This window comes from Paraburkholderia sp. JPY419 (assembly GCF_050435705.1).
GTDB classification, from domain to species: domain Bacteria; phylum Pseudomonadota; class Gammaproteobacteria; order Burkholderiales; family Burkholderiaceae; genus Paraburkholderia; species Paraburkholderia youngii.
Genome location: NZ_JBNDKV010000002.1, coordinates 2,750,505 through 2,807,191, shown reverse-complemented (window position 1 = coordinate 2,807,191; position 56,687 = coordinate 2,750,505). Strand labels below are relative to the sequence as shown.

Genomic DNA, 56,687 nt, shown 5'->3' with positions numbered 1-56,687 from the left:
CTGAGCCGCACGAAAGATGCCAGACTGGCGTGAACCGCCAGTCCAGGCCGCGCCGACGCCCAGCCGGAAGCCGCTCAGTAATCCGCGCGCTCGCGGTCGATACGCATGCCGCCGTCGTGGCGGTGATGCCCTTCTTCGCTCGGCCGCTCACGCGTGATGCGCATCACGTCCGGATTCGTGCGCACGCGCCGCATCACATTGGCCAGATGCACACGATCGCTGACCTGAATCACGAAGCGCAGAATCGTGGATTCCTGCGACAGATCTTCGTCCATCGCGATATGGACGATGTTCGCGTCCGCCGACGTGATGTCGGCCGCTACGCGGGCGAATACGCCCTTGGTATTCTTGACCAGCACCTTCACCGCGACATCGAACAGACGCCCCGGCTGCGGCGCCCACGCAACGTCGATCCAGCGCCCCGGATCGCGCCGGTGGATACGCTGCGCGACGCGGCAGTCGGTGGTGTGGATCGCCATGCCGAGGCCGATGCCGATATAGCCCATGATGTCGTCGCCCGGAATCGGACGGCAACACGCGGACAGTTGCACCGACATGCCCTCGGTACCAGTGATGACGACCGGCGGCGCATGCGGCGTCGAGCCGGACTCGGAGCGCGAGCCGTCGTCGTCGGCGTCGCGCCCGCTCATCAGCACTTCGATGCGCTTGGCCATCACCGCGGCGACCCGTCGGCCAAGACCGATGTCCGCGAAAATTTCCTGACGGTTCTTGTTGCCCGTCCATTGCACGAGCTTTTCCCACGCTTCCGGCGTCACGTCCGATAGCGCGAGGCCGTACGCCTTCAACGCCTGATCGACGAGACGCTCGCCGAGCTGCACCGACTCGTTCAGGCGCATCGTCTTCAGATAATGACGGATCGCCGAGCGCGCCTTGCCGCTGCGCACGAAGCCGAGCCATGCGGGGTTCGGTTTCGAATACGGCGCCGTGATGACCTCGACGATGTCGCCGCTCTTCAGTTCGGTTCGCAACGGCAGCAGCTCGTTGTTGATCTTCACCGCGACGCACTGGTTGCCGAGATCGCTGTGGATCGAATACGCGAAGTCGAGCGCGGTGGCGCCGCGCGGCAGCGCCATGATCTTCGACTTCGGCGTGAACACGTAGACCGCGTCCGGGAACAGGTCGATCTTCACGTGCTCGAGGAATTCGCTCGAATCGCCCGCTTCGCTCTGAATGTCGAGCAGCGATTTCAGCCACTGGTGCGCGCGCTTCTGCACGTCGTTCAGATCCGCGCTGCCGTTCTTGTACAGCCAATGGGCGGCAACGCCCGCCTCGGCGATCTCGTGCATCTTGCGCGTGCGCACCTGGAACTCGATCGGCGCGCCGAACGGGCCGACGAGCGTAGTATGCAGCGACTGATAGCCGTTCACCTTGGGGATCGCGATGTAATCCTTGAACTTGCCCGGAACAGGCTTGAACAGCGCATGCAGCGCGCCGATGCAGGTATAGCACTCGAGCGCGCTGTCGACGACCACGCGAAAACCATACACGTCGAGCACCTGCGAGAACGACAGCTGCTTGTCGCGCATCTTCTTGTAAATGCTGAAGATGGTTTTCTCGCGACCGGTGACTTCGGCGTCGAGCTTTGCGTCGGCAATCGCACGCTGCACCGATTCGAGAATCTTGCCGACCACCTCGCGACGATTACCGCGCGCCGCCTTCACGGCTTTTTCGAGCGTCGCGTAACGATGCGGGTTGAAATTCGCGAAGCTCAGGTCCTGCAGCTCGCGATAGGTATTGTTCAGGCCCAGCCGGTGAGCGATCGGCGCGTAGATGTCGAGCGTTTCGCGCGCCACGCGGCGACGTTTCTCCGGCGGCACCGCGCCGAGCGTGCGCATGTTGTGCAGCCGGTCGGCGAGCTTCACGAGGATCACGCGCACGTCGCGCGCCATCGCGAGCAGCATCTTGCGGAAGTTCTCCGCCTGCGCTTCCTCGCGATTGCGAAACTCCATCTTGTCCAGCTTGGACAACCCGTCGACCAGTTCCGCGACCTTCGCGCCGAAGCGCTCGGCGAGCTCCGCTTTGGTCACGCCCTGGTCTTCCATCACGTCGTGCAACAGCGCGGCCATGATCGCCTGGGCGTCGAGATTCCAGCCCGCGCAGATTTCCGCGACGGCGACCGGATGGGTGATGTAGGGTTCACCGCTCTGGCGATACTGGCCGAGGTGGGCTTCGTCGCTGAAGTGGAACGCCGCCTTGATGTCCTTGATTTCTTCCGGCGGCAGATAGCCGGACAGCGCGGACGTCAGATTGGCGATGGAGACGACGTCATGCCGGCGCGGCTGCTCCGGCGTGGCGGTCGGCCCGAACAGATGACGAAACGATTGCTCGAGGACCGCGTCGATGTACTTGCGTGCAGACGACGGCGCGTCGGTGTCGTGTTCCGCTTCCGTGGCGGTGGGCGGGGTAGCACTCATGGTCGCCTCTAGCGGTTGGACACAGTTCTGCACGTTGAGCAATCCGGTGTGGCGAATACCGGACAAGTCGAAAACGAAAATCCGTGCGCCTTAGACCGGCACCTTCTTCAGCATTTCGACGCCGACCTGACCCGATGCGATTTCACGCAGCGCGAGGACGGTGGGCTTGTCGCGGCTTTCGATCTTCGGCGTGTGGCCTTGAGCGAGCTGACGCGCGCGATAGGTCGCGGCAAGCGCGAGTTCGAAACGGTTCGGGATCTGTTTGAGGCAGTCTTCGACGGTAATGCGGGCCATGTTGGGTTCCTTCTCAGTATGTTGCTTATTCTACCTTATGTGCCTGACGGCACGCCGCGCTCACGCGTGCGGCAGGTGGATGCCGAGCTGCATGAAAAGCTGCTTGTGACGCGCGTACTGCGACGCAAAGCGCGAGCGCGTCGCGCCGACGAGGCACTGCAACTCAGCCAGCGCACGATCGAAGTTTTCGTTGATCACGACGTACTCCGCTTCGGCCGCGTGCGCGATCTCGCCGCCCGCTGCGAGCAGGCGTCGCGTGATCACGTTCGGCTCGTCCTGGCCACGCTTTTTCAGACGCTCTTCGAGCGCTTCGAGCGACGGCGGCAGAATGAAAATCTCCACCGCGTTGTGGAATTGCTTCTTCACCTGCTGCGCGCCTTGCCAGTCGATTTCGAGCAGCACGTCATGGCCGTTTTTCATCTGCTCCTCGATCCACACGCGCGACGTGCCGTAGTAGTTGCCGTGCACTTCCGCGCTTTCGAGAAACTCGCCCGCATCATGACGCCGCATGAAGTCTTCGACGGTCGTGAAGTGATAGTGCTCGCCGTCCTGCTCCTTCGGACGCGGCGGGCGCGTCGTGTACGAGATCGACAGACGGATCGCGTCGTCGCCCGCGAGCAGCGCGTTCACGAGCGTCGACTTGCCCGCGCCCGACGGCGCGACGACCATGAACAGATTGCCGGGATAGGCGCCGGCGTACGGATGGCGCGGCGCGCCGGCTTCGCGTGGATGATGGTCGGTCATGATGTGTAGTGCTCCAGCCTTATTCGAGATTCTGTACCTGCTCGCGCATCTGTTCGATCAGTAGTTTCAGCGTCATCGACGAATCCGCGAGTTCCTTCGCCGCCGCCTTCGAACCGAGCGTGTTCGCTTCGCGGTTCAGCTCCTGCATCATGAAGTCGAGCCGCTTGCCGACCTTGCCGCCCTTCTCGATCACGTGACGCGTTTCGTTCAGGTGCGCGGTGAGGCGCGACAGTTCTTCGGCAATGTCGATGCGAATGCCGTACATCGTCACTTCCTGGCGAATCCGCTCGTTGATCTCTTCGCGCGACACGATCGTCACGGCCGCATCCGGCGCGGCGATGCCTAGCGCTTCCTGCAGACGCTCGACGATTTTCTGCTGATGCCGCGCGATCAGCTCGGGCACGAGCGGCGTGATCTTCGTGACGATCGTTTCCATTTCGGTGACGTTGCCGAGCAGCATCGTCGCGAGTTGCGCGCCTTCGCGCGCGCGCACGTCGATCAGGTCCGCGATCGCCTGCTTGCCGCACGCGAGCACCGTATCGCGCAACGTCTCGGGCGCGATGCCGCTTTCGGCGAGCACGCCCGGCCAGCGCAGAATTTCGCCGGTACGCAGACGGCCGGCTTCCGGAAACGTGTCGAGCACCGTGCGTTCCAGCTGCGCGAGTTCCGCGAGCGCGTCGCGGTTGATCGCGCCCGCGTTCGCCGACTGCTCGCTGCGCTGCAGATTCACGCGAATGTCGACCTTGCCGCGCGACAGCTTGTTCATCAGCATTTCGCGCAGCGTCGGTTCGACGACGCGCACGTCTTCCGGCATGCGGAAGTTCAGGTCGAGAAAGCGCGAGTTCACCGTGCGCAATTCGACCGACACGCTGACGCCGCCAGTGCCCGAAGCCGCCACGAGTTCGCGCGTGGCGCTCGCATAGCCAGTCATGCTGTAGATCATCGTATATCTCGCGATTGCGGCCATGCGTTCGACGATGGCCTGAGAAGCGGATCGCCCGGCGTGTACGAGACGCGGGGCGGGGAACCGGCATTATCCCATTTTTGGCGGTGCCATCCGCTCGTGAGCGAGCACGGATGCGGCCCGGCACGCGGCTGCTTTCACGGTACGGATTGCCGCTCGTCGTTACGATGACTCTCGCGTGCTCAAGCGGCGCTCATCGCCCGCAAGCTCGTGTGCCATGCGTATGGGCAACCGCCCGATTCGATCGGCGGTAAAATTAGGGTTTTTCCTCCGCCCCTCTTCCGGCCTTTCCGCACACAACGCGACCCATTCCGACATGAGCAACGACACCCCACGCCCCAGCGGCCGCCAGCCCAACCAGTTGCGCGACGTGCGCATCACGCGTCACTACACGAAGCATGCGGAGGGCTCGGTGCTGGTCGAGTTCGGCGACACCAAGGTGATCTGCACCGCGAGCGTCAGCGAGAGCGTGCCGCCGTTCCTGCGCGATCGCGGCCAGGGCTGGCTCACCGCCGAATACGGCATGCTGCCGCGCGCCACGCATACGCGCAGCGATCGCGAAGCCGCGCGCGGCAAACAGACCGGCCGCACGCAGGAAATTCAGCGGCTGATCGGCCGCGCGCTGCGCTCGGTGTTCGATCTCGAGAAGCTCGGCGCGCGCACGATCAATCTCGACTGCGACGTGATCCAGGCCGACGGCGGCACGCGCACCGCGAGCATCACCGGCGCGTTCGTCGCCGCGCATGATGCGGTCGCCAGATTACTCGCCACGGGCCGCATCGAAAGCTCGCCGATCACGGATTACGTCGCCGCGATTTCGGTCGGCGTGTACGACGGCGTGCCGGTGCTCGACCTCGACTACGACGAAGACTCGCAGTGCGACACCGACATGAACGTCGTGATGACGGGCGCGGGCGGCTTCGTCGAAATTCAGGGCACCGCGGAAGGCGTGGCGTTCTCGCGCGAAGAAATGAATGCGCTGCTCGATCTCGCGAGCGACGGCATCAGCACGCTGATCGCGAAGCAGAAAGAAGCGCTGGGAGTGCAGCAGTGAATGAGGTTCGTCAGGACGGCGGCGGGAACGATGCTCTCGGCATAACGTCGGGCATGCCGTTGAAAAAAGTCGTGCTCGCGTCGAACAACGCGGGCAAGCTGCGCGAATTCGCGGCGCTGCTCGGCGCGGCCGGCATCGAGTTGATCCCGCAAGGCGCGCTCAATGTACCGGAAGCGGAAGAGCCGCACCCCACCTTCGTCGAAAACGCGCTCGCCAAGGCTCGTCACGCGGCGAAGCTGACCGGCCTGCCCGCGCTCGCCGACGACTCAGGCCTTTGCGTGCGTGCACTGCGCGGCGCGCCGGGCGTCTACTCGGCCCGCTTCGCGCAACTCGCCGGTGGCGAGAAAAGCGACGCGGCGAACAACGCGCGACTCGTCGAAGAACTGCGCAGCGCGAGCGATCGGCGCGGCTATTACTACTGCGTGCTCGCCCTCGTGCGTCACGCGGACGATCCCGAACCGCTGATCGCCGAAGGCCGCTGGCATGGCGAAATCCTCGACGCGCCGCGCGGCGAACATGGCTTCGGTTACGACCCGTACTTCTATCTGCCCTCGCTTAACGCGAGCGCCGCCGAGCTCGAGCCGGCGGTCAAGAACGCCAGCAGTCATCGCGCGATCGCGCTGCGGCAACTGCTCGCCCGTTTGTCGGAGGAAGCGTGATTCCGATCCGATCGACACCGGCGGACATCGGCAACGGTGTCGTCAAGGCATTCACGTCCCCGGGCGGCATCCGTTTGACGTCGCTGCCGCCGCTTGCGCTGTACGTGCATTTTCCGTGGTGCGTGCGCAAGTGCCCATATTGCGATTTCAATTCGCACGAGTGGAAGGGCGAGACGTTCCCGGAGAACGACTACCTCGACGCGCTGCGCGCCGATCTGGAAATGGCCTTGCCACTGATCTGGGGCCGCCAGGTGCATACGGTGTTCATCGGCGGGGGCACGCCGAGTTTGCTGTCGGCGGCGGGGCTCGATCGCATGCTGTCGGACATCCGCGCGCTGCTGCCGCTCGACGCCGACGCGGAAATCACGCTCGAAGCGAACCCCGGCACCTTCGAAGCCGACAAGTTCGCGCAGTTTCGCGCGAGCGGCGTAAACCGGCTGTCGGTGGGCATCCAGAGTTTCAACGAAACGCATCTGAAGGCGCTCGGCCGCATTCACGACGCGGCGCAGTCCCGCCACGCGGTCGAAGTCGCCGCGACCACGTTCGACAACTTCAACCTCGACCTGATGTTCGCGCTGCCCAGGCAAACGCTCGCCGAATGCCAGGCCGACGTGGAAACGGCGTTGTCGTTTGCACCGCCGCATCTGTCGCTGTATCACCTGACGCTCGAACCGAACACGCTGTTCGCCAAGTTCCCGCCCGCGCTGCCCGACGACGACGCGTCCGCGGACATGCAGGACTGGATTCATCAACGCTCCGCCGAAGCCGGCTATGAGCGCTACGAGGTGTCCGCGTATGCGCGGCCGCATCGGCAGAGCAAACACAATCTGAACTACTGGCGTTTCGGCGACTATCTCGGCATCGGCGCGGGCGCACATACGAAGCTGTCGTTTCCGAATCGCATCGTGCGTCAGGCGCGCTACAAACATCCGACCACGTTCATCGAGCAGGCCAAGGCCGGGGCAAGCGTGCAGGAAGAGCACGAGGTCGGGCCACGCGATCTGCCGTTCGAGTTCATGCTGAACGCGCTGCGCCTGGTGGAAGGGTTTCCGGTGCATCGGTTCATCGAGCGCACGGGTCTGTCGATCACGACGATCGAACCCGCGTTGCAGGAAGCGGAACGGCGCAAGCTGATCACCCGCGACCACGAACGGATCGCGCCGACGCCGCTTGGGCAGGCGTTCCTGAACGATCTGCAAGCGCTGTTCCTGAAAGATCCGCAGTGATGCCGGGTCGTCTGGACTCGGCAGCGAGGTCTTTCCAGGTTACAATTCGCGGTTTGGAGGTGTGGCCGAGTGGTTTAAGGCACCGGTCTTGAAAACCGGCGAAGGAGCAATCCTTCCGTGAGTTCGAATCTCACCGCCTCCGCCACCTCTCTCCAGGGCGTTGATTTTCCGTATAATCCTGCGCTTTCAACAAGTTAGAGCAGGCAGGTGTGCCGGTGATGTGTGCCGAAACCATACGGAATCTCGTCATGACGGTCCGAGTCATTCCCCATCCCGGCAAGCGCAGCCGGAACTGGTACGTGTGTATCCAGGTCCCGACCGCCCTTCGCGCGTTGGTCGGCCAAGCAGAGGTCAACCGCTCGACCTTTACGACCGACCTCAAACAAGCCAAAGCCAAAGCGGCCGCCATCGAAGCTCAAGTGCGCGCAGAGTGGCTGGCGCTGGCGGAGGCAAAAACGACAGCGCCCACCAGCAGCGACACGCAACCGCTCGCCGGACCGCCCCTCTCTGAGGGCTCGCGCCTTGCCGAATTGCAGCGCCCGGACGTCTACGACTCCCCTGGCAAACCTGTCGCGCTCTCGCCCGCTCTCATCACCCGAATCTGCGCGCAACGCGCGGCGCACTGGGAACTTACCCATCGCTTTGACCGGGGTGTCAAGACAGGAGACGCAACCAGGGACCGGCTCGCCGCCAAGGAGCTGACGCGCGAGGCAAAGTCGTTCAGCCGGCGGACCACCCGCATGGCACAAACGGTTATCGCCCGTGGTCAGGCGGCGCGTGCGTGGGCCAGTTTTGAGCTGGGCGCACTCGAATATGCCGAAGACGTCGGCTATCTCGTCGCGCCCGACGACCCGCTGGTGCCCGACCTCGTTCTCGCATTCACCGAAGCGGAACTGAAGACTCAACACACCATCTCGAAGATACTCAGCGGACAGGCTGCGCAGTTTGAGGTCCCTGACGCGTCCGGGGCACTGGTGTCTGCCATGATTCCCGCCTACGAGGCGCACAGAAAAGGCTCCGTGGACGACAGGTCCATCTCGAAAAGCCTGTCGGTCTGGAACCGCCTCATCGCGTTCGTCGGCGACGTACCGCTGGACGACGTGAGCGCAAGCGATATCTATCGCTTTCTCGAAGACCGCCTTCACACCGAACACAAACCCTGGTCACAAGGATATGTCGATGGCTTTGTGCAGCGAACGCTGCGCGAGATGTTCGCGCTCGCGCGCACACAGGGTCACATGCACGCGGACAATCCCATGAATCACCTCGAGACCACGCCGAAAATTTCGAGGGAGCAGGAGAAAGCGCGGAAGAAGCCCCGGAAGCCTTTCTCAATCGCGCAGGTCAACGCGGTCTTTGCATCGGACTGGTACGACCCGAATGCCACACACTGGACCGGCGGCATGGCAACCGACCTCGGCATGCGCTACTGGGGACCGAACATTGCCCTGTGCCACGGGTTTCGCGTCCGGGAAATGACGCAGCTCGTGAACTCGGATTTTGCGTTCCGCCATGGCATCCTGCTCGTGACCATCCAGATGGTGCTCGAGGACGATGATGAACCTTCACCGGAATCGACGCTGCAGCTTCCCAAGCGGAAACTGAAGAACGAGTCAGCCATCCGGACCCTCCCCGTCCACCCCCAGCTCCTCGCGCTGGGATTTGACGAGTTCGTGAGGGAAAAGCAGGCGCAGCATCCGCCTGGCACCCCCCTGTTTCCGTCGGCGATACCGGAAGAAACCGGCAAGGCCCCCCTCTGGGGTCGCGCGTACGAACAAGCTTTCCTGAGACACGTGCGGGACCGGCTGCGATTCGGTCGCGGCTATGGCAACCACAGCTCCCGGCATCTGTTTGAGGACCGCCTCCGCGATGCGCAGGTCATCAACGGTACGTGGCCTGCGGGGCTGGGTGAATTCATCAGCGGCCGGAGCCTGCCGCGCGATGCCGACCGCGAGATTTTCCGCCAGCAGAGCAGCGCCATCGACTATGGCAACGGCTTCATTGCGGCACACATCCAGCGCTTTGTCGCACAGGTGGACTTCGAGGGCGTCGTTTTCCCGCCGCCCTACGCGGAATGGCTTGCGCGCGGAAAGGCGAATTCGTGACCGGCAGGGCGACTGCCATTGCTCGTTTCGGTAGCCCGTAATCCAGAGGAAATTCGCCGGCCGGTTTCCATGGCAACCCTAGGAGGCTGGTTTTTGCCTAGCCCTGTCGACCCAGCCCTGAAGACCTAGTTGGCGTCATCAGGCATGCTTGAATAGCGCTGCAATCTCATGCCACATCGGGGAGAATCGCTCCCATCGGGTAGCACCATTCCCCCTGCGAATCTCGGGACCTGAGGCCCCGATGGCCCTGACTGGCATGGTCAGCGCGTCCCTTACGAGCGACGAGTATCCCCGGAGCAGGTCGTCGCTGCAGTTCAGGGGAACCGGGTAGCGGCCAGCCCACGAAATGGCCTGCTCGTAAAACCTGAGCAACGCGTGTTCCTCATCGCTGCCGGTGAGTCCCAGCAGGTCACTCAGGCGGGTCAGGCGGTGGGTCTTTGGAATGGCATGACCCCGTTGTATCAACACGGCCTTCATGATGACCTCGAGCGCCAGGCCGCAAAGCATGTGGTACACGGGGTAACACGCGACGTCCATGCGAAAACCACCCCGAAAACCCAGATTCTCCGCAATGTCTTGCTCGGCATCGTACTTCATCGCATACCACAGGGCCCCTGCGGACGCGTGCAGGTCAGCGCCCCGGTTGTACCAGTGATTCGGATGATTTCGCTCATCAGTCAGCGTCGGCCGCGCAATCGACCGCTTCCCGATATCCCCATCCTGTTCGCCCGAACCGTTCATTGGCACTCTCCCAATGCAATCCCTAGTGTGTATCGCGTCCGTCTGTGTCTCGCACCGGAGACTCAAGCAACCTCGCGGCCGCTATCGCGTGCCGACCGACGCTGGCATCTTCGGTCCATGCCCTTACCAGTTCGAGGTCGGTAGTTCGTCCAACACGCCCCAAAACCTGCAATGCGAAGGTGCGATGTTCCGTCGCAAGGTCTCGCCATTGGGCGAGCTTGGGGACTTCCGTTTCAGGTTGATAGCCACCCGCCAACGCCGCTCGCGCCAAGCGTCGCAAGCCTTCACCGCAGGCGGGCAGGAACGACAATCCCGCGTCCCTGTCGTCGAGCAGGTCACACGATTCCACCCGCATGACCACGTCAAAGGCGCGAGCTGCGCCACAGCTTTCCAGTTGCGCCCACAGAACGGCTTGTCGCGCGCCATCCGCTCCCGCCGGACGGCTTGCGAGGAAATGCAGGAGCCGGGCGGCGCAGTGCCAGGCTGATGTAACCGGTTCCTCGCCACCCTCCGCTTCAAGCTCGGCCCCCATGCGAGCCAGTGCACGCAGCGACCGCACATATGTTTCCACCGCCGACTGCATCCACGGGCTGCTGAAATCCGGTGTCCGTGAGAATTTCCGGAGACATGGGATGGCCGCAGCAACTGGATTCCGGGCGAGCTCAGCAATAACCATCGACATGCTCAAGTCCGCATAGGTTGCGTCAGCGGCTCTGAGCAGCAACGCCTGCCGTTCTGCGTCAGTGAGGCGCTCGTAGAACGCCTCGCAGTAGAACGCATCGCAAGGATGGTCAAACGTGCACGTGTACAGATGCATGGCACGCTCAGACGCCAGCGGTGTGGGCTCCATAGCGAGCGCATCAAGAAATTCTTCATGGGCGGATTCGACCGAGAGACCTGTCACCGGCCCACCTACCCCCTGCAAGGCATCGAAGACCAGCGAGTTAGTGAACGGGTCGTTATCGCTGAGCCAGGACTCCAGTACCGTCCTGACATCCTCTTCCTGTTCAGCGTTCAGATGGGGACCAGACCTTCTTACCAGTTCGACCACCTCCAGACGCATACGCTGGATGCCGAGGTTCCACAATTCCTGTACCACCTTCGCGAAGTCCTCAGGAACAAGCTCTGGCACGACCTCGAGCCGATTCAACGTGCCCAACAGGATGAGCAACTGGCCTGGATACAGCCCCTGGGGTTTTGACAATTTCTCCCATAACGCTGCGGTCAAAGCGTCCGAATCGCGAACGGTCCGGAACAGATTGAACCCCTGCTGGATTTCGTGCATCGCCCTCACGCTAGCGGGCGTGCCGTACACCGCGTTGTAGGCGCGCCGACGAAACGCAATCTTGATATCGGGATGCTCGCCCCGCAATCTCTCAGCTGCATCCCAGATATAGCGGTCAACCGCGCCGAAAGCACGCAGGACATCCGGGAGTAGTCCGTGGCCCAGCACATATGGCACCACAGCCATATAGTTCTCATAGGGTCGCGCCGCCAGCTCGCTGGGCAATGACGCACTCACGCTATGTCGACCCTGCGGGTCCGTATCCACTCCTAGCACGAGCCGCCGGTAGTCGCTGACGGCCACGTCAAGCATATCGCGCACTCGGTCAAGGACGAATGACCGCGCCTTGGAACCGCACCTGCCTTCGATACACGCAATCAGGAGTTCCGCTGATGCGGAGCGCAACAACACGCTCAATTCGGAGAACGTCTCGCAGGCTCCGACCGCGAACTCGGTCAGCGCCGCATTGATGGGTCGCGCCAACGTGCACGCGGTCGCATCAACGTCCGGGCACCGGTTCAGTATGGAAACCGTGCAGAAAAAATCGGCAATCAGGTCGTGACGAAAGAAGACCCTGCCCGACCGGAGAACCATCAGGCCAGTCCGTCGCGCCACATCCCACACTTGCGCGGACGTAACACCCGAACCAAGTATCAAGGTCAGTTCCCGGAGCGCCTCGTGTTCGGACAGGCTCGAAAGAAACCTCTCACGCATATATGTCGCGAGACTGGCACCGATGAAGAGGCAGAAGAGAATGCACGCAAGCATCTATTCATAGTGCCGCGCGTTCTCACGGGGCAGTCGTCGCTAGAGGGTTTGCGCCCGACGTTTGAGACGGACGTGTCCGAGGTTCCAGCAGGCTGCGAATCGGTTCGCATAATCGGCGAGCGGTTCCTCAATCAGCATTTCCGGCCGAAGCCCTGTGCGTCTTGCGCACAAGGTACTCGAGGATGGGCGCAAGTCGGCGCTTGCCTGCATATCATCGCTGGGCCGCCTCCAGCTTATCGATAGCGCTGCGAGAAGTTGCACTGAACAATCATCGTTTCCGCATATGTCTCTGGCTGGTCCTGCGCCGCCGAGAAAAATCTTCGGTTCAAGCACTTAGCGCACTCGCCCGCAGCTTCCTCAAAGCTTTGCAAACAATTCTGACTCCGCGCGCCACGAATGACAAAGGCAACGACCTAAAGTCTCGTAGACGATGACCGTAATCCATATAGTCGCTGTGGCGTCGTGTTTCTAAGCATTGGAGGCAATTTGCGAAGGTCGTCGACTTGACGGCAACGCACCACAAGGGCATCACAACTTCGATAGGAGAGGGCTAGATATGAAATTGATTGTCGGTTTCCTGGCAGTGGCGGCGCTTGCCGGCTGTTCGACGTACGCAGTGCCTCGGTATTCGATTTCCGCCGACAATGTCGTCGCACTGAAAGCAACGGCCGTCAACGGGGTGAGCGTCGGGGCATTCACGCAGGCACCGATTCCGAATGAGCGCCCTGACGAAATAATGTGCCGCGCAGTTGGTCCCATCAAAACACCAGACGGCGAAACTTTCGCGGATTTCGTGAAGTCCGGCCTTGTATCGGAGCTGAAAATTGCTGAGGTTTATGCGCCTGCAGCGCCGGTACAGCTTACTGGCCGCTTGGAAAACATCGGATTCTCGTCGGTCATCCTATCTACCTATAAGAATATCTATGGACCCAAGAATGCGGGGTACGCGCCACCGCTACCTCGTCTCATTTTTTTTAAAATATCAGGACCCTGCTTTCTTCAAGGGTATCGGCTTCGTCGAGTCGACGCAGGGTACACGAACATCGGCCCAGGTAGAATTTCCCAAAGGACGCACGCCGGTCACTCAGGCTGCTATAACGGCATCTTGAACTGAAACTTTAGAATCTTCCTGCGAACAACATTGACGGTTTCCGCGTCGCTTTCTCTATCGCGTCTTAACCCATGGTGGCGTGAGCGCGTTAGATATCTCGGCGAAAAGGCTACCTGACGTTGGCAACAATGGGAACGACGAACGCCGCCGGCTGGTCACCCGTCACAAGAATTCTCTGACACCACCGGAAACGCGAACAGAGCCTGTGTTTTCACGCTCGAAGTGGACCAGAACTACGTCGTAGCGCCTCAAAGGATTGAGCATGTCCCGACAGTATGTCTTTCAGGTCGTCGCACACACGCTCCGAGTCGAGCGCCTGCCTGCTCGTCGCGGCGTGCGCATCGATTGCGTCGATGATGGTGTGCATCATCGCGTCCTTGAAGTCGGAGAATTGCCGAACCGCCCCTCGTGCCGCCGGACCAACGGTTCGCTTTCGAGCAGCTTACTCTTGAGTACGCCGTTCACGCACAGGAGCTGGTAGTCGTTCGTCATCTCTTCCTCGAGGAGACCGTTGGCCGAACGCATCAGATAATTTGAGCAGCTTGGTTTCGACGGAGAGTTCCGGCTCGCACATGTTTCTCGGCGGCAAGGACAAGGCGCACATTCTCGCAGAGTTCTTCGACGACCACGTGCGTATGTGAGTCAGCGTCGCAACTGGTTGCGACCGGGCACGTGCCGTATGGCATCAAAAATGAATCCCGCCCGGTCCCACATTGAACAGGCGGTCATTGATATGAATCTGGAACTCGAAAACTCCCTGGTGGCAAAGTATCCCCCGTCTACCGGTTGCCGCAGCCCTGCCTCCTGGATGTGAAGATTAATGCGGGTGCTGCAGAACTCGCGCCGATTATCTTTACTCGACGGTAACGAAAAAGGCTCATCAGCCCACCAGGCGAGCGCATTTTCGATGCAGGAGGGAGACAGTCCCTAGCGTCATAGGCACGCTCAAGGTTGCAGTCGTAGTTCGTCGTCACAACCTCGGATAGCAACCCCTCTCGCACAAGAAATGCCAGGTAGTAGTGCGCTGGGGTGGGCTCCAGTTCCACGAATTCTTCAATCTCAAGAGTCTGGACCAGCTTCCGATAAGTCGACTCCTGGTTGGGCCCCCCGTGCTCCCACAGGAATGCTTCGCAGATTTTTGTCAGCGCCCGGCTCAGTCGGGCCTCACGCAGGTCGCATGTCATGCAGGTACCGTTGCAGGTGGCTGCGAGCGCGAGGTGGTATTCAGCGAAAGCTGCCTGACAGCTGACGCAGATTCGTGCGCTGCGCACATCCGGCGGCGCACCCAAGGTGCGGGTGATGCGGGCCATGAGCGTGGGTGCGAGGACCTTGTCAATCATCACCTTGACGTGGTGACCGTCCCAAGGCGCTCCACGTCTGCGAGCGCCCATCGAAATCCCCGCGCCGATGAGCGGGACGCAGCGACGGCTGACTATCCGCTCAACCAGATATTCGAATGCTGTTCTCATTTTTGCTGTTATATTTCGGCGGCATGCAGGCACCTTATTTGTCGTAAACGCGCTCACGAAGCGAGCGTTCCCGGCATGTCGACAAGTAAACTTGCGCCCGGCCGGAGCGCAGCCGGATAGCATATCCCACATTGGCCGCGCCATTCAACGGCGCTTGCGGCTACGTGCTATTCAGTGCAGTCATTGTGCAATCGGATGCGAACTTGTCCCTGCAGCGATTCGCTTTGTTCGGCCGTCCAAAATAGGCCAGCTGCATTCCCGCAATGGGAGTACAGAGCGCAGGCAGGCATTCTGCTCCTCAGAAATGCCTCCCATGGCGAAGCGTGTGCCACGCTATGCCTTTATGTGGCACGGGGAAAGTAGTTCCAGATGTTTCAGCATCTACGTATAAGCTGAAACAACGTTTGACTCCGGAACAAGTCCGACAGCTGTCGGTTCTGCGCCCGAATATGTGCGGTTGCGCACATTGAGATTCGAAGGAGTGTGCCGTATTTTCCGATATGGACCTATTCTTCGAGAGGAGATTCATGACCACCTGCACTCCGTAGCAGACATCGTCAAAGAAAGAAGTAAAAAAGGTTGACCACCAGGGGCGGCACAGCCATGCGCCTACTTATCGCACTGCATACTCTCTGTTTGGGCATCGTTCTTATGTGCTCAAAAGCGTCATTCGCCCAGAATGCTGCTATTCCGGCGTCATCAACGGTCACCTCACCAGGAAATGACAGTGATTATGTTTACATACGTCAACGCATTTCAGCCGACTATCAAAATACCGCTGGCAAACTAGCCAAAATCCTGAAAGCCCCAGTTGAAAAAGAGATTTTCATCAAGTCCGGCGACACCCTGTCACAGGTGATTTCCAAAGAGTACAAGGTTGGCGTGAGTAATGCGCCTGCAGCATATCAGCTATTTGCAAAAAGTATCCTGACCATAAATAAGATACCTCAAGACGGGATTCTCCAGTCCAACACAAATATCAGAATTCCAAATTTACCCCCTCTTGCAGCAACAAATCCCAATCCACATAATCAGAATAATGAAATACCAAAATTGAGCGTAGAAGCTGACATTCTCGCAAAACAACCGAATCTATCGCAACAAGGCACGCGAACACCCAATGTAATATTTGATGAGGGTCGCAAAGGTGCTCAAGAGGTGGTTATGATACAGCGAGTTCCCCGTGCCTACGCAGCACAACTCGTTCATCAAAATCCTGACGAAACGCAGGTCGTAAATGACCATATTCCGATAGATTTCGCCCAAGCCAGCGGGCCAGCCACTGCGCAAAGTCCATCCGCCATATTTCTTTCTAGCGAAGATACGACAACGTTGCGCAGAAAATTGGCACGGGCGGCGAGTAAGTAACCAATCCTCATTGTGCTCGACGATGCGTGGCCCGACGACGCATCGTTCATCACTGCGCGCGATTTTTTCATTCAAGCAATAACTGTAGTTCGACAAAAGTATATGATGGGGCCGGCCAGTTACCCGAAATTTTTAATCGACGCGAAAGGGGTTTCACAGAATAGACGTGAGGTAAATCCCACAACTCACGCGTCAGAGATAAAGCGTTCACTGATGCCACTGGTAGCTCTCGAACCGCCAGGGGGACGCGTATCGGTTATCTTTCTTCCGCTCTTCAATGATGAGCCAGTTGCCGCAGAGATTTTCACGCAGCTTATCGAAATTAACCTTGATGCGAAGCATATGACGACGATGCTTGGCTTTGACTCCGTTCCACCAGATGTCATCAAAGGAAACCGGACAATTGCTGAGAAAATCGTGCAGGCAATCGGCTCAAAGTCCTCCGACGTGCCACCGCAGACTGACGAAGCACTCATCGCCGCGATGCTTACCTTCTGCGAGCTTTACTCAAACGCCGCAAAACAACCATATGTCCTGAATATGTCATGGACAACTCCAAATATGGAGTTTCCCATTGAAATACCTGAAGATGGATTTGGAATCGACGTCGTTTCGGCAGGAAACGAAGGGGATGGTCGTGGCACTACGGTATATCAATTGAAACGTCAATTTGCCTCTCGAAGCCTTACGCCACCTGGGGACATGCTTGCAGTTATGAATATTCGCAATGACGGCACGCCAGATTGCACGTCAAGCCTGCTGGTCACAGACAGGGAATTGTTAGGATTTTCTTTCCCTGGGCGCATCTCGGACACTGAGTGCGGGACAAGCTTTTCTGCACCACGGGTGGCGTGGCTAATTGCAGCCCATGAAGCAATGACCGCTCAACCGGGGGATGTTAGCAGCTGGAGAAGTGATTTGTATAAAAAACTGGTGAATATCCGCGATTCGAGTTCAAACAATTACAACAAAATACGACTCAATATAGAAAGTCTCTTTAGCGATGTTTCCAACCCTGATGGAGTACAAAAATGAATAAACCTCTGTTCTTGTTGGCATGTCTGTCACCAATGTTTCTCCTAACCGCCTGCCCGGGTGGCACTCAGGACGTCCAAAAACTCGTCAATCAATGCGCACAAAACGATTTAGATTCAACACATATGATTTATTTTGGACCGTCCAATAATGTCGGCCCCGGGTCAATCTGGACCGACAATACGAACGGTAGTGGATACCATATTCGCTTCACACTAACAGATATGCCAATGCCTCAGTCGTTCTTGAATTCAGGCAATCCATTCCAATGCAGTGGAACCAATACCATGACGTTAACAAGTAACGCCGATATCAGCGCAGCAATTAGTGCCCTTCCTCTATCTGCCGAGGCTTCTAATGCTTTTAAGCGAGCGACATCTGTCACGGTGAGCTTGACATCTGCTTCATGGGATGATGTTAAGGAGGGGCCCTACGAGGCGTACATTAATGCCCTTGCAGCGACATCTCCTGTTCGTCAGGACATCGACACTGGGAAACGGTTAGTGATGATTCGCGCGCTCCGGGTCAGCGGGTTCTCCGAAAAGTTGACCTTTGATACAAATGACGCCCCATCGCTTCAGGCGAAGTACACCGGCCCGTTACCGTCCGGTACCACAGGGAATGTGGGCGCAACCCTCTCCGGCAGTTGGGATAACGCCCAGAACCTCACGATAACGTCCGCTGGGGATTTCTACGTCGAAGGCGAACTGTCGGGATACACGACGACAGGACTAGCGGCGGCTGGTACCTCACCGTTCGCGAACCCGGGTGGCATTTCGATTGACCCGAAAGCCCGTGTCGTCGTTGACAAAGCCCCCTCCTGACGCCTTTCAGGTCCGGCGCATGGCCGTAAGCGTTCTGCCTTGCGCCGCGTATTCTGCTTCGTTCGCATGTGATGGCCACCTCCGATGCGACGGATTCGTGGCTGTGCTTCCGGCGCGGCGCGACATGCGAAGCCGTCGTGGCTCGTTGCTATCCGCACGCTCGCCTTCGCACTGCGCGCGTATCCTTGCGTGTGCCACCAAGGTGTGCCAGAATCAATATGAAGACGAAGCTAAGCCTTTGTTTTTAAAGGACCGGATTTATACTGAGCGAGAATCTCACCGCCTCCGCCAGTCTTTCAAAAAAAGCCCCGTAAGTTCAGCGACTTACGGGGCTTTTGTTTTTCTTATTCCGATGATCCGCTGCGCGAGTGCCGTCAGCAACCGCACTACGGGCGCGAAACATTGCAATGTTCTTGCGGAGGCTTTTCTCTTTCATCGAAAGCCAAGGAGATTCTGGGCGGTTGCCCATGTACGGACTGCCTGTCGCACGGTAATTATCTGACTGCTGTCAACTCCGGCAGCGACTTCAGATAGACCAACGACACACCTATGTCCCTGTCCGTATTCGAGATGCACTCAGTGGAGCTGTTCTGCCAGCGGCCACTGGGTGCCTGTTATGTCCTCTGTGACGAATGGCACTATAAGGCGTGCCTCGGCAAGGCCGCAGACCTTCCGAAGGCCAAGGCGGAGACCCGGGAATTTCTCGAGATTGCCGCACTGAATCACAGGGAGTGGGAGGAAGACCGGAAGCTGGTCAGGCGTATCCAGAAGAGTGGCTGGCTGTTTTTCCATAGCGCGCGGCACCGTGATCCTGACACCGATGGCTGGTGGGTCATCGTTGCTCTTCTCGAAGAGGTTCGCCGGGGCAAACTGCTTGCCATTAAAGGTCCGCGTAATGGCCTGTTTCCGTCCCCCCACAGCAGCACGCCATCAAGGAATTCCGTAGCGAGGACCGGCAGTCAGCCGGACGGCGAACCCGTGCTGTCCGTCCAGTATGATCCGGCCACCTGGCAAGCCCAACTGAACGCTGCGCGCGCAGGCAAGGCTGCCGATAGAGGCGCATCAACGCTGCTGGGCGACCCGCAGCCGTTTGAGTATGTGCCTGATGCGTTGAGCGGCGATGTCGTTGAACTCGCCGCGAGCACCAATAACCCACGCTATGCCGCCAAGATGCTCGGATACAAGCAAAACACGTTCAGCGACATGCTTCACGCTATGAAGCAGTACAACAAATTGCGCGGCGACAACAACGTAATCTGGCACGACGATGGAGACGTGGAATTTAACGGCGTGATTATCGACAACATGCACAGTTGGGCACCCTAAAGGAACGTTATGGTAACGACCCATCAACTTGCACATGCTTCTTTCACTATCTATCAGGACGTGGAGCGGCCCGAATTCTGGACAAACTATTTTGGCGTTGAACCGGACATGCAGAGCGTTCGGGGACAATTCCGCACTACACCATCTGGGCGCACTAGCAAGTACCCCGCTCGAATTGGTGTATGGAGTGTGGATAGCAAGGAGCATGTTCAGAGTAATCTGCTTGCGCCTCACCTTCGCTATCTTGTCGAACGCTTGGCATTGCCCCGATCAGACCTGCCCGAATTGCTCATGCGCACTGGCGCACAGATGCGTTTCTTCTGTTATTGGGACAACGAGAGCGGCGACCGCGTGCCGGATGTGCCCGACGATATTCGCACCATGATGGAAGCCATGGGCGGCACGGTTGAGATCGATGAATATCGATAGAGCCTCGCTCGAATGCACAAGGCATCCTCGCGAGTCGGCTCTTCTGTGCGAGCTTATAAGGCACAGCGCAAGTGCTATGGGCCGCACTTGTGAATTAATCCTCTATGCCGCAAACATGCGCGGCCCACGCTTGCATCGTCGGGCGGCGCTGTTCCACCGAATCGGTGCGCGATAAGCCGCCTCAACCCTGTTCGATACAGTATGCGCAAGAGCCCGTCGGCAAGGGCCGCGCCAAGGCATCGCCGGTTGATGCTCGATCGTGAAAATGAGAAAAGCCTGCGGAGCTTCAGGTATTCGCTTGCACCACCCCGAACTAAACCACCCCCACCGCCTCAACCTCGATCTTGAACCCATAGTGCAACTGCGGCACCGGCACGACCGCGCGCGCCGGTTTCGCCTCACCGGCCCAGCGCGCGTAGATCTGATTGAAGCTCGCCCAATGTTCGAGATCGACGACATACACGCGCACCTGCACCAATTGCGCGACGCTGCTGCCGACGCTTTCGAGCGCCGCCTTCACATTGGCCAGAACCTGTTCGGCTTGCGCGTCGAATGACGCATCGGCGAGTTTGTCGCCTTGCGCATTGATCGGCAATTGCCCGGACACGAACACGAAGCCATTCGCGATCACCACATGACTGTAGTGACCGCCGGGTTTCGCCAGCGCGGCGGGATTCTCGGTGTGAGGCAAACGTGGGGCGTGCGTGCTATCGGTCATCAACCATTCCAGAAGTGAAATTCCCGGAGCGGTTCATCGCCTTGCTCGATTCAGCGCAAACCGGCACACCGCGCATCACGCATCCGCGATCTCGAGCTTCTCGCGCGCATCCGCACAACGGCGATTCAGATCGCGATGCATAAGCTGGCTATCGAGCAGAGCCGATACATCCGTCAACCCGTGATCAAAGCGCAACACATATTCGATGTCGGTGTAATCGTAGTAAGCGCCGCTGTCGGCCAGCCGTTGCGCTTCGGCGAATGCGGCAAATTGCCGTTCGCCGTTTATCAGGTCTTTGATCGCCATGATTGCCGCTCCGAGGAACAGTGACTTCATCATAGCAATGCAAACCGCGACGCACGGTGGTGCGCGCGCAACACCAGGTGTTTTCCGGAGACGCGCCCGGTGAACTCACGCGTCGGTCGATACCGACGGCCCGTGTAGCTCGAGCGTCATATGGCTTTCACGCCGTTTTCACAGCGCCCGCGCAGTGCTCGACCTCAATACTCAAACAGCACACGCTACACAGCCGCAACCGGCGACTTCGTCCCGTTCCAGCGCATCACGAGCCTGCGTCCGACAAAGCACAGGCAGCCCGCCACGCCGACCACGATGCCCATGCCCTTCGGCGTGCCGTCCTGCCACAGTCCGACCGCGAGGCTCGACAACGCGCCCAGCGCGAGCTGCACCGCGCCGAACACGGCCGCCGCGGCACCTGCGTTGACCGGATAGCGATGCATCAGATCGGTCGTGCAGTTGGCGGACAACACGCCCACCACGCTGACGACGAAGAAGAGGCCAAACACGATCGACCACAAGCCGCCCCACCCCGTCAGCGACACGACGGACACGAACAGCGACGCGACGAAGCTCACGCTCGCCGCAAACGAGATGATCGGCACCGGCCCGAGCCGGCCGACGAACCGCGTATTCAGGTAATTGCCGAACATGATGCCGACGATATTCAGCGCGAACAGGAAGCCATAGTGCTGTGCGGACACGTGGAAATACTCGATGTAGACGAACGGCGTCGCCGTGATGTACGCGAACATCGACGCGAACGCCATGCCGCCACACAACATATGTCCCCACGCGACCGGGTCGCGCAGTAGCGTGCCATACGCGCCGAACGACTTCAGCAGCGCCGACTGCGCGCGCATCTCGCGCGGCCACGTCTCCGGCACCTTCAGGAATGCGGTCACCGCGCACACGGCCCCGAACAGCGTCAGCGCGACGAATACGGCGCGCCAGCCGCCCAGCAGCAGCACCTGTCCGCCGATCAGCGGCGCGAGCAGCGGACCGATCGCCGTGACGATCGCGATCATCGACAGTACGCGCGCCGCATCGCCGGGCTCGTGCGCGTCGCGCGCGATCGCGCGAGCCAGCACCGACGCCGCCCCCGCGCCCAACGCCTGCACGAAGCGAAAGCCGACCAGCGAGCCGATCGAGATCGATAGCGCGCAGGCGATGCTCGCGAGCGCATACATGATGATGCCGCCGAGCAGGATCGGCCGGCGGCCGTACGTATCGGACAGCGGACCGTACAGCAGCATGCCGATCGAGAAGCCGAACATGAAGCTGGTCAACGTCGATTGCGCGGCGCCCGTGCTGACCGCGAAGGCCTGCGCGATGGTCGGCAGGCTCGGCAGATACATGTCGATGGAAATCGGCCCGCACGCGGCCAGCGCGCCGAGCAACAAAATCAGCCGGCCATCGGGCCGGCGTTTGACGACGTGAGACATGGGAAATCCGGATGGAACGCCGCGCCGGCATCGGCAGCGGAACGGGTGAAGCGGGAACGGCCATCAGCCGACCGGCTCGATTGTACGCGACGGTTAACCCGTTGACTGTGCGCGAGGCAGCGCCGCGCGGCGCAAACACCGTCGATCGGTTAAGCTGCCGCCTGCATGCGCACCCCTTCCCCGATCCCGTTCGAACCCGCGATGACCGCCTTTCTGCTGATCTGGAGCCCCAAAAAATGGCCGTGGCCCGAACTGCCCGACATCGCCAAACGCGTGGCGGCCGGCGAAGCGGTGACCGACGCATGGGGCTGCGGCTTCGCGCGCGGCATCCTGCCAGGCGATCGCGTGTTCCTGCATCGCGTCGCGCAGGAGCCGAAGGGCATCTTCGGTTCGGGCTACGTGACGCGCGCGCCGTACGAAGTCCCCGACGGGTCGACCAAACGCGGCTACCGGCTGTGCATCGACTTCGTCTACGACTGGCTCGTCGATGCGCATCACGCGCCGGTCATCCCGCGCGATCAGCTGCGTGTGCATCCGTTCTCGGTGCAGACGTGGGATGCGCAAAGCTCGGGCACGATCATCAAGCCGATCGCCGAAGGCGCGCTGGAGAAGCGCTGGGCCGAATTGACCGGCAAGCGCAAGCCGCCGGCGCTGCCCGCACCGGGCAGCCAGGCCTGAAATTCCCGCCGCCGCGGCCGCCCGCGCGCACAGCCCGCCGGCGCCGAGTCCGGTACAATTTCTCGATCCATCCCAGCATCGCGCGAAGTGTCCGCGGGAATCGTCCGAGGCCCTTTGCGCCGCTGCGCAACCCTTGCTCCCTATTCCAGCCATCGCCATGTCCAGAAACGAAACCCTCTTCGAACGCGCGCAACGCACGATCCCCGGCGGCGTGAATTCGCCGGTGCGCGCTTTCCGTTCCGTCGGCGGCACGCCGCGCTTCATCGAGCGCGCGCAAGGCCCGTACTTCTGGGACGCGGACGGCCAGCGCTATACCGACTACATCGGCTCGTGGGGTCCCATGATCCTCGGCCACGTTCATCCCGAAGTGCTCGAAGCCGTGCAGCGCGTGCTCGTGAATGGCTTCTCGTTCGGCGCACCGACCGAGTCGGAAGTCCAGATCGCCGAGGAAATCTGCAAGCTGGTGCCGTCGATCGAACAGGTACGCATGGTGTCGAGCGGCACCGAGGCGACGATGAGCGCGCTGCGTCTCGCGCGCGGCTTCACGAACCGCAGCCGCATCGTCAAGTTCGAAGGCTGCTATCACGGCCATGCGGACAGCCTGCTCGTCAAGGCTGGCTCGGGCCTCCTGACCTTCGGCAATCCGACCTCGGCGGGCGTGCCGGTCGATATCGCGAAGCACACCACCGTGCTCGAATACAACAACGTCGCCGAGCTCGAAGAAGCGTTCAAGGCGTTCGGCAACGAGATCGCCTCGGTGATCGTCGAGCCGGTTGCGGGCAATATGAACCTCGTGCGCGCGACCCCCGAATTCCTGCAGGCGCTGCGGCGCCTGTGCACCGAGTACGGCTCGGTGCTGATCTTCGACGAAGTGATGTGCGGCTTCCGCGTTGCGCTCGGCGGCGCGCAGCAGCTCTACGGCATCACGCCGGACCTTACGTGCCTCGGCAAGGTGATCGGCGGCGGCATGCCGGCGGCGGCGTTCGGCGGACGGCGCGACATCATGGCTCACCTCGCGCCGCTCGGCGGCGTCTATCAGGCGGGCACGCTGTCGGGCAATCCGATCGCGGTCGCCGCCGGCCTGAAGACGCTGCAGCTGATCCAGGCGCCCGGCTTCTACGACACGCTCGCCGCACGCACCACGCGTCTCGCGCAAGGGCTCGCGCAGGTCGCCCGCGAAGCAAACGTGCCGTTCGCCGCCGATGCGCTCGGCGGCATGTTCGGCATCTACTTCCGCGAATCGATCCCGACGAGCTTCGCCGACGTCACGAAGAGCGACGTGCCGCGCTTCAACGCGTTCTTCCACAAGATGCTCGACGCGGGCGTGTACTTCGCGCCGTCCGCGTATGAGGCGGGCTTCGTGTCGAGCGCGCACGACGACGCAGTGATCGACGCGACGATCGACGCCGCGCGCGGCGCGTTCGCAGCGTTGAAGGGCTGAACCCGGACTTCAAGCAAAAGCCGCAACCCGCACGACCCAGACACCGCACCACAACGGACACCGATGTTCTCGCAAACCGATTTCGTCCATATGGAACGCGCGCTCGCGCTCGCGAAGCGCGGCATGTACACGACCGACCCGAATCCGCGGGTCGGTTGCGTGCTCGTCAGAAACGGCGAGGTGATCGGCGAAGGCTACACGCAGCCGGCCGGCCAGGATCACGCCGAGATTCGCGCGCTGAAGGACGCGCGCTCGCGCGGCCACGACCTGCGCGGCGCGACCGCCTACGTGACGCTCGAACCGTGTAGCCATTTCGGCCGCACGCCGCCGTGCGCGAACGCGCTGATCGAAGCACAGATCGGCCGCGTGATCGCGGCGATGGAAGATCCCAATCCACAGGTGTCCGGCCGCGGTCTCGCGATGCTGCGCGAAGCCGGTATCGAAGTGCGCTGCGGACTGCTCGCAAACGAAGCGCGCGAGCTGAACATCGGCTTCGTGTCGCGCATGACGCGCGGCCGTCCGTGGGTGCGCATGAAGGTGGCGGCATCGCTCGATGGCCGCACCGGCTTGCCTTCGGGTGAGAGCCAGTGGATCACGAGCGCGGCCGCGCGCGCCGACGGTCATGCGTGGCGCGCGCGCGCGTCGGCAATCCTGACGGGCATCGGCACCGTGCGCGAAGACAATCCGCGCATGACCGTGCGGGCGGTCGATACGCCGCGCCAGCCGCGCCGCGTGCTGATCGACAGCCAGCTCGACGTGCCGCTCGACGCGCAGATCCTGGCTGGCGCGCCGACGCTGATCTTCTGCGGCGAGCTCGATGCGCGTCTCGAAGAACGCGCGGTTGCGCTGCGCGAGCGCGGCGCCGAGATCGTACCGCTGCCGAACGCGTTCGGCAAAGTGGATCTGCCGCGCATGCTGAGCGTGCTCGGCGAGCGCAACGTGAACGAATTGCACGTCGAAGCCGGCTACAAGCTGAACGGCTCGCTGCTGCGCGAAGGCTGCGTCGATGAACTGCTCGTCTATCTGGCGCCGAGCCTGCTCGGCGTGGACTCGATGAGCATGTTCAATCTGGACGCGCCCGACCTGCTCGAAGACCGTGTGAAGCTCAATTTCCACACGGTCGAGCGGATCGGCGACGATCTGCGGATTCTCGCGCGCTTCGCGCAGGCGGCCGTACCCGGGACCGAAGCCGTGTCCCCCACCGTTTCGAAATGATCAAGGATTAGCACGATGTTTACAGGAATCGTCGCGGCAGTGGGCCGCATCGAATCAGTCAAGCCGCTCGGCGCGGGCGGCGACGCGGGCGTACGGCTGAACGTCGAAGCCGGCGGCCTCGACCTCGCCGACGTGCAGCTCGGCGACAGCATCACGATCCAGGGCGCCTGCATGACGGTGGTCGCGAAGACCGCTCATTCGTTCGAAGTCGACGTATCGCGCGAAAGCCTGAACCGCACGGCCGGTCTCGGCGAAACCGGCGAGGTCAATCTCGAGAAAGCGCTGCGCGCGCATGACCGGCTCGGCGGACATATCGTGTCCGGACACGTCGACGGGCTCGGTACCGTCACGCGTTTCGCGCCGGTCGGCGAATCGCACGAGCTGCGCATTCTGGCGCCGCGCGACATCGGCCGCTATCTCGCGTACAAGGGTTCGATTACGGTCAACGGCGTGAGCCTGACCGTGAACTCCGTCGCTGATCGCGACGACGGCTGCGAGTTTTCGATCAATCTGATTCCGCATACCGTGCAGGTGACGGCGCTCAAGCATCTGCGCGATGGCGTGAAAGTGAACCTGGAAATCGATCTGATTGCGCGCTATGTCGAGCGAATGCTCAATGCGCCGCGCGATGGCGATCAATCGTTGAAGTAGTCACGCGCCGTCGAGGCGGTCAAGCGCCCCGATCCGATGCCGCGCGATGAGAACGGTGAGACACCGCGGTCGTTCACGATCACGCCGACGCCGGGCATTTGCACGGCGCGTCAGACAGATTCCGATCGCACCTGCGACTTCAGATCGAGCAAACCTTCCTCATGCGTCGCTAACGACGCTTCAAGACGCCGCGCGAGCTTCGTCAATCGAGCTATCGACGCGCGGCACCGTTGCGCGGCATGGTTGGACAGATTCAGCACGCACTCGCGAATCGCGCGGCTGAGCGCCGCGTGAAGGCGGCCATAGTCGACGCCCGCAACTTCGCGAACCAGTCCATCTGCACCAGTACGCTCGACGACGATATCGTCGAAACCGGCATCGTCAGCCAGCTCGATGCGTGCGAGCGAAGCGTCGGGCTCGATCAAATAATCGCCCAGCAGCCTGTCTGCCTCGCGCCGATACAGCTCGAATATCGATTGCGACAGCGCATTGCACAGCCCGATCACGTCACGCGTCGCCGCATGCGCATCGAGCAACGCGGGCAGCGTCGGCACGATGCCGCGCCACACCGCGTTGGCAAGCCGCTCCTGCTGTTGCTCGAGCTGCTCGAGCGCCGCCTGCGACGACTCGCCAAGTTCGGCAAGCAACGGCAGCACATCGCTTCGCAGGTTGCCGAGCACATTCTCTTCCAGATGATGCAGCAGCACCTCGGCCCGCTTGCGCCGTTTATACGCGAGCGCCGGTCCGACGATGTCGAGCAACGCGGCGTACAGCCGCTCGAAGCCCGCGTCACTCATGGCCGCCGCCGTCTGCCCCGCCTCGCGCGCCACATACGCTGAGACCGACACCGGCGGTTTCAGCAGCGCCTTGTCGACGCCCATCGCGACGAGCTTGTGTTCCGCGCGCACGCTGAGGTCGTGCTCCTGCAGCGCGCGACGCGACGCGCTCTTGTTGCGCAGACACTTGACGAGTTCGCCGTCGACTTCGTCTTCCTCGTACTCGTCGCTACGAGTCACGACCGGCAGCAGCGGCTTGTTCCGATGCAATTCGCGGCCGAGCTCGTCGAGCTCCTGCACCTGGCCGGGCGAGGTGGAGCTGGTCAGCCACAACACACCGTCGGCGCTATCGGTGAAGCGCTGCGTTAGCGCAGCGTTTTCCGGCGTCACCGAATGCAATCCCGGCGTGTCGAGCAGCACCAGCTTTGCGCCGAGACGCACGCCCTGCAGCCGCGAAGTCGTTTCGGTCGCGCCTTCGGTAAAGGGCTCCGATGTCTCGACGACGCGGCCCGCATCCACATGGAAATACTGCACGCTGCGCTCGTGCGCGGCGAAGCGCTCGGCGAGGAAATTGCAGAACGAGCTCTTGCCCGCGTTGAACTTGCCGAACACGAGCAGCAGTGCCTGATCGTCGAAATGATCGGCGAGGTTTCGGACTGCTTCGAGGCTCGACCACTGTTGCATCGATGCTTGCACGCTGTCACGCAGCAGCGTGCTGATCGTGTCGGCCTGAAGGGCCAGTGCGCTGTTTGGGTGCAAGCCGTCGCACTTCAAACAGCCGGTCCGCAGATCGGCGTCCAGCTTCGCGAGCCAGTCGTTCAGCGCATGCAGCAGCGCGTCGGTATCCTCGGCGATGAAGTCGAATGCATCGACCTCGGCGATGAATCGTTGCTCGTGGCTCGCGTCGGCTTTCATGCGCGCGCCTCCAGTATCCGCATCGCGGCCGTCGCGTCGTCCGATGCGACGAGCGCTGCTTGCGTATCGGCGATCTGCGCGGCCAGCGCCTTGCGGTCGGCGGACAACTCGTAGTAGTGCGTGAATTCGCGCTGCATGCGTTCGCGTCCCGTCGCTTCGCAGAACATGCGGCGCAGATCCTTGCGAAACTTCACCGACACGCCCATCACCGCGATCATCACCGAGTTCAGGCTTTTCGCCGCGGTGTGCTGCTCCGCCGGCAGACCGATGACACCGTGCCCGGCCAGCATCGCATCGATCTCGATGCACGCGCGCGAGTACGCGATCTGGATGTGCGCGCGCTCCAGTTTGCCCGCGGTGATCGCGTAGGCGTCCTTCGCGGTATCGGGCACGATCGCGTGATCGGTGCCGAGCGCATTCAACATCGCGCCGATGTCCCCGCTGACTTTGTCGATGACGGCCGCGAGGCTCCGATCGAAGGCCTGCTTTTGTTGCTGCTGCGTGGTGCGCAGAATCTCCATCGACGTCAGCCGTGCCGCGCGCAGCCGTTGCAGTTCGTCGCGGATTTCGCCAATCAGCAGCGTGGTTTCGTGAGCGCGCGCATCCGGCACACGCGCGAGTTCCGCGCGCAACGCGGCATGCAGCGCGGGGATGCCGCTCTTTTCAAGCAGCAGTTTCTTGCCGCCGTCGAGCCCCTTGCGATGTCGCATCGACGACACCGCGTTCAGCGCGATGCCGGGCATCTGCCGGTCGATCGCTGCGCCGATGTTCCGCAACGCGGCGTCGTCGGGGAGCTGGTCGACTTGTGACAGCACGAACAGCGTCTGCCGCCCGGTCCTGACGCGATCGGCGTCGAGCTCGGTCAGCAGCGTCAGTTCCTTCGCATCGAGCTCGCCCTCTTTCGCGGCGTGCACGAACAGGCGAATGTCTGACTTCAGCCACGCGGCGCGCAACGCTTCGCGGTCGTCTTCGCTGCCGACGTCGGCGTCGAGTCCCGGCGCGTCGAGCCAGCGCACGCCCTGGTGCACTCTGTCGGACAGGCGCACCGTTTCGCGCCGGTCGGACACCGCGAACGCATCGCGGCCCAACAGCTCGTTGAGCAGGCTGCTCTTGCCGTGGTTGTATTTGCCGACGACGGTGACGACCGGTTCACTGTCGTCGATCAGAATCAGCAGGCGCGCCAGATCGTGGGCCCGCTCGGGCAGCACGGACGCGACATCGTGCGCTGCCTGCTCACGAAGTTTGCTCGACACCGTCGACTCCTCGACGCTTCAGGGGATTGGTCCGGCCGACAGGACTGCCGGCCGTTGGCAACAAAAGGCGGCGGCCGTGTCGCCACGGCGCCGCCTCGTGCGATCACGCTTCGGCCGAAGCGCGCAGACGATAGACGAGCTGGTTGTCCTTACCCTGAACCAGCGGCGTGATCGTGAAGTTGAACTCGATGTCCTTGTACGCATCGGCCTTCAGGCCCAGCGCCGAGCCACCGGTTTTCTCGACGACCGGCGGAATCAGCTCTTCGCGCGTTGCATACGCGAAGTCGTCCCAAATCAGCGGATCGCCTTCGATGTTGAACTGCGTAGTCAGCTTGCGATGACCGTCGCTGCTGACGAAGAAGTGCACGTGCGCCGGACGGTTGCCGTGACGGCCCAGCACGTTCAGCAGTTGCTGCGTCGCGCCGTGCGGCGGGCAGCCATAGCCCACCGGCATCAGCGTGCGGAATTCGTACTTGCCGTCGGCACCGGTCTTCACCGCGCCGCGCAGGTTGAACTCGGTCTGTGCGCCGGTCGGATCGAAGTGCGAATAGAAGCCCTTCGAGTTCGCGTGCCAGCACTCGACGAGCGCGCCGGCGACCGGCTTGCCGTCCAGATCCTTGACCGTGCCGCGGATCACGAGCGGGCCCGCGTCTTCGTCGGCGTTGATGTCGATCTTCGACACGCCGTCGCGCACCGGCGCGCCGGCCACATACAGCGGGCCTTCGATCGTGCGCGGCGTGCCGCCTTCGAGACCGATCTTCTTGTCCTCGGCGTCCATGCGGATGTCGAGGTACTTCTCGAGACCGAGGCCGGCTGCGAGCAGCGCTGCTTCGCCGTCCTGGCCGAGCTTGTTCAGATAGTTGACGCCGGCCCAGACTTCGTCGGGCGTGATGTCGAGGTCATCGATTGCCTTGAACAGGTCACCCAGCAGACGGAAAACGATCTGCTGGAAACGTGCGTTGCCGTTACCGGCATCGACGTTGGAAGCGGCCTTCAGCAGATCCTGCACTTCTTTGGTTTCAAATACTTTGACGCTCACGATGACTGTCTCCAGTTGGTATAGGGGGAAAAGATGGCTTTGGATGCGCTCGCCTTCAAACAGCGCCTGGCCCCTGGGCTCAGATGTCGTCGTCCCGAATCGACGACGGGTGACGACACAGAGGCGTCACCGAAATCTTCATGTACGGGAACAGAGGCAAACCGGACAGGATGTCGTGAAGTTCGGCATTGCTCTCTACATCGAAGATGCTGTAATTCGCGTACTCGCCAACGAGGCGCCAGATATGACGCCACTTGCCGCTACGCTGGAGTTCCTGCGAGTAAGCCTTCTCGCGGGTCTTGATTTCGTTCGCCACTTCGGCCGGCATGTCGACCGGCAGGTTCACGTCCATTCGCACGTGGAAAAGCATCGTTGACTCCTCTGGATCTGAATCGGTTTAGCGGGTGACCTTCATCAGCCCGTCTCGAGTGAATCGCTTGACCTTCGCCTCGTCGAGTTCGATGCCGAGACCCGGGCCATTCGGCACGGTCAGTTCGAAGTCGCTGTAATCAAGCGGCGTGGTCAGAATTTCTTCGGTGATCAGCAACGGCCCGAACAGTTCGGTGCCCCATTGCAGGTTCGCGAAGCTCGCGAACAGATGCGCCGACGCGACCGTGCTGAACGCGCCTTCGAGCATCGTGCCGCCATACAGCTCGATGCCGGCGGCATCGGCGATCGTGGCCACGCGCTGCGCGGCGAACAGGCCGCCGCTCTGTTCGATCTTGATCGCGAACACATCGGCGCCGCCGTTCTTCGCGATTTCGAACGCGCTGTCCGGACCTTGCAGGACTTCGTCGGCCATCAGCGCGACCGGGAAGCGCCGCATCAGGCGCGCGAGCGCCGCGGCGGATGCAACCGGCTGCTCGACCAGATCGCAGCCCGCTTCGGCCAGCGCCGGAATCGCCCAGGCGGCCTGGGTCTCGCTCCACGCCATGTTCACGTCGACACGCACCGCGGCGCGCTCGCCGACCGCTTTCTTGATGTCGGCGACGTGTTTGATGTCGGTCTTCAGTTCCTTCGCGCCGATCTTCAGCTTGAAGACCTTGTGGCGACGCACGTCGAGCATGTGCTCGGCTTCGGCGATGTCCTTCGCGGTATCGCCCGACGCGAGCGTCCACGCAACCGGCAGGCGCTCACGGCGACGTCCGCCGAGCAGGTCGCTCACCGGCACGCCGAGGCGCTTGCCTTGCGCGTCGAGCAGCGCGGTTTCGAGCGCGCTCTTCGAGAAGTGATTGACCTTGACCAGCTTGCCGAGGTGCGCCATCAGCGCCTGGATCTGCGTCGCGTCGTTGCCGATCATCGCCGGGCCGAAGTAGGCGTCGATCGCGAGCTTCATCGCCTCGGGGCTTTCCGGGCCATAGGCCATGCCGGCGATCGTGGTGCCTTCGCCGATCCCGACGATGCCGTCGCTGCAGTACACCTTGACCAGCATCAGCGTCTGCCCGTACATCGTGGCGACCGACAGCTTGTGAGGGCGGATCGTCGGCAGATCGACGAGGCGGGTTTCGATACGTTCGATGGTCGCTTGGGTCATGGCGGCTGCGGCGAGAAGTGAGTTCATTGGATGTTTTTATACCCCTCGCCCATTTGGCCCGTCCAATACTTTTCCCGTCCTCTTTCATACCTTCAAGGTATGGTGAGACCCACAGCCCCGGCCTTTCTATGGATTTTGCGCCGCACCATGCATGTTGCGCATTGAAAAAGAGGCCGTTTTCCCGCCGCGAGCATGATCTACGTCAAGCTTCGATGCTCGCAGAGCATGTTGTGCGCGGTAGGTGTGACTGGCGACAAAGCCTCACACCTCGGACAGCGCGCTGACCATCACGTAGTACCCGTCCGGATCGCGCAGCGCGAATTCCAGCGTGCCCGTGTGCGAATTGATGCGCGGCTCTTGTTCGAGACGATCGACCAGCGATCGGGCCCGCGCGACGCACGAATCGAAATCATCGACCCGGAAAAACAGCAGCAGGCCGTTGCCGGGTAGGCCATTGTCGCGGCTCGTCAACGTTGGGTGCTCATGCGCGCCCCACTGATGCAGACACAGCAACACGGTGCCGTCCGTGTCGCGGATCTGTCCGAAGTCGTCGTGAGCGGGCGACGTCGGCGGCTGACCGAACAGCTGCTGATACCAGCCGAAGCTGCGAGCCACGTCATCGACCCCGATGATCGTCCAGGTGCGCTTCATACAAGCCTCCATCCGGCGAACGATGCGAAACCTAGAGCTCACCGCGCGCGGCCAGCGCGGCAATACGGTCGGCCGTGCGGCACGCGATCGCCTGGATCGTCAACGACGGATTCACGCCGCCGACGGTCGGAAACACCGAGCCGTCGCACACCCACAGGTTGCGGATGTCCCAGCTGCGGCAGTCCGCATCGACGACGCTCGTCGCCGGATCGTCGCCCATGCGGGCGGTGCCGTTCAGATGGCAGGTGTCGTCGGTCTCGCGCCAGATCTCGTTGCCCCCCGCGGCTGCGAGCGCCTGCTCCATGAAGTCTAGCGAATGCGCGATGAGCCGCTTGTCGTTGTCGCACCATGAATAGGTGACGCGCGCGATCGGCAACCCGTACTGGTCCTTTTCGTCTGCAAGCGTCACGCGGTTGCGCTGCTGCGGCAGCATCTCGCCGACGATCTTCAGCCCCGCCTGGTGGTTGTACTTGAGCATCTCCGCGCCGAGCGCGTCACCCCACAAGCCACGGCCGTTCTGCACCGCGACCCAGCCGTTCGGCAGCGGCCCCTGGCTCATGTAGCAGTAGCCGCCGAAAAAGTCCTTGCCCTTGTCTTCGTAGTTCCAGTGCTCGGTGAGCGCGAGCGACGGCGGGCCCTTGTACCAGCGGATGTCTTCGTCGAAGGTGCCGTAGACGGCCTGATTCGACTGCGCCATCAGGTTTTTGCCGACGAGTCCCGAGCTGTTCGCGAGTCCATCTGGAAAGCGGCTGTTGGCCGACATCAGCAACAGGCGCGGCGTTTCGATCGCGTAGCCGGCCACCACCACGTGCTTCGCGCGCTGGAATCGCCAATGCCCTTCGCGCAGATATTCGACGCCGGTGGCGAGCCCCGCGTCGTTGGTGACGACGCGGCCGACCATCGCCAGATCACGCACTTCGGCGCCGGCACGCAGCGCACGCGGAATCCACGTAACGAGCGCGCTTTGCTTCGCGTTGGTCGCGCAGCCGGACACGCAAAAGCCGCGGTACACGCACGGATGCGCGCGGCCGCGCGGCGCGGAGATGGTGGCGAGCGGCGTCGGGCACCAGCCGATGCCGAGCGCCTCGGCGCCGCGCGCGAGCACCAGCGCCGCCGCGTTCAGCTCATGCGCGCGATACGGATAGCGCGGCCGCTTAGGACCCCACGGATAGTTGACCGGTCCGGAGATTTTCAGCGCGTCCTCGACCTCGCCGTAGTAGCGCCACATCTCGCGCCAGTCGAGCGGCCAGTCGGCGCCATAGCCGAGCACGCTGCGCGACTTGAACCACTCGGGCCGAAAACGCAGCGACACCATCGCGAAATGGACCGTGCTGCCGCCGACCGCCTTGCCGCTGTTGTTGTGGCCGAGCTTCAGCGGATTGTCGCCGTCGCAGATGCGCTCGTCGGTCCAGAACAGCTTTTCCTGATGCGCCTCGTCCGACGCGAACTCTTCGAGCGGACGCCACCACGCGCCGGCGTCGAACGCGACGACCCTGAAGCCTTTCTCCGCGAGCCGGCACGCGAGCGTGCCACCGCCGGCGCCGGTGCCGACGATCGCGAAATCGACCTCTTCGCCGTCGGAGTACGTGCGCATCGGCACCCAGCCGCCGCGCTGGAACACGTCGGGGGCGCGGCCGTCCTTGCCGCGCGGCCGTTGCTGCGCGTCATCGGACACGGCGGTTCTCCCTCGTGGCCTGCTCGTGCGTGTCGGGCGTCGCTTCGACCGCCTCCCACGGATCGCGCCGGTTCACGTACATCCGCACGTAGCCGCGCGGATTCGCCGGGCCGCCGAAACCGATCTCGCTCCACGCATGCGGGTGCGAGTAGTAGAGCCCGCAGATGTCGTGCAGCACCCGCTCGCTGAAAAACAGCTTCGACGGCATGCCGCGCCACGCGGGGTTCGTCAGTTCGCCGCGCTGCATGTCGCCGAGCAGCGCGATCTGCGCGTCCTGCGCGAGGCTCGCGAACGGCAGGCCGCCGCGCTCGCGGGATTCGGCATCGAGCGCGGCGAGGCCGATGCGCCAGGCGTCGCGCATCGGCGGCAAACGGGCGTCGCGGTAGCCGTCGTTGCTGTTGCCGGCGAGGCGCGCGTCGAGCAGCGCGGCGAGCGGCACCACCGGTTGCGCGTTCGCTTGCGGCACGATGCGCGCGCACAGCGACGTGACCGCGAGCCATTCGACGGCGCTGAAAAAGCGCGGCTCGAGCGGTGTCGCGAGGCGTTCGGCGATCACCGCGCGGGTGTGAGCGTCCCACGACGGCGTCGCGCGTTTGTCGAGCACGTCGTAACCGGGATAGCGGGTGGCTCGGGTCGAGCGTGGTTGGTGGGTCATTTTTCAGTCTCCCGCAGACGCAGCGCGGCGAGCCCGGCGAGCGCCAGCGCGGAAAAGCTCGGCGGCGCGGGCAGTGGCGGCCCGTCGAACAGGTTCTGGCTCCAGTTGCGCCAGCCGCCCTGGCGACGCGCGATCCCGCGTGCGTGAAATCCCGCGCCGATAAAGCCCAGCGCGGCCGTGATGCGCAACCACAGCCGCGTGTACCAGCGCTCGCGCGGAGCGGCCAGCGCGGCATGCGCGAGCAGCGCCGCGGTGACGGGCGGAATGCTGACCGGCGCGTACATCGCCCGATGCTGGAACGCGCCGCGAAAATGCAGCAGAGCGGCCTCGCCCACGGTGCCGACGAGACCGGCCGCGACCAGCAGACCGAGCGCCTGGCCGGCCGGCATGCCGAGCAGTCGCGGGTCGGCGGCGGGCTGGTCGCGCAGCCGTTCGGCGACGGCACCGAACGCGCCCGACAGCAGCATCGCAATCGGCGCGCCGAGCGGCGCCGCGTGAAACAGGTTGTTCCAGCTCCAGCCGCCCGGGCGCTTCATCACGTTGTAGACATGGAACCCCGTGCCGGCGATGCCGGTCGCCGCCGCGCCCAGATAGATCGCATGGCGTGCGCGATGCGTTTGGCCGCGACGATCAGCGCCGCCATGCAGCCCCGCGGCGAGCGATAGGCTCGCACTGACGAGCGGCGCGAACATCGCGGGATTCTCGAACGAGCCGCGGTAGTGCTCCATCGCGCTGTCGGCGAGCACCGACAGCGCGAGCAGCGCGGAGCTATGGTTGAAGGTGCGGGCCGCTTCGACGTGTGCCTGGACCTCGTCAGTGGGTTTTCTCGTGTGCACACGCGCCGGCAACGTCACGGAGGCTCGACGCTCGCGGTGTCGCAGGCCGCTCCCGCGAGGTTCGGGATGCGGCTCGGGTTCTCGCGCGCCGCGCGCGGCCAACGTCGCGACGGCAGCAATCGCCGCCGCCGTGTACAGCAATCCGGGTACGCCTGAAGAGCTCATCGATATCGCTTCCTTGTTCTGCCCTGCTTTATTTGATGAGGTAGCGCGCGGCGTCGCCATGCTTGAACTCGAGCCCGCAACCGGGCCGCGACAGATCCGGCTCCATCTGGCCATCGCGCAAACGCGGCGCGCCGTCGAACAGCATCGCTTCGATCCGGGCGTGGTCGTGGAACCACTCCTGATGTCGCAAGCGCGGCGCCGCGCACGCGACGTGCAGATGCAGCGCCGGCGCGCAGTGGGCGGACAGCGGCACGTGATATGCGTCGCACAGCGCGGCGGCCTGCAGAAAGCCGGTGACGCCGCCGCATCGGCTCGCGTCGGCCTGCAGCACGTCGACGGCACCGGTCGCGAGCAGGTGGCGGAAATCGTCGAGCGTATAGCCGTATTCGCCGGCGGCGATCTCCATGCCGGCCGGCGCGTGCTCTCGCACGGTGCGCAGGCCCGCTTCGTCGTCCGACGACACGGGCTCCTCGAACCAGCTCACCTGGTGCTCGGCGAAGCGTTGCGCGTAGTACAGCGCCCGCTGCGGCGTGAACGCGCCGTTCGCGTCGACGAACAGGCCCGCGCCGCCGATCGCCTCGCGCGCCGCCGCGGCGCGCACCGGGTCCTTGTCGGGCTCACTGCCGATTTTCATCTTGACCCACCGGCAGCCGTCCTGCGCGACCCAGCCAGCGAACTGCTGCTGCAAGCGCTGGTTCGTGTACGTGGTGAAGCCGCCGCTGCCGTAGACCGGCACGGTCGGGCGCAGCGCGCCGAGGACGCACACTAGCGGCGCGCCTAGCAGCTTCGCCTTCAGGTCCCACAGCGCGCAGTCGATCGCGGAAATGGCGGTGGCGGCCAGTCCCGCGCGGCCGAGATTGCGCACCTGGCGTTGTAGCCGTTGCCAATGCGCGCCGACGTCCAGGCCGTCGTGATTCAGGACGCAAGCGGCGAGCGCGCCCTGAATCAGTGCGACGATGCAGGCGTCGCTGTATGTGTAGCCGATGCCGGTGTCGCCGCCCGCGTCGACCTCGACCACGACCAGCGTGGTCGCGTCCCACGCGAACGTGCCGTCGGCTTCCGGCGCGTCGGTCGGAATCCGGTACGCGCTCGCGCGCAGTGCAGTGACGGGCGCCTGTGACGAGCCCTCGCTCGTGACGCCGCGCTTCATGGCCACGCTCCTTGCGCGTGCGCGTGACGTCTTGCGGTGGTGCGATAGCCGACGGTCCCCGACATTGCAGTCTCCGGGTGGAAGTGAGACGAAGCTGCCTGCCGCGCCGCAAGTACCGTTCCGCACTATTGCAGTCCGTAAAGCGGGCCGCGATGGCAACCACGCCCCGCTCTTCGTCGATCGGCCAAACCGCCTATGTCGTCTGGCGGAGGCGACTTGGGCCCGCGCGTGGCGTAAAATACGCGCTTTCCCGAAAAACTCGCCAACATGACGCTCGCCTCCACCCAAGAGATCATCGCCGAACTGAAAGCCGGCCGGATGGTGATCCTCGTCGACGAAGAAGACCGCGAAAACGAGGGCGACCTCGTGATCGCTGCCGAGTTTGTCACTCCGGAAGCGATCAATTTCATGGCTCGCTACGGCCGCGGCCTGATCTGCCTGACGCTGACCCAGGACCGCTGCAAACAGCTGAACCTGCCGCTGATGACCTACCGCAACGGCACGCAGTACGGCACCGCGTTCACCGTCAGCATCGAAGCGGCCGAAGGCGTGACGACCGGCATCTCGGCAGCCGACCGCGCCCGCACGATCGCCGCCGCGGTCGCGCCGGACGCAAAGGCCGAACACATCGTGCAGCCGGGTCATATCTTCCCGATCATGGCCCAGCCGGGCGGCGTGCTGGTGCGCGCCGGCCATACCGAGGCCGGCTGCGACTTTACGAGGCTCGCGGGCCTCACACCCGGCCGCGGTGATCTGCGAAGTGATCAAGGACGACGGCACGATGGCGCGTCTGCCGGACCTGCTCGAGTTCGGCAAGGAGCATGGCCTGAAGACCGGCACGATCGCCGATCTGATCCACTATCGCAGCCGCACGGAATCGATCGTCGAGCGGATTAGCGAACGCACGATGCAAACCGCGCACGGCGCGTTTCGCGCGGTCATGTATCTCGACCAGCCGAGCGGCCAGCCGCATCTCGCGCTAGTGCGCGGCACGCCGTCACCCGATCGCGACACGCCGGTGCGCGTGCACGAGCCGCTGTCGGTGCTGGATCTGCTCGAAGTCGGCGAATCCACTCACTCGTGGACGCTCGATGCGGCGATGAAAGAAATCGCGGAACGCGATCTCGGCGTGGTCGTGCTGCTGAACTGCGGCGACTCGAAAGACCATCTGATCGACGTCTTCAAGGCGTTCGACTCGAAGGAAAAAGCGGACGCGCTGAAGCGCCGCCCGGTCGACTTCAAGACCTACGGCGTCGGCGCACAGATTCTGCGCGAACTCGGCGTCGGCAAGATGCAGGTGCTGTCGAACCCTCGTAAGCTCGGCAGCATGTCGGGTTATGGTCTCGAAGTCACGGGCTTCATTCCGATGCCCGGCAGCAAAACGCAAGCCCCGCAAGTCTGATCCGGCCACTCACGCGCCTCGCGCCCACTCAAACACTACGGAATTCACATGGAAATCGGACAATATCAACCGAATCTCGACGGCGACGGACTGCGCATCGGCATCGTCCAGGCGCGCTTTAACGAACCCGTCTGCAACGGCCTCGCCGACTCCTGCATCGAAGAACTCGAACGCCTCGGCGTGACCGGCGAAGACGTGCTGCTCGTCACGGTGCCGGGCGCGCTGGAAATCCCGCTTGCGCTGCAAAAGCTCGCTGAAAGCGCGCAATTCGACGCGCTGATCGCGCTCGGCGCGGTGATCCGCGGTGAGACGTACCACTTCGAACTCGTGTCGAACGAAAGCGGCGCGGGCATTACGCGCATCGGCCTCGACTTCGGCATTCCGGTCGCGAACGCGGTGCTGACCACCGAGAACGACGAGCAGGCCGTCGCGCGCATGACCGAGAAGGGTCGCGACGCCGCGCGCGTGGCTGTGGAGATGGCGAACCTCGCGGTTGCGCTCGAACAGCTCGGCGGCGATGACGACGAAGATGAAGACGAAGACGATGAGGAAGAGGCATGAAGAGCGCACGCCGACGCTCCCGCGAACTGGCCACGCAGGGGCTTTACCAGTGGCTGCTGTCGGGCTCGCCCGGCGGTGAGATCGACGCGCAACTGCGCGGCGCGCAAGGTTACGACAAGGCCGACCACGAGCATCTGGACGCAATCCTGCATGGCGTGATGCGCGATTCCGAGGAATTGTCCGCCGCGATCGCGCCATGCCTCGATCGTCCGATCGATCAGTTGTCGCCGGTCGAACGCGCGGTGCTGCTGGTCGCCGCGTTCGAACTGAAGAATCACGTCGACATTCCGTATCGCGTGGTCATCAACGAAGCGGTCGAGCTGACCAAGACGTTCGGCGGCTCGGATGGCTACAAGTACGTGAACGGCGTGCTCGACAAGCTCTCGGCGCAACTGCGCGCCGCCGAAACGCAGGCGGCTCGTAAGAGCTGAGCGCTGCGCGGGCGGGGCCATGCCGTGCATCGGCTCCCGCCACGCCGCATTGCCCAGGGCGAAGCGCCTCGAGCGCCCGCAAGGACGCCGCCGCGCGCATCGATGAGCGCATCATTCGATGAGTGGGCGCCGTTCCCTGCTTCTGAATTGGATCTGACCGTATGAACTCCGTGACCGAACCTCTCGTGCGGCTTGCCGCGCGCGTCGATGCCATCCAGCCTTTCTACGTGATGGAACTGGCCAAAGAGGCCGCGATGCTCGAACGAGCCGGGCGCGACATCATTCACATGGGCATCGGCGAGCCGGATTTCACCGCGCCCGAACCGGTCATCGAGGCGGCCGCGAGCGCGCTGCGCCGCGGCGTCACGCAATACACGAACGCGCTCGGCGTGCACGAGCTGCGCGACGCGATTTCCGCGCATTACGCCGAGTTCTACGGCATCGACGTCGATCCGGCGCGGATCGTGGTCACGGCGGGCGCGTCGGCAGCGCTGCTGCTCGCGTGCGCGGCGCTCGTCGATCGCGACGACGAAGTGCTGATGCCCGACCCGTGCTATCCGTGCAACCGCCATTTCGTGATCGCCGCCGAAGGCAGGCCTGTAATGGTGCCGAGCGGGCCGGCAGAGCGCTTCCAGCTGACCGCCGCCGACGTCGAACGCCTGTGGGGCGAGCGCACCCGCGGCGTGCTGCTCGCGTCGCCGTCGAATCCGACCGGCACGTCGATCGAGCCGGCCGAACTCGAGCGGATCGTCAAGGCCGTGCGAGCGCGCGGCGGCTTCACGATCGTCGACGAGATCTACCAGGGCCTCAGCTACGACGCGAAGCCCGTGTCGGCGCTGTCGTTCGGCGACGACGTGATCACCGTCAACAGCTTCTCGAAGTACTTCAACATGACCGGCTGGCGACTCGGCTGGCTCGTCGTGCCGCCCGCGATGGTCAGCGCGTTCGAAAAGCTCGCGCAAAACCTGTTCATCTGCGCGTCGGCGCTCGCGCAGCACGCGGCGCTCGCCTGCTTCGAGCCGGAGACGATCGCGATCTACGAAGCGCGGCGCCTCGAATTCAAGCGACGCCGCGACTTCATCGCGCCGGCGCTCGAATCGCTCGGCTTCTCGGTGCCCGTAATGCCCGACGGCGCGTTCTACGTGTACGCCGACTGCCGCGGTGTCGCGCATCCCGCGGCCGGCGACAGCGCGGCGCTCACGAAGGCGATGCTGCACGATGCCGGCGTCGTGCTGGTGCCTGGCATGGACTTCGGCACCCACGCGCCGAGGAACTACATCCGGCTTTCGTATGCGACCGCGTATCCGAAGCTCGAAGAGGCTGTCGAGCGGCTGGCGAAGCTGTTCGGGCGGCATTGATGTTGATGAGGCACTGAGCCGGCGGCTACCGGCCTGCCAGACGCAAAAAAAGGACACCCTCGGGTGTCCTTTTTTCATGCGGCTAGCAAATGTCTAACTCAAGCCCCCAGCTCCGACGCCGACGCCACATGGCGCGTTGCCGAATTGGCGCTGGCGTCGTCCTGCTGATCGGCCGGCTGCGAGTGCGCCGCCGGAGTCTCCGAGCTCAGCGCGTGGCCGCCCTGCAATGTCACCTGGACGCGCTTGCCGTTGCCGCCGCTCGTCGAGGCGGCTGGCGCCGGCGTCGTCGACGCGCTCAGCACCGGAGCTTGCGGCGCATTGATCGGCACCTTGCGGCCGCGCGCGACATCGCGCAGACGACCGCGCTCGGCCATCACCTTCGCGCCGTAGCCACCGTCGTCCGACGTGCTCGAGCCGACGTACAGACGCAGGCCACCCGGCAGCGAGCCGCCGCGTGCGATGCAATCCTTCAGCACGAGCGCGCCGACCTTGATGTTCGCGAGCGGTTCGAGCGCAGCGCTCTGGCCGCCGAAATACTGGAATTTGTCCGAATGCACTTTCGACATAACCTGCATCAGGCCCTGTGCGCCGACACCGCTCTCGGCGTACGGATTGAAGCCCGATTCGATCGCCATCACTGAGAGCAGCAGCAGCGGATCGAGGCCGACTTCGCGGCCGGTGTCGAACGCGGCCCTCACGAGCTCGCTGACGGGTTCCTGCGCGACGCGATAGCGCCGCGCAAGGTACGACGCGACCAGGTCCTGCTCGTGGCTCGACACGAGCACACGGTCGTCGCGCGCATCGGCGGACACGCGTTGCTGCGGAATTAGACGCGCGAGCGCGCTGACGCCCTGCATCGTGCGCGGATCGAGGCCATTGAGCGCGACGGTGCTGGTGCCCTGCGTGGCAGCGTTGTCGAACGCGCCGTCGAAGCTGGTGGTCGCCGAGGTCAGGGTCATGCTGCCGTCGCTCGACCCATCGGAGGGGCTCGGCGTGTTCGGCGCGGTCGGTGAATTGGCCGACAGGGATTCGTCGGAGGATGCCCCGGCGTTTCTGATCGGTCCGATGGCCGGCAGCGGGTTGCCTTGCAGCAGGCGGGCGGGACCCGCTTGCACGGCGGCGGAAATGACCGGCATCAGACGCGCAGCCAACACGCCGCGCCAGGCCGGCATCAGCCACAGTGCAAGAGCCAGCACCACGGCGATCCCGCCGACAATGCTGAACAGGTGATGACTCAGTCGCGTCCCGCGGCGCAGCGCACCGCGCACAACCTGCGCAATACGCTCATCAGGACGCCACGATAACCAGGCGTTCATTCAGATCTCCCATCTTGCATGATCCGCGAACCCCGCCGGGTCAAATCAGGCGGTACAGCGCGCTCGCAGAGTCAAGACATCGCGTGCTCTCTGGTTGGGCAGCAGCGACGTCGGGAAAACGGCAACAAATACCGTTTCGGGGAGCCATCTCAAAAACAGCCCACACATATTCAATGTGTACGGGCCTGGCTCCCACGCGAAAAACCAGCGTTGGTGGACGCTGGTGAGGGACTTCAATAATGCCGTTCTACCCTGCAGGGAAGTAAAACGGTGACGCGTTGCGTCTGAGGACCGGGGGCGACGGTAAAAAGGTTAACGCCCTGCAACCAATGTGGACGGATTCTATGCACGGTTTTATAGATCGTCAACACTATAGAATGCAATATCTATAACTATTTGTAATTATAAACAGTGTTCAGTCCGCCGGAAGCCCTGTTCTATGTGCGTTTTAGGCGATCCGGCCCTGGCTGTTCGGGATTGACCATTTGGTTGATCTACGTGCGCTGGCTAACGCAGGTAAAATCGACAATCGTTTTTTTGCGCCACGCAGATACCACCGTCGGTCCTGCTGCGCCCTCAGTCCTATGCGCCGTGCATGCGGCCCTGAACCCGTCACAGATGAAATACAAAGACTTGCGCGATTTCATCGGCCGCCTCGAGGCGATCGGTGAATTGCGCCGAATTTCGCAAAAGGTGTCGCCGAATCTCGAAATGACCGAACTGTGCGACCGTGTACTGCGCGCGGGCGGTCCGGCTCTGCTGTTCGAGAACACCGAGCGGCACGCGTTCCCGGTGCTCGGCAATCTGTTCGGCACGCCGCGCCGCGTCGCGCTCGGCATGGGCATCGATGCCGAAGCGGGCGCGGGCGACCAGGCGGTGCTCGAATCGCTGCGCGACGTCGGCCGGCTACTCTCCGCGCTGAAGGAACCGGAACCGCCCCAAGGTCTCAAGGACGCCGGCAAGCTGCTGTCGCTAGCGAAGGCCGTGTGGGACATGGCGCCGAAGACGGTCAGCGCGCCGCCCTGCCAGGAAATCGTCTGGGAAGGCAACGACGTCGACCTCGGCAAATTGCCCATCCAGACGTGCTGGCCCGGTGACGCCGGGCCGCTGATCACCTGGGGTCTGACCGTCACGAAAGGGCCGAACAAGAGCCGACAAAACCTGGGTATCTATCGCCAGCAACTGATCGGGCGTAACAAACTGATCATGCGCTGGCTCGCGCATCGCGGCGGCGCGCTCGATTTCCGCGAGTTCGCGCTGAAAAATCCAGGCAAGCCGTATCCGGTGGCCGTCGTGCTCGGCGCGGACCCGGCGACGACCCTCGGCGCGGTCACGCCGGTGCCCGACACGCTGTCCGAATACCAGTTCGCCGGCCTGCTGCGCGGCGGGCGCACCGAGCTCGCGAAATGCATCACGCCGGGCGTCGACGGTCTGCAAGTGCCCGCGCGCGCCGAAATCGTGCTCGAAGGCTTCATCTATCCGCAGGAAGGCGCGCCCTCGTCCGCTCCGGCCGGCGCGCCGCCGCGTCCGTCGAAGGGTGCGTCGGCCATGTACGAACACGCGCTCGAAGGCCCGTATGGCGATCACACCGGCTACTACAACGAACAGGAGTGGTTCCCGGTCTTCACGGTCGAGCGGATCACGATGCGCCGCGACGCGATCTATCACTCCACCTACACCGGCAAACCGCCCGACGAGCCCGCGGTCCTCGGCGTCGCGCTGAACGAAGTGTTCGTGCCGCTGCTGCAGAAGCAGTTCACCGAGATCACCGACTTTTATTTGCCGCCCGAAGGCTGCAGCTACCGCATGGCGATCGTGCAGATGAAGAAGAGCTACCCCGGCCATGCGAAGCGCGTGATGTTCGGGGTGTGGAGCTTCCTGCGGCAGTTCATGTATACGAAGTTCATCGTCGTCGTCGATGAGGACGTCAATATCCGCGACTGGAACGAAGTGATCTGGGCGATCACCACGCGAGTGGACCCGACGCGCGACACGGTGCTCGTCGACCGCACGCCAATCGACTATCTCGATTTCGCGTCGCCGGTAGCCGGCCTCGGCTCGAAGATGGGGCTCGACGCGACCAACAAGTGGCCGGGCGAAACCGACCGCGAATGGGGCCGCCCGATCGTGATGGATGAGGCGGTCAAGCAGCGTATCGACAGCTTGTGGAACGAGTTGGGCCTCGGTCTGTAAACGCGCGCCAAACAACACAACTAATAACGGATGGAGCGCTCGCGCGGATGCACGCTTTTTCAATGATGTCGGACGGCTTTTTTCTGTCCTTGTCGCTATGCCTCGATATCGGTCTCGTCAACGTCGCGATCATTTCGCTGACGCTGTCGCACGGCTTCCGGCCGGGCTTCTGGCTCGGCCTCGGCTCGTGCGTCGGCGATCTCATTTACGCGGCGCTCGCGCTCGCGGGCATGGCTGCGCTGCTGCAGTTCGAATCGGTGCGCTGGGTCGTGTGGATCGGCGGCGCGGCGATCCTGCTGTTTCTCACCTGGAAGATGGCGCGTGAAGCGATGTTCCCGGCCACGGCACCCGCTGTTGCCGGCGAAGGCGACGCTACTGCGCATCAGTCGCCATGGCGCGGCTTCCTGCGCGGCGTGCTGCTGGCGGTGTCGTCGCCTTCGGCGATCCTGTGGTTCGCGGCGGTCGGCGGCGCGCTGATTGCGAAAGCCGGCGCAACGAGCCCGACGACCGCGCTGATCTTCCTCGGCGGCTTCTTTCTCGGCGGCCTGTGCTGGACGCTTTTTATCTGCGGGCTCGGCAGCCACGGACGCAAGCGCGCGGGCGCCGGTCTGCTGCGGGCATGTCACGTTCTGTCGGCGCTGCTGTTCGCCTATTTCTCGTACAGCGTGATCGTCAACGGGTATCGCGACCTGATCGTACAAAGCACTGCACAAGTAGCAAGCTGAAGCGGTTCACGCATAAGAAAGCGGCTCGCATCGGCGAGCCGTTTCTTCATGCGACTCGACGTGAGTCGCTCATGCGAGGTACTGCGCGAGCTTCGGCAAATCGACGTTGCCGCCGCTCACCACCACGCCGACGCGCTTGCCCTTCACCGGCACGATGCCATTCAGCACCGCCGCCGCCGCGAGGCAACCGGTCGGTTCGACGACGATCTTCATGCGCTGCGCGAAAAAGCGCATCGTCTCGATCAGTTGCGCATCGCTGACCGTTTCAATTCGCGCGACCAGCCGACGGATGACCGCGAACGTGTAATGGCCCAGATGCGTCGAGGCCGCGCCATCGGCGATCGTGCGCGGAGTATCGATATGCACGATCTCGCCGCGCGCGAGCGACTGCTGGCCGTCGTTGCCCGCTTCGGGCTCGATGCCGATCACCGTGCAAGCAGGGCTCAGCGCGGCCGCCGACAACGCGCTGCCGCTGATCAACCCACCGCCTCCAAGGCACACGAACAAGATGTCGAGAGGGCCGGTGTCGTCGATCAGCTCCTTGACCGCGGTACCCTGCCCGGCAATCACGTGCGGATGATCGTACGGCGGAATCAGCGTCATGCCACGCTCCTCGGCCAGGCGCCGGCCGATCTCCTCGCGATTTTCCTTGTAGCGATCGTACGTGATCACTTCGCCGCCGTAGCCTTTGGTCGCGGCGACCTTGGCCTCGGGTGCGTCGTGCGGCATCACGATCGTCGCGTGAATGCCGGCAAGACGCGCCGACAACGCGATGGCCTGCGCGTGATTGCCCGACGAATAGGTCAGCACTCCGGCCTTGCGCTGCTCCGCGTCGAAATGCGAAATCGCGTTGTACGCGCCGCGGAACTTGAACGCGCCCATGCGCTGGAAGTTTTCGCACTTGAAGAACACCGACGCGCCGGTGCGCTCGTCGAACGTGCTCGACGTCAGAACGGGGGTACGGTGCGCGACGCCTTCGAGACGCGTGGCGGCGTCGAGGACGTCATCGAAGGTGGGAGCGGGAAGCGCTTGCATCGGCGGAACTCTCCTGGAGCGATGGCGAAGCAGCCATTCTCCCAGCTTCATCCATGCTTTGGAACGGTGCTCGCGCGAGCGCGCGACACCTGCGGGGAAACACGGCGGAAAGCAAAACCAGCGATACAAATAGAAGCGGCGTAACCCGGCACAAGCCGGTGTTACGCCGTCGAGGTTCCCGCGCGCGTCACGCGCGCCCGCGCTTCTTCTTAATGACGATAGTACGGGTGCCCGTACCAGCCGCGATAGTAGCCACGGTAGCCGTGGTAGTAGCCACGATAATAAGGATGGCCATAGCCGTAATAGCCTCCGACCACCACTGGAGCCGGGGCCACGACAACCGGCGGCGCATACACCGGCGGAGGCGGCGGCGCGTAATAGACGGGCGGCGGCGCCGCGTACACCGGATAGGCCGGCGCGATCGGCACCCCAAGGCCGATACCAACGGAAACACCTGCCTCAGCAGCCCCGGCAAGTCCCAAGCCGAGTGCGGCTGCAACGACGAATGGAACGATCTTTTTCACTTCTATTCTCCTAGCGCGGCCTGCCAAGGTCGCCGACTGCGCATGCCTCGCATGCTGTGAAACCAATGTATCTAAAAAGCCCCGGCCGGACTGTTCGCATTTGTTGCAAATTGCAAGGGCAAGCCGAAGCGTTTTGCCGGGCGCCGCACGTGCGCGCCCACGCGCCGCCGCGGCGACAGCCAAAGGAGCCGTGAATCAAGGGCTTGCACGCGAGCGACGGGCCGCGGGTCATAGGTCTGATCGAACGCGAGGGGCTAGAGTTCGCGCATCGGTAAACTTTAATTACAAATTCGCTTCAATCCTGACAGCCGGGAGAGATTTCCCAATAAAAAATGCCCGGCTCAATCGCTGAGCCGGGCACTTTCTCACCTGCGAAGACCGCGCGACTAGCCGACCTTCACGTACACGAATTCGCGGGACACATTGGGCGGCACGTACGCGCCGCTGATCCGCACGCGCGGCGTCAGGCGCTTTTTCTGATCCCACCAGCGACGGCGCTGGGCGTGCGTCAGGAACCGCAAGTGTTTTCGGTAAGAAAAAATACTCATCGCTACCCTCCCGATTTTCTGACTACGAACGAAGTACGAAAATACGACCGTCAAAACCGGCTCATCGACCACTGTTCCTGTCACTACGATTGTGAGCAGTTTTCACACCCGTGGGCGTCGCGCCGCCCGATGACCGACCGGTGGCGCCATATCGCCCGCAAACTCATCCGACGACAGCTGTCGAGCCGCGCAAGGGGCAGGATCGGCCCGCGGTTTGCGGATGCGAGATACTGCTGCTTTCCCGTTCACACGATCCGTCTGGAGCAGGTGACCATGTCCCAGTCTTCCTTGCCGCGCGTCGGCTTCATCGGCGCGGGGCGGCTTGCGCGCTGTCTCGCGCTCGCGTTCGCGCGCGCCGGCTACCCGGTCACCGCGGTGGCGAGCCGCTCGGCCGATTCCGCGCGCCGGCTCGCCGCCCAGTTCGCATACTGCATGGCCTCTGACGACCCGCAACAAGTCGTCGACGCCGCCGATATCGTTTTTTTAGCCGTTCCCGACGACAGCATCGGTACGACAGCGCACACACTCCGCTTTGGCGGCGATGCGGCAAGCCACCCCGGCAAGGCGCTCGTGCACTGCAGCGGCGCGTCGCCGGTCGAATTGCTGGCGCCGGCGCGTGATCAGGGTGCGGCGATCGGCGGCTTTCATCCGCTGTATCTATTTAGCGGCGAGCTCGCCGATCTCGAGCGGATCGCCGGCTGTTCGGTGACGATCGAAGCCGACGGCGAACTGAAGGAGACACTGACCGCGCTCGCGCTCGCGCTGCGCTGCCATCCGCTGTCGATTCCGCCGGGCGGCCGCATGCTGTATCACGCCGCCGCGCACTACGCGGCGAGCTTTGCGCTGTGCAGCCTCGCCGAATGCGTCGCGTTGTGGCGCACGCTCGGCTTCGCCGAGGACGATGCGCTGCGCGCGCTTATGCCGATGCTCGCCGGCACGATCGAAACGGCGCGCGACAAGGGCCTGCCGAACGCGCTCGCGGGGCCGGTATCGCGCGGCGACACGGGTGTCGTCGAGAAGCAGCTGGCGCTGCTCGAAAGCTTCGACGGCGACCACGCCGCGCTCTACGGTCTGCTGACGCGCCGCGCGGTCAACCTCGCCCGACGGCGTGCCGCGCCGCCCGCGACGATTGAAGCGATCTCCGAAGCTGTGGAAGAATCGCTTGGCCGCTCGCTGAATCAGGCGGCAGCAGGTGCAAGCGTCAAGTAAGCCGTGATAATGTGACGTCCGGCGCGCCGGGCGAAGCAGATGCGAACCACGCGACGACCCGCGCCGCGCCTCGGGACCAACAGACGAGAACGCACAATGATCAAGGTCAGCATCCTCTACCCGTACCGGGAAAATGGCCGCTTCGACATGGACTACTACTGCGCGACCCATATGCCGCTCGCGGCGAAGCTGTTCGGGCCGGCGCTGAAAGGCTGGTCGGTCGACGCGGGCCTGAACGCCGGGCCGCCCGGCACGCCGCCTCCTTACGTGGCCGCGGGTCACTTCCTGTTCGACAGCGCGGACGATTTCTACGAAGTGTTCAAGCCCGCGTCCGAGCAACTATTGGCGGATATCCCGAACTACACGGACGGCGGCAATGGCACGATCCTGATCAGCGAGGTCCGGACTTCGGTGTGATGCCGGACAGACAACCACCGGCAGGCGGTGCGCAATGGCGTCGAACCTCCGGTTGGCTGACCAGGTAAATCCAGAAAACCGCCGGCGCGCACCGATCTTGCGACGCCGGCAGCCCGCGGCCCGCCGGTGGCCGTTATCAGAAGCATAAGGACCCGAGATGTTTGGCGATATCGCCCGTTTTCTGCTCAATACCATTTTCACGCTGTTCGGCGCCGCGCTGCTGTTACGCGCGTGGCTGCAGGTCGTCCGCCTGCCGCCGTACAACCCGGTCTCGAACGCCGTGCTGCAGGCGACCAACTGGATCGTGCTGCCGCTGCGGCACATTCTGCCGAGCACGCGCAGGATCGACTGGGCGAGCGTGGCCGCGACGCTGATCGCCGCGATTATCTACGTCGTCCTGATGATCGTGATGACCGGCGCCGATCCGCTGACGCTCGTGCCGACGCTGCTGATCGTCGCGGTGCTGACCGCGATCAAGTGGGCGCTCAATCTGGTCATCTGGATGACGATCCTGATGGCGCTGCTGTCGTGGCTCAATCCGCGCTCGCCGGCGATGCCGATTCTGTATCAGCTGACGGCGCCGTTTCTGAATCCGCTGCGCCGCGTGCTGCCGAAATTCGGCGGTATCGATCTGTCGCCGATTCTGCTGTTCGTGATCGTGCAGGTGCTGCAGATGGTCGTCACGCGCGCGGCGGTTCAGCTGACTTATTTTGTGATCTGAGCTGATCGCGCTCGAGACGCCGCCGCTTGCGACTGCATGCGGCGGCGTTTTCGTGTCTGCTGATCGTAGTGGCGGCTTCGACCGCCCTCAGGCGGTCAATTTCCGGATCGCCAGGCTCGGTCGCGAGCCGTGGATTAGAACGTACTCCAGTCACTCTGTGCTGCCGCGGCCGCCGCCACGCGCTCGCGCGCAGGCACGGCCGCCGCGGCCTGAGGCAACGCCGGCTGGTCGACACGCACGCGCGCCGACGCTCGAGTGGGCGCCGGCAAGGCCGCCGCAAAGGCACGGCTCTCCGCCGTCCGGAACACCGACACCGTCTGCTTCATCTTGCGCGCCTGCGCTTCGAGCGATTGCGCAGCCGCCGCGGCCTGTTCGACGAGGGCCGCGTTCTGCTGCGTGGTCTCGTCCATCTGCGTGACGGCCTGGCCGACCTGGTGAATGCTGCGGTTCTGCTCTTCGGAGGCCGTCGCGATCTCGTCGACGATATTCGACACGCGATGAATCGCGTCCTTGATATCGGCCATCGTCGTGCTGACTTCGGCCGCCTGCTGCGTGCCGCCCTCGATTATCGCAACCGACGTCGTGATCATCTCCTTGATCTCCTTCGCCGCGCTGGCCGAGCGCTGCGCGAGGTTACGCACCTCGCTCGCAACCACCGCGAAACCGCGCCCCTGCTCGCCCGCGCGCGCCGCCTCGACCGCCGCGTTCAACGCAAGAATATTGGTCTGGAACGCGATGCCTTCGATCACGCCGGTAATCTCCGAGATCTTCGTCGAGCTGCCGCTGATCTCGCCGATCGTGCGCACCATGCCCTCGACCGCCGTGTTGCCGGTGTTGACGACCTGTGCGGCCTGAGTCGCGAGCGCGCTCGCGTTTCGTGCGTTGTCGCTGTTGCGGCCGACGGTCTGCGTCAACTCCGACATGCTCGCCGCGGTCTGTTCGAGCGAAGCGGCCTGCTCTTCGGTGCGAGCGGACAGATCGATGTTGCCGCTCGCGATCTGCTGCGAAGCGATGCTGACCGACTCGGCGCTTTCGCGGATCGAGCCGATCGTCGACGCGAGACGCTCCTGCATGTGCGCGACCGCGCACAGGATGCTGCGCTCGTCGGCCGCGCCGGTGCGCAGGCGCTGGCTCAAGTCGCCGCCCGCGATCTGCTCGACGACCTTGGCGACTTCGGCCGGTTCGCCGCCGATCTGCCGCACGACCGCCCGCGTCACCAGCAGCCCCAAGCCGATCGCAATCGCGACGCCGACGAGCGCGCAGCTCGCGATCCACCACGTCACCGAGCGAACCATGTCGACGCCGTTCGCGACGCGCTGTCTGGCCAACTCATCCCGCACGTCCGACAGCTTGATCATCAGTGTGCGCAGCTTGACGTGCAGCGGGTCGGTGGTCGATTTGAGCTCGGCGAGCGCCGGTCTGATCGCCCTGGTCGGCCAGCGCCAGCACCTTCGCGACCGAGCTCATATAGGCCGGATAGGCGGCGTCGAAGTCGCTCAGCAATTGCCTTTGCGCGTCGGTGGTCGCGTGCTTGCGCTCGTAGTCGAACGCCGCCAGGATCGCCGCTTCACCGCCGTGATTCAGGCGCACCGTATCGGCGCGACCCGCCGGCTCCGGATTCAGGATGTACGAATAGAGGCGGCGGAAGTGCGAGGCCGCCTGCCATGCGGCGGTGCCGTCGTCGCGCACCGGCACGAATTCGCGGTCGTACATTTCGGTTTGCATCGTCGCGACTTCGCGCACCTTCAGCACACCGACCGTGCCGACGATGGCCGTCACGAACGCGCACAGCATCAACGAGCCGACAAGCCTGTGGCTCAGTTTCGGATTGGAAAACCACTGCATCTTGGGAAAGTCTCTTGAACAGGATGGGGAGCGCCGGGGGCGTGCCGGCTTGCGGGTGTGCAAGCGCACGATGTTGGGCAGCATCCGGGTTAACGGCAGGCGCAGACGCCATCTGAAGACGCGCGCCGTTCTGACCGTCGACGCGAGAAGACGAGGTGGCTGTTCCTGCGCGCGAACCATACCCCTGCCCAAACCGCCCAAAAGCCTGTAAAATCGCGAGTTCCGCGGGCGTCGTATAATGGTAATACCCTAGCTTCCCAAGCTAGAGCCGTGGGTTCGATTCCCATCGCCCGCTCCACTTTCCTGCTGACTATTCAGCGGAAGCTAGCAAGAGCCGCCTCCCCGAAGGCGGCTTTTTTGTAGTGGCAACGGCCCGGCACAGCGCGCAAGCCGCGCAGCCCTCACCCTTGCAGCAGCATCGACGATGATCCACGATCCAAACGACTCCGGTCTCCCGGACGACTCCCCGACTCCCACGAGCGCAGCAGACCAGTCCACCCGCGACGGGACGCACGACTTCGACGGCACGCCCGGTGCGACGCCGGCAGACACGCTTCATCACCGCCGCATCCGCAGCTTCGTCACGCGCGCGGGTCGCGTGTCGACCGGCCAGCGCCGCGCGCTCGATGAGTTCGGCCCGCGCTTCGTCGTGCCCTACACGCCGCAGCAGCCCGACTGGACCGGCGTGTTCGGCCGCGAAGCGCCGCGCGTGCTGGAGATCGGCTTCGGCATGGGGGCCACCACCGCCGAGATCGCCGCGCAGCGTCCCGGCGACGACTTCCTCGGCGTCGAAGTCCACGAGCCCGGCGTCGGCGCGCTGCTGAAGCTGATCGGCGAGCAGTCGCTGACGAACATCCGCATCATCCAGCACGACGCGGTCGAAGTGCTCGAGCACATGATCGCGCCCGACAGCCTGGACGGCGTGCACATCTTCTTCCCCGATCCGTGGCACAAGGCGCGCCACCACAAACGCCGGCTAATCCAGCCGAAGTTCGTCGCGCTGCTCGTGTCGCGTCTGAAGCCGGGTGCGTATCTGCATTGCGCGACCGACTGGCAGAACTACGCCGAACAGATGCTCGAAGTGCTCGGCGCCGTTCCGCTGCTCGATAACACCGCCGACACCTACGCACCGCGGCCCGACTATCGTCCGGTGACGAAGTTCGAGCGGCGCGGCCTGCGGCTCGGCCACGGCGTGTGGGACCTGGTATTCCGCAAGCGCGCCGCCGCATAACGCGACGAAACGGCAAGCCAACGAAAAAAGGTCCGCATTCGCGGACCTTTTTTCGTTGCACGGCCAGCCTCAATCGGCCCAGCTCAACCCACCGCTATAACCGATCAACAGGATCAGCAGACCGAAGCCGATCCGATACCACGCGAACACCGTGAAGTCGTGCGACGCGACGTAGCGCAGCAGCCAGCGAATGCAAATGAACGCACTGACGAACGCAGCCGCGAAGCCGAGCGCGAAGCTGCCGAGCGCGTCGGTGGTAAGCAGATTCCAGTCCTTGTACAGTTCGTAGGCGGTCGCGCCGAAGATGATCGGGATCGCGAGAAAGAAGGAAAACTCGGTCGCGGCGCGGCGCTCGATGCCGAACAGCATGCCGCCGATGATCGTCGAGCCCGAGCGCGAGGTCCCCGGAATCAGCGCGAAGCACTGCGCGAGGCCGACTTTCAGTGCATCGAGCGGGCTCAGATCGTCGATGCTGCGCACCCGCACCGCCGCGTCGCCGCGCGCACGTTGACGCGCCTCCGCCCACAGGATCACAACGCCGCCCGCAACCAGCGCGAACGCCACCGGCACCGGCGCGAACAGCGCCTCCTTGATCGACTTTTCGAACAGCAGGCCCAGCACGACCGCCGGAATCGTCGCGATGATGACGTTCAGCGCGAAGCGGCGCGCTTCGGGCCGGTTCGGCAGACCCACGATCACGTTGCCAATGCGACGGCGAAACTCCCAGCACACCGCGAGAATCGCGCCGAGCTGGATCACGACATCGAAGGTCTTCGCGTGCTCGTCGGAGAAATCGATGAGACTGCCGACGACGATCAGATGCCCGGTGCTCGACACCGGCAGGAACTCCGTCAAACCCTCGATCACGCCGAGAATCAGCGCTTTGCAAGCCAGTAGCCAGTCCATCCGTGCCCCTTATCGCAGTTGGTTGTCGCAACGAAATGGGCCGGCACGGTCATGACTCGCACGCGCGGCCCTCGTGGCCGCGCGTGCGAGTCATCTTTCGACGATCTGCACGCGTATGCCGTTTGTAAGGATGGTGATTGTACCGGGTTCGTAATGGACGCCGGCAAATTGCAGTTGCTCGGGCTTGAACGTGTAGATCGGATAGTTGGTCAGCAATTGGGTCGCGAGCAGCGCCGCGGCCGCGTTGATCTGCTGCGTGTACATCTGCGCCTGGCCGTTCACGCTGACGTTATCGACACTCGGCGACTTGAGGATCACCGAACGGCTCGCCGCATCGTAGGCAAGTTCGCTCGACAGCGTGAACACGCCATCGACCGGCTCTTGCAGGAACGGGCTGGCGAAACGCGCGTCGAGCTTCACCTGCACGCGGTTCGCATCGGGCAGCATGCCCACCACCGGATTGCTCAGCGCGACGTCGAATACCTGCGACACCGTGCGCTGATACGGGAATTTGCGCTGCACGGCCTCCTGTACCTGCTTCTGCGAGAACGTGTATTGCGACGGCATGAACGGAAACGTCGGGCTCGCGCAAGCCGCGAGCGACACGGTGATGCCAAGCACGCTGCAGCCGGTCAGCGCGGCGCGCAGAAAGCGGCGCCGGGCCGGCGCTGCGGGTCGAGTCATGCGAAATCTCCTGTGGAAGCCCTTGCGGACATCGGCTTGCGTTGGCTTTGAGGTGGGTGATGGCGCTTATCGCGTGCCGCGCATCATGGAAGCGATGCCGGTTGTGTTTGCACCTCGAGTTGCTTGAGCCACGCGAGCGCTTCACTGCGATTCGCGCCGCACATCTCCTGTTGCGGCTGCAGACCCGAGCAGCATGCGGGCCGCTCCGGCCGCCCGAAGATCGCGCAGCGCAGATCGTCGCCGAGTTGCACGCAGCGAACGCCCGCCGGCTTGCCGTTGGGCATGCCGGGAATCGGACTCGAAATCGACGGCGCGATACAGCACGCGCCGCAATCGGGACGGCACGCGTGATCGTCCACTCGTGCGCTCCTCAACCTTTGATCCACGTCATCTTTCCTGAACTCAAACCTTGGCAACGCGTTGCCAGACCCGCATTGTGCCACTGCCTGTCTGTGCGACCTTTTTACACAAACGGAGCCCGCAGGCGCGCAATTAAACTGAAAACTCCCGAACGGCCATGCATACGCGATACGCCGCGAGAACCGCCCACCGTCCGATACCGCTCATGTCCGTAGCCGACACCCTGTTCCGCCCCGACCTGCTCGCGCGCTACAGCGCGAATGGTCCCCGGTATACGTCCTATCCGACCGCGCCGCAGTTCCGCGAATCGTTCGACACGGCCGACTATCGCCGCGCCGCCGCCGATCCGGGTGCCGCGTCGACCGATCTGTCGCTGTACTTCCATATTCCGTTTTGCGACACCGTGTGCTTCTACTGCGGCTGCAACAAGGTCGTGACGAAAAACCGCGCGCACGCGCGGCCGTACCTCGAGCGGCTCAAACGCGAAATCGGCTTGCAGGCTGCGTGTTTCGATACACAGCGGCCCGTGTCGCAACTGCATTGGGGCGGCGGCACGCCGACGTTTTTGTCGCATGACGAGATGACGGAATTGATGGCCGCAACGCGCGAGCACTTCAATCTGCCGCCCGACGATCAAGCCGAATGTTCGATCGAGGTCGATCCGCGCGAGGCGTCGCCCGGCACGATCGCACTGCTGCGCCATCTCGGCTTCAACCGGCTGAGCCTCGGCGTGCAGGACTTCGATCCGCGCGTGCAGCAGGCGATCAATCGCATCCAGCCGTTCGAGATGACCGCGTCGGTGATGCAAGCGGCGCGCGCGCACGGTTTTCATTCGATCGGCGTCGATCTGATTTACGGCCTGCCGCATCAAACGGTCGCGAGCTTCAGCCGCACGCTCGACACGATGCTCGAACTCGCGCCGGACCGGCTGTCGGTGTTCGCGTACGCGCACATGCCGCAGCTCTTCAAGATGCAGCGGCAGATGAATGCCGCGACGCTGCCGTCGAGCGAAGTGCGGCTCGCGCTGCTGCAACGGGTGGTCGAACGGCTGACACAGGCGGGTTATGTGTATATCGGCATGGATCATTTCGCGCTGCCCACTGACGAGCTCGCGCGCGCGCAGGGACAGCGCACGCTGCATCGCAATTTCCAGGGCTATAGCACGCGGGCCGAATGCGATCTGATCGGCTTCGGCGCCTCGTCGATCGGCAAGGTCGGCGACGTGTACGTGCAAAACGCGCGAGAGCTGCCCGCCTACACCGACGCGATCGACGGGGGCCGGCTCGCGATCGCGCGCGGCATCCGCCTGTCCGCCGACGACCGTCTGCGGCGCGACGTGATCACGCAACTGATGTGCAACCTCGAACTGCGTTTCGACGAATTCGAGGCGGCGTACGGCATCCACTTCGCCGACACGTTCGCGCCGGAGCTCGCGCGTCTGCGTGCATTCGAGGACGACGGACTGATCTCGCTCGGCGCGCGCAAGCTCGAAGTGCGGATGGCCGGTCGCATGCTTGTACGCAATCTCGCGATGGTATTCGACCGCTATCTCGGCGACCAGACGCTCACACGGTTCTCGCGCACGGTCTGAGGACCGCTCGTTGCGAACGCGCTGTGGAGGGTGAAGGCAATCGGCTTGCCCGTCGAGCGATTTTCGGCCATAATCTGCGTCTTCCTCGCGCGCTGAACTTCTGATGCGCGCTGCAGTATCTGCCCAGGTGGTGAAATTGGTAGACGCAGGGGACTCAAAATCCCCCGCCGCAAGGCGTGCCGGTTCGATTCCGGCCCTGGGCACCAAACACTCTTCAACCGGTTTCAACGGTTCCCCACAAAGCCCCGACAGCCAGCGCTGAGCGGGGTTTTTGTTTGCTGTGGTCTCCAACGTTTCACCAGGGATTACAACCCCATCAGGGGGTCGTTTGGCGTGTTGCCACGATCCGTACACGAAGCCGGGTGAAAAACTTCGGAAGCTGTACGGCGGCGGCCTGCTTCTCGTCACGCCAACGAACAACAAGCGATACATTTTCAAGTACCGTTTTGCCGGAAAGCTACGGGTTCCCAAGCGCACGCGATATCAAGCACCCGATGAGTGAAGCGGCTATCAATGCCGCGCTTCGGCGGCTTGGCTCCTATGCGCGCATGGAGATAACCGGCCACCGCTTCCGGGCGATGGCGCGCACGATCCTACATGAAGAACTGGAAGAGCCCTTTCCGTTTCTGCCTCACGGCAGCGGAAGCTTGCTGTCATCGAGCCGGCGCGGAGGATTGGCTCCCCAACGTGCTCTTATCT

Annotated in this window: 52 protein-coding genes, 3 tRNA genes and 3 pseudogenes (1 of these 58 only partly in view); 29 read left to right on the top strand and 29 right to left on the bottom strand. The window is 63.2% G+C overall.

All coding sequences use genetic code 11. The features are described 5' to 3' along the window. Window positions 1–74: 74 nt before the first annotated feature. From QFZ91_RS19090 to QFZ91_RS19075, 4 genes are all read right to left on the bottom strand, one after another. On the bottom strand, window positions 75–2,435 hold the full coding sequence (locus tag QFZ91_RS19090) for a RelA/SpoT family protein (RefSeq protein ID WP_176381226.1): 2,361 nt from the start codon (window positions 2,433–2,435) through the stop codon (window positions 75–77). 90 nt (window positions 2,436–2,525) lie between these two features. Then, the gene (gene rpoZ / locus QFZ91_RS19085) at window positions 2,526–2,729 is read right to left on the bottom strand and encodes a DNA-directed RNA polymerase subunit omega (RefSeq protein WP_008921215.1); all 204 of its coding nucleotides are present in this window, start codon (window positions 2,727–2,729) and stop codon (window positions 2,526–2,528) included. A gap of 60 nt (window positions 2,730–2,789) precedes the next feature. Beyond that, complete coding sequence (gmk, locus tag QFZ91_RS19080) at window positions 2,790–3,473, bottom strand: guanylate kinase (protein ID WP_176124400.1); 684 nt, start codon at window positions 3,471–3,473, stop codon at window positions 2,790–2,792. A gap of 19 nt (window positions 3,474–3,492) precedes the next feature. After that, window positions 3,493–4,416: a YicC/YloC family endoribonuclease gene (locus QFZ91_RS19075; RefSeq protein WP_429568083.1), complete on the bottom strand. Its 924-nt coding sequence runs from the start codon at window positions 4,414–4,416 to the stop codon at window positions 3,493–3,495. 337 nt (window positions 4,417–4,753) lie between these two features. Between QFZ91_RS19075 and rph the strand changes: the two genes are divergently transcribed. The 5 genes from rph to QFZ91_RS19050 all read left to right on the top strand — a co-directional run bounded on the left by rph (window position 4,754) and on the right by QFZ91_RS19050 (window position 9,481). Next, window positions 4,754–5,491, top strand: a complete 738-nt coding sequence (gene rph, locus QFZ91_RS19070; RefSeq protein ID WP_368613208.1) for a ribonuclease PH — start codon at window positions 4,754–4,756, stop codon at window positions 5,489–5,491. Beyond that, window positions 5,488–6,150 (top strand): RdgB/HAM1 family non-canonical purine NTP pyrophosphatase, encoded by a 663-nt coding sequence (gene rdgB / locus QFZ91_RS19065; RefSeq protein WP_373686903.1) that lies wholly within the window; start codon window positions 5,488–5,490, stop codon window positions 6,148–6,150. The genes rph and rdgB overlap by 4 nt, the downstream gene beginning before the upstream one ends. Beyond that, window positions 6,147–7,376 (top strand): radical SAM family heme chaperone HemW, encoded by a 1,230-nt coding sequence (gene hemW / locus QFZ91_RS19060; RefSeq protein ID WP_429568082.1) that lies wholly within the window; start codon window positions 6,147–6,149, stop codon window positions 7,374–7,376. The genes rdgB and hemW overlap by 4 nt, the downstream gene beginning before the upstream one ends. A 55-nt stretch (window positions 7,377–7,431) precedes the next feature. Continuing rightward, a tRNA-Ser gene (locus tag QFZ91_RS19055) sits at window positions 7,432–7,521 on the top strand. Between the two features lie 103 nt (window positions 7,522–7,624). Then, window positions 7,625–9,481 (top strand): DUF6538 domain-containing protein, encoded by a 1,857-nt coding sequence (locus QFZ91_RS19050; protein ID WP_429568081.1) that lies wholly within the window; start codon window positions 7,625–7,627, stop codon window positions 9,479–9,481. 138 nt (window positions 9,482–9,619) lie between these two features. Here QFZ91_RS19050 and QFZ91_RS19045 read toward each other — a convergent pair whose 3' ends face one another. Beyond that, window positions 9,620–10,222 carry a hypothetical protein gene (locus tag QFZ91_RS19045; protein WP_429568080.1) on the bottom strand — a complete coding sequence of 201 codons (603 nt, stop codon included), beginning with the start codon at window positions 10,220–10,222 and terminating at the stop codon, window positions 9,620–9,622. A gap of 22 nt (window positions 10,223–10,244) precedes the next feature. Beyond that, window positions 10,245–12,101, bottom strand: a complete 1,857-nt coding sequence (locus QFZ91_RS19040) for a hypothetical protein (protein ID WP_429568079.1) — start codon at window positions 12,099–12,101, stop codon at window positions 10,245–10,247. Between the two features lie 730 nt (window positions 12,102–12,831). Between QFZ91_RS19040 and QFZ91_RS19035 the strand changes: the two genes are divergently transcribed. Beyond that, window positions 12,832–13,389 (top strand): hypothetical protein, encoded by a 558-nt coding sequence (locus QFZ91_RS19035; protein ID WP_429568078.1) that lies wholly within the window; start codon window positions 12,832–12,834, stop codon window positions 13,387–13,389. Between the two features lie 776 nt (window positions 13,390–14,165). On the opposite strand, the gene QFZ91_RS19030 is transcribed toward QFZ91_RS19035, so the two are convergent. Further along, entirely contained in the window at window positions 14,166–14,855 is a 690-nt protein-coding gene (locus tag QFZ91_RS19030) for a hypothetical protein (protein ID WP_429568077.1), read from the bottom strand. Between the two features lie 603 nt (window positions 14,856–15,458). Here QFZ91_RS19030 and QFZ91_RS19025 point away from each other — a divergent pair. The 5 genes from QFZ91_RS19025 to QFZ91_RS19005 all read left to right on the top strand — a co-directional run bounded on the left by QFZ91_RS19025 (window position 15,459) and on the right by QFZ91_RS19005 (window position 19,837). Further along, the gene (locus QFZ91_RS19025; protein ID WP_429568076.1) at window positions 15,459–16,223 is read left to right on the top strand and encodes a hypothetical protein; all 765 of its coding nucleotides are present in this window, start codon (window positions 15,459–15,461) and stop codon (window positions 16,221–16,223) included. A 12-nt stretch (window positions 16,224–16,235) separates the two neighbouring features. After that, window positions 16,236–17,258, top strand: a complete 1,023-nt coding sequence (locus QFZ91_RS19020; protein WP_429568075.1) for a hypothetical protein — start codon at window positions 16,236–16,238, stop codon at window positions 17,256–17,258. Continuing rightward, on the top strand, window positions 17,255–18,082 hold the full coding sequence (locus QFZ91_RS19015) for a hypothetical protein (RefSeq protein WP_429568074.1): 828 nt from the start codon (window positions 17,255–17,257) through the stop codon (window positions 18,080–18,082). The genes QFZ91_RS19020 and QFZ91_RS19015 overlap by 4 nt, the downstream gene beginning before the upstream one ends. 549 nt (window positions 18,083–18,631) lie before the next feature. After that, window positions 18,632–19,408: a hypothetical protein gene (locus QFZ91_RS19010; RefSeq protein ID WP_429568073.1), complete on the top strand. Its 777-nt coding sequence runs from the start codon at window positions 18,632–18,634 to the stop codon at window positions 19,406–19,408. A 9-nt stretch (window positions 19,409–19,417) separates the two neighbouring features. Then, a complete protein-coding gene (locus tag QFZ91_RS19005; protein WP_429568072.1) occupies window positions 19,418–19,837 on the top strand; it encodes a DUF4279 domain-containing protein in 420 nt (139 codons plus the stop codon). A 313-nt stretch (window positions 19,838–20,150) separates the two neighbouring features. Here the strand turns inward: QFZ91_RS19005 and QFZ91_RS19000 are convergent, their stop codons facing one another. The 3 genes from QFZ91_RS19000 to QFZ91_RS18990 form a co-directional block, all read right to left on the bottom strand. After that, entirely contained in the window at window positions 20,151–20,555 is a 405-nt protein-coding gene (locus QFZ91_RS19000; RefSeq protein WP_429568071.1) for a RidA family protein, read from the bottom strand. 75 nt (window positions 20,556–20,630) lie between these two features. Then, a complete protein-coding gene (locus QFZ91_RS18995) occupies window positions 20,631–20,861 on the bottom strand; it encodes a hypothetical protein (RefSeq protein ID WP_176105316.1) in 231 nt (76 codons plus the stop codon). A 215-nt stretch (window positions 20,862–21,076) separates the two neighbouring features. After that, entirely contained in the window at window positions 21,077–22,297 is a 1,221-nt protein-coding gene (locus tag QFZ91_RS18990; RefSeq protein ID WP_429568070.1) for a Bcr/CflA family multidrug efflux MFS transporter, read from the bottom strand. Window positions 22,298–22,498: 201 nt separating this feature from the next. Between QFZ91_RS18990 and QFZ91_RS18985 the strand changes: the two genes are divergently transcribed. From QFZ91_RS18985 to QFZ91_RS18970, 4 genes are all read left to right on the top strand, one after another. Further along, window positions 22,499–22,975, top strand: a complete 477-nt coding sequence (locus QFZ91_RS18985; protein WP_176369039.1) for a hypothetical protein — start codon at window positions 22,499–22,501, stop codon at window positions 22,973–22,975. Between the two features lie 157 nt (window positions 22,976–23,132). Continuing rightward, entirely contained in the window at window positions 23,133–24,416 is a 1,284-nt protein-coding gene (gene hemL, locus QFZ91_RS18980) for a glutamate-1-semialdehyde 2,1-aminomutase (RefSeq protein WP_429526576.1), read from the top strand. 63 nt (window positions 24,417–24,479) lie between these two features. Then, the gene (gene ribD, locus QFZ91_RS18975; RefSeq protein WP_429568069.1) at window positions 24,480–25,631 is read left to right on the top strand and encodes a bifunctional diaminohydroxyphosphoribosylaminopyrimidine deaminase/5-amino-6-(5-phosphoribosylamino)uracil reductase RibD; all 1,152 of its coding nucleotides are present in this window, start codon (window positions 24,480–24,482) and stop codon (window positions 25,629–25,631) included. Window positions 25,632–25,646: 15 nt separating this feature from the next. Then, the gene (locus QFZ91_RS18970) at window positions 25,647–26,282 is read left to right on the top strand and encodes a riboflavin synthase (protein ID WP_184226352.1); all 636 of its coding nucleotides are present in this window, start codon (window positions 25,647–25,649) and stop codon (window positions 26,280–26,282) included. A 110-nt stretch (window positions 26,283–26,392) separates the two neighbouring features. Here the strand turns inward: QFZ91_RS18970 and QFZ91_RS18965 are convergent, their stop codons facing one another. The 10 genes from QFZ91_RS18965 to QFZ91_RS18920 form a co-directional block, all read right to left on the bottom strand. Then, window positions 26,393–27,973, bottom strand: coding sequence for a GTPase (locus tag QFZ91_RS18965; RefSeq protein WP_429568068.1), 1,581 nt, complete (start codon window positions 27,971–27,973; stop codon window positions 26,393–26,395). Beyond that, complete coding sequence (locus tag QFZ91_RS18960) at window positions 27,970–29,226, bottom strand: GTPase (RefSeq protein WP_429568067.1); 1,257 nt, start codon at window positions 29,224–29,226, stop codon at window positions 27,970–27,972. Before QFZ91_RS18960 ends, QFZ91_RS18965 begins: the two co-directional genes overlap by 4 nt. A gap of 103 nt (window positions 29,227–29,329) precedes the next feature. After that, the gene (gene catA, locus QFZ91_RS18955) at window positions 29,330–30,265 is read right to left on the bottom strand and encodes a catechol 1,2-dioxygenase (RefSeq protein ID WP_368715688.1); all 936 of its coding nucleotides are present in this window, start codon (window positions 30,263–30,265) and stop codon (window positions 29,330–29,332) included. A 79-nt stretch (window positions 30,266–30,344) separates the two neighbouring features. Continuing rightward, complete coding sequence (gene catC / locus QFZ91_RS18950; protein WP_013090220.1) at window positions 30,345–30,635, bottom strand: muconolactone Delta-isomerase; 291 nt, start codon at window positions 30,633–30,635, stop codon at window positions 30,345–30,347. Window positions 30,636–30,662: 27 nt separating this feature from the next. After that, window positions 30,663–31,799, bottom strand: a complete 1,137-nt coding sequence (locus QFZ91_RS18945; RefSeq protein WP_429568066.1) for a muconate/chloromuconate family cycloisomerase — start codon at window positions 31,797–31,799, stop codon at window positions 30,663–30,665. A gap of 261 nt (window positions 31,800–32,060) precedes the next feature. Then, window positions 32,061–32,450 carry a VOC family protein gene (locus QFZ91_RS18940; RefSeq protein WP_429568065.1) on the bottom strand — a complete coding sequence of 130 codons (390 nt, stop codon included), beginning with the start codon at window positions 32,448–32,450 and terminating at the stop codon, window positions 32,061–32,063. Between the two features lie 31 nt (window positions 32,451–32,481). Continuing rightward, the gene (locus QFZ91_RS18935) at window positions 32,482–34,125 is read right to left on the bottom strand and encodes a GMC family oxidoreductase (RefSeq protein ID WP_429568064.1); all 1,644 of its coding nucleotides are present in this window, start codon (window positions 34,123–34,125) and stop codon (window positions 32,482–32,484) included. Next, window positions 34,115–34,780, bottom strand: coding sequence for a gluconate 2-dehydrogenase subunit 3 family protein (locus tag QFZ91_RS18930; RefSeq protein ID WP_429568063.1), 666 nt, complete (start codon window positions 34,778–34,780; stop codon window positions 34,115–34,117). Before QFZ91_RS18930 ends, QFZ91_RS18935 begins: the two co-directional genes overlap by 11 nt. Further along, the gene (locus QFZ91_RS18925) at window positions 34,777–35,781 is read right to left on the bottom strand and encodes a hypothetical protein (protein ID WP_429568062.1); all 1,005 of its coding nucleotides are present in this window, start codon (window positions 35,779–35,781) and stop codon (window positions 34,777–34,779) included. Before QFZ91_RS18925 ends, QFZ91_RS18930 begins: the two co-directional genes overlap by 4 nt. A gap of 28 nt (window positions 35,782–35,809) precedes the next feature. Further along, entirely contained in the window at window positions 35,810–36,931 is a 1,122-nt protein-coding gene (locus QFZ91_RS18920) for an enolase C-terminal domain-like protein (protein WP_429568061.1), read from the bottom strand. Window positions 36,932–37,198: 267 nt separating this feature from the next. Here QFZ91_RS18920 and ribBA point away from each other — a divergent pair. From ribBA to QFZ91_RS18900, 4 genes and pseudogenes are all read left to right on the top strand, one after another. Then, window positions 37,199–38,333, top strand: a pseudogene (gene ribBA / locus QFZ91_RS18915) (bifunctional 3,4-dihydroxy-2-butanone-4-phosphate synthase/GTP cyclohydrolase II). A gap of 48 nt (window positions 38,334–38,381) precedes the next feature. Continuing rightward, the gene (gene ribH, locus QFZ91_RS18910) at window positions 38,382–38,894 is read left to right on the top strand and encodes a 6,7-dimethyl-8-ribityllumazine synthase (protein ID WP_013090228.1); all 513 of its coding nucleotides are present in this window, start codon (window positions 38,382–38,384) and stop codon (window positions 38,892–38,894) included. Then, window positions 38,891–39,325: a transcription antitermination factor NusB gene (nusB, locus tag QFZ91_RS18905; RefSeq protein ID WP_176105300.1), complete on the top strand. Its 435-nt coding sequence runs from the start codon at window positions 38,891–38,893 to the stop codon at window positions 39,323–39,325. The genes ribH and nusB overlap by 4 nt, the downstream gene beginning before the upstream one ends. Before the next feature lie 161 nt (window positions 39,326–39,486). Further along, window positions 39,487–40,683, top strand: a complete 1,197-nt coding sequence (locus tag QFZ91_RS18900) for a pyridoxal phosphate-dependent aminotransferase (RefSeq protein WP_429568060.1) — start codon at window positions 39,487–39,489, stop codon at window positions 40,681–40,683. Window positions 40,684–40,781: 98 nt separating this feature from the next. Here QFZ91_RS18900 and QFZ91_RS18895 read toward each other — a convergent pair whose 3' ends face one another. After that, window positions 40,782–41,999, bottom strand: coding sequence for a transglycosylase SLT domain-containing protein (locus tag QFZ91_RS18895; RefSeq protein ID WP_429568059.1), 1,218 nt, complete (start codon window positions 41,997–41,999; stop codon window positions 40,782–40,784). Window positions 42,000–42,617: 618 nt separating this feature from the next. On the opposite strand from QFZ91_RS18895, the gene QFZ91_RS18890 reads away from it, so the two are divergent. After that, window positions 42,618–44,192 (top strand): UbiD family decarboxylase, encoded by a 1,575-nt coding sequence (locus tag QFZ91_RS18890; RefSeq protein WP_429568058.1) that lies wholly within the window; start codon window positions 42,618–42,620, stop codon window positions 44,190–44,192. Window positions 44,193–44,239: 47 nt separating this feature from the next. Further along, window positions 44,240–44,917 (top strand): LysE family translocator, encoded by a 678-nt coding sequence (locus QFZ91_RS18885; RefSeq protein WP_176105296.1) that lies wholly within the window; start codon window positions 44,240–44,242, stop codon window positions 44,915–44,917. A gap of 69 nt (window positions 44,918–44,986) precedes the next feature. Here QFZ91_RS18885 and QFZ91_RS18880 read toward each other — a convergent pair whose 3' ends face one another. The 3 genes from QFZ91_RS18880 to QFZ91_RS18870 all read right to left on the bottom strand — a co-directional run bounded on the left by QFZ91_RS18880 (window position 44,987) and on the right by QFZ91_RS18870 (window position 47,024). Continuing rightward, window positions 44,987–45,952 carry a threo-3-hydroxy-L-aspartate ammonia-lyase gene (locus tag QFZ91_RS18880; protein ID WP_176124422.1) on the bottom strand — a complete coding sequence of 322 codons (966 nt, stop codon included), beginning with the start codon at window positions 45,950–45,952 and terminating at the stop codon, window positions 44,987–44,989. Window positions 45,953–46,161: 209 nt separating this feature from the next. Further along, window positions 46,162–46,476, bottom strand: a complete 315-nt coding sequence (locus QFZ91_RS18875; RefSeq protein ID WP_176105294.1) for a hypothetical protein — start codon at window positions 46,474–46,476, stop codon at window positions 46,162–46,164. 386 nt (window positions 46,477–46,862) lie between these two features. Continuing rightward, entirely contained in the window at window positions 46,863–47,024 is a 162-nt protein-coding gene (locus tag QFZ91_RS18870) for a hypothetical protein (RefSeq protein WP_013090236.1), read from the bottom strand. Between the two features lie 273 nt (window positions 47,025–47,297). On the opposite strand from QFZ91_RS18870, the gene QFZ91_RS18865 reads away from it, so the two are divergent. The 3 genes from QFZ91_RS18865 to QFZ91_RS18855 all read left to right on the top strand — a co-directional run bounded on the left by QFZ91_RS18865 (window position 47,298) and on the right by QFZ91_RS18855 (window position 49,371). Further along, entirely contained in the window at window positions 47,298–48,233 is a 936-nt protein-coding gene (locus QFZ91_RS18865; RefSeq protein WP_429568057.1) for a Rossmann-like and DUF2520 domain-containing protein, read from the top strand. A 96-nt stretch (window positions 48,234–48,329) separates the two neighbouring features. After that, window positions 48,330–48,650: an EthD family reductase gene (locus QFZ91_RS18860; RefSeq protein ID WP_176105292.1), complete on the top strand. Its 321-nt coding sequence runs from the start codon at window positions 48,330–48,332 to the stop codon at window positions 48,648–48,650. A gap of 157 nt (window positions 48,651–48,807) precedes the next feature. After that, the gene (locus QFZ91_RS18855; RefSeq protein ID WP_176105291.1) at window positions 48,808–49,371 is read left to right on the top strand and encodes a YggT family protein; all 564 of its coding nucleotides are present in this window, start codon (window positions 48,808–48,810) and stop codon (window positions 49,369–49,371) included. A 134-nt stretch (window positions 49,372–49,505) separates the two neighbouring features. Here QFZ91_RS18855 and QFZ91_RS18850 read toward each other — a convergent pair. Next, window positions 49,506–51,216, bottom strand: a pseudogene (locus QFZ91_RS18850) (methyl-accepting chemotaxis protein). Window positions 51,217–51,440: 224 nt separating this feature from the next. Between QFZ91_RS18850 and QFZ91_RS18845 the strand changes: the two are divergent. Then, window positions 51,441–51,514: transfer RNA gene (locus tag QFZ91_RS18845), tRNA-Gly, on the top strand. Window positions 51,515–51,640: 126 nt separating this feature from the next. After that, the gene (trmB, locus tag QFZ91_RS18840) at window positions 51,641–52,447 is read left to right on the top strand and encodes a tRNA (guanosine(46)-N7)-methyltransferase TrmB (protein ID WP_429568056.1); all 807 of its coding nucleotides are present in this window, start codon (window positions 51,641–51,643) and stop codon (window positions 52,445–52,447) included. Between the two features lie 69 nt (window positions 52,448–52,516). Here trmB and QFZ91_RS18835 read toward each other — a convergent pair whose 3' ends face one another. From QFZ91_RS18835 to QFZ91_RS18825, 3 genes are all read right to left on the bottom strand, one after another. Then, entirely contained in the window at window positions 52,517–53,353 is an 837-nt protein-coding gene (locus tag QFZ91_RS18835; protein WP_176381198.1) for an undecaprenyl-diphosphate phosphatase, read from the bottom strand. Window positions 53,354–53,443: 90 nt separating this feature from the next. Next, entirely contained in the window at window positions 53,444–54,037 is a 594-nt protein-coding gene (locus QFZ91_RS18830) for a DUF1439 domain-containing protein (protein WP_176105287.1), read from the bottom strand. Between the two features lie 83 nt (window positions 54,038–54,120). Then, a complete protein-coding gene (locus tag QFZ91_RS18825) occupies window positions 54,121–54,396 on the bottom strand; it encodes a YkgJ family cysteine cluster protein (RefSeq protein ID WP_429568055.1) in 276 nt (91 codons plus the stop codon). A gap of 206 nt (window positions 54,397–54,602) precedes the next feature. Here QFZ91_RS18825 and hemN point away from each other — a divergent pair, with 206 nt between their 5' ends. The 3 genes and pseudogenes from hemN to QFZ91_RS18810 form a co-directional block, all read left to right on the top strand. Continuing rightward, complete coding sequence (gene hemN, locus QFZ91_RS18820) at window positions 54,603–55,988, top strand: oxygen-independent coproporphyrinogen III oxidase (protein ID WP_429568054.1); 1,386 nt, start codon at window positions 54,603–54,605, stop codon at window positions 55,986–55,988. 121 nt (window positions 55,989–56,109) lie between these two features. After that, window positions 56,110–56,194: transfer RNA gene (locus tag QFZ91_RS18815), tRNA-Leu, on the top strand. A 252-nt stretch (window positions 56,195–56,446) separates the two neighbouring features. Further along, window positions 56,447–56,623 (top strand): annotated as a pseudogene (locus QFZ91_RS18810) (integrase); the annotation flags it as partial. Here the strand turns inward: QFZ91_RS18810 and QFZ91_RS18805 are convergent. Continuing rightward, on the bottom strand, window positions 56,620–56,687 hold the end of the coding sequence (locus QFZ91_RS18805) for an ankyrin repeat domain-containing protein (RefSeq protein WP_429568053.1). It continues 748 nt past the right edge of the window; the window shows 68 of its 816 coding nt (coding positions 749–816); its start codon lies beyond the right edge, outside the window; its stop codon occupies window positions 56,620–56,622. The pseudogene QFZ91_RS18810 and the gene QFZ91_RS18805 overlap by 4 nt on opposite strands.

Coding starts and splice junctions, on each gene's coding strand:
- QFZ91_RS19090 (WP_176381226.1), bottom strand. CDS start 2,435: ATGAGTGCTACCCCGCCCACCGCCACGGAAGCGGAACACGACACCGAC.
- rpoZ (WP_008921215.1), bottom strand. CDS start 2,729: ATGGCCCGCATTACCGTCGAAGACTGCCTCAAACAGATCCCGAACCGT.
- gmk (WP_176124400.1), bottom strand. CDS start 3,473: ATGACCGACCATCATCCACGCGAAGCCGGCGCGCCGCGCCATCCGTAC.
- QFZ91_RS19075 (WP_429568083.1), bottom strand. CDS start 4,416: ATGATCTACAGCATGACTGGCTATGCGAGCGCCACGCGCGAACTCGTG.
- rph (WP_368613208.1), top strand. CDS start 4,754: ATGAGCAACGACACCCCACGCCCCAGCGGCCGCCAGCCCAACCAGTTG.
- QFZ91_RS19050 (WP_429568081.1), top strand. CDS start 7,625: ATGACGGTCCGAGTCATTCCCCATCCCGGCAAGCGCAGCCGGAACTGG.
- QFZ91_RS19045 (WP_429568080.1), bottom strand. CDS start 10,222: ATGAACGGTTCGGGCGAACAGGATGGGGATATCGGGAAGCGGTCGATT.
- QFZ91_RS19040 (WP_429568079.1), bottom strand. CDS start 12,101: ATGGTTCTCCGGTCGGGCAGGGTCTTCTTTCGTCACGACCTGATTGCC.
- QFZ91_RS19035 (WP_429568078.1), top strand. CDS start 12,832: ATGAAATTGATTGTCGGTTTCCTGGCAGTGGCGGCGCTTGCCGGCTGT.
- QFZ91_RS19030 (WP_429568077.1), bottom strand. CDS start 14,855: ATGAGAACAGCATTCGAATATCTGGTTGAGCGGATAGTCAGCCGTCGC.
- QFZ91_RS19025 (WP_429568076.1), top strand. CDS start 15,459: ATGCGCCTACTTATCGCACTGCATACTCTCTGTTTGGGCATCGTTCTT.
- QFZ91_RS19015 (WP_429568074.1), top strand. CDS start 17,255: ATGAATAAACCTCTGTTCTTGTTGGCATGTCTGTCACCAATGTTTCTC.
- QFZ91_RS19010 (WP_429568073.1), top strand. CDS start 18,632: ATGTCCCTGTCCGTATTCGAGATGCACTCAGTGGAGCTGTTCTGCCAG.
- QFZ91_RS19005 (WP_429568072.1), top strand. CDS start 19,418: ATGGTAACGACCCATCAACTTGCACATGCTTCTTTCACTATCTATCAG.
- QFZ91_RS19000 (WP_429568071.1), bottom strand. CDS start 20,555: ATGACCGATAGCACGCACGCCCCACGTTTGCCTCACACCGAGAATCCC.
- QFZ91_RS18995 (WP_176105316.1), bottom strand. CDS start 20,861: ATGGCGATCAAAGACCTGATAAACGGCGAACGGCAATTTGCCGCATTC.
- QFZ91_RS18990 (WP_429568070.1), bottom strand. CDS start 22,297: ATGTCTCACGTCGTCAAACGCCGGCCCGATGGCCGGCTGATTTTGTTG.
- QFZ91_RS18985 (WP_176369039.1), top strand. CDS start 22,499: ATGACCGCCTTTCTGCTGATCTGGAGCCCCAAAAAATGGCCGTGGCCC.
- hemL (WP_429526576.1), top strand. CDS start 23,133: ATGTCCAGAAACGAAACCCTCTTCGAACGCGCGCAACGCACGATCCCC.
- ribD (WP_429568069.1), top strand. CDS start 24,480: ATGTTCTCGCAAACCGATTTCGTCCATATGGAACGCGCGCTCGCGCTC.
- QFZ91_RS18970 (WP_184226352.1), top strand. CDS start 25,647: ATGTTTACAGGAATCGTCGCGGCAGTGGGCCGCATCGAATCAGTCAAG.
- QFZ91_RS18965 (WP_429568068.1), bottom strand. CDS start 27,973: ATGAAAGCCGACGCGAGCCACGAGCAACGATTCATCGCCGAGGTCGAT.
- catC (WP_013090220.1), bottom strand. CDS start 30,635: ATGCTTTTCCACGTGCGAATGGACGTGAACCTGCCGGTCGACATGCCG.
- QFZ91_RS18945 (WP_429568066.1), bottom strand. CDS start 31,799: ATGACCCAAGCGACCATCGAACGTATCGAAACCCGCCTCGTCGATCTG.
- QFZ91_RS18940 (WP_429568065.1), bottom strand. CDS start 32,450: ATGAAGCGCACCTGGACGATCATCGGGGTCGATGACGTGGCTCGCAGC.
- QFZ91_RS18930 (WP_429568063.1), bottom strand. CDS start 34,780: ATGACCCACCAACCACGCTCGACCCGAGCCACCCGCTATCCCGGTTAC.
- QFZ91_RS18925 (WP_429568062.1), bottom strand. CDS start 35,781: ATGAGCTCTTCAGGCGTACCCGGATTGCTGTACACGGCGGCGGCGATT.
- QFZ91_RS18920 (WP_429568061.1), bottom strand. CDS start 36,931: ATGAAGCGCGGCGTCACGAGCGAGGGCTCGTCACAGGCGCCCGTCACT.
- ribH (WP_013090228.1), top strand. CDS start 38,382: ATGGAAATCGGACAATATCAACCGAATCTCGACGGCGACGGACTGCGC.
- nusB (WP_176105300.1), top strand. CDS start 38,891: ATGAAGAGCGCACGCCGACGCTCCCGCGAACTGGCCACGCAGGGGCTT.
- QFZ91_RS18900 (WP_429568060.1), top strand. CDS start 39,487: ATGAACTCCGTGACCGAACCTCTCGTGCGGCTTGCCGCGCGCGTCGAT.
- QFZ91_RS18895 (WP_429568059.1), bottom strand. CDS start 41,999: ATGAACGCCTGGTTATCGTGGCGTCCTGATGAGCGTATTGCGCAGGTT.
- QFZ91_RS18890 (WP_429568058.1), top strand. CDS start 42,618: ATGAAATACAAAGACTTGCGCGATTTCATCGGCCGCCTCGAGGCGATC.
- QFZ91_RS18885 (WP_176105296.1), top strand. CDS start 44,240: ATGCACGCTTTTTCAATGATGTCGGACGGCTTTTTTCTGTCCTTGTCG.
- QFZ91_RS18880 (WP_176124422.1), bottom strand. CDS start 45,952: ATGCAAGCGCTTCCCGCTCCCACCTTCGATGACGTCCTCGACGCCGCC.
- QFZ91_RS18870 (WP_013090236.1), bottom strand. CDS start 47,024: ATGAGTATTTTTTCTTACCGAAAACACTTGCGGTTCCTGACGCACGCC.
- QFZ91_RS18865 (WP_429568057.1), top strand. CDS start 47,298: ATGTCCCAGTCTTCCTTGCCGCGCGTCGGCTTCATCGGCGCGGGGCGG.
- QFZ91_RS18860 (WP_176105292.1), top strand. CDS start 48,330: ATGATCAAGGTCAGCATCCTCTACCCGTACCGGGAAAATGGCCGCTTC.
- QFZ91_RS18855 (WP_176105291.1), top strand. CDS start 48,808: ATGTTTGGCGATATCGCCCGTTTTCTGCTCAATACCATTTTCACGCTG.
- trmB (WP_429568056.1), top strand. CDS start 51,641: ATGATCCACGATCCAAACGACTCCGGTCTCCCGGACGACTCCCCGACT.
- QFZ91_RS18835 (WP_176381198.1), bottom strand. CDS start 53,353: ATGGACTGGCTACTGGCTTGCAAAGCGCTGATTCTCGGCGTGATCGAG.
- QFZ91_RS18830 (WP_176105287.1), bottom strand. CDS start 54,037: ATGACTCGACCCGCAGCGCCGGCCCGGCGCCGCTTTCTGCGCGCCGCG.
- hemN (WP_429568054.1), top strand. CDS start 54,603: ATGTCCGTAGCCGACACCCTGTTCCGCCCCGACCTGCTCGCGCGCTAC.